Here is a 57671-nt window from a genome sequence, read left to right as displayed (position 1 = left end):
CGAAGAAGTGGAGCGCATTTTAGGGATTTCTGGGAAAGGATCAAGCTTTATTTTAAATTAATGCACTGTTCGCTTATTTATTAAACAAAGCACTTCTGTAATACCGAATTTAAGGTGTTTTAATCAATTTAGAGGTAGTCACTATATAGATGCCAGAACATAAAATAGACTTTATAACTCTTAACAGTCGCCCTCTTCATTAAGCTTTCTACGAATGAGAAATATAAATGTATGGCAAGGAATTAAATGAAGTGACAGCTTTCTTTACAAAACATTAACACAGAATTCACAAACAAGTCACATCAATCAATTTGTGAAAAGATCATGAGACTGAACAAATGACGCCATGCAAACGATATCCTTTGCAAAACAAAATATTATACAATATAGGCATAAAATACAGAATATAATATCGTAGAGTACGTTTCGATACGGATTTACACGAACTCAAAGCAAGAATTTTTCCGTTAAAATACCGTTAAAATTTTTTACAAATAATTAACAAGTGCCTTGAACAACCTCTGAATCCTTTATAATTAAAGGACTTTTGAATTTAGGTATTGTTATTGCATTGTTACATCGTTCGCAAATTGTGGTTACTAAAACTCGACATAGATCGAACATTAGGTAATTGGCAGCGGAAATATAACAAAAAAACGGAGAGAACAATGCAATTAAAGAAATCCATTGTCGGGAGTATGATAACACTTGCTTTGGCATCTACTAGTAGTGCCTTTGCAAATGAAGTTACTGCAGACATAAGTAAATTTAGGGCAGCAGGAAATAGTGCTGGTGTTAAAAAAGGTACAGGTCTTTATATCGTTCAAATGAAAGGCCAACCAGCTATTGCAGAAGCTCAAGATATTGGCGAGTTATTACCAAGCAACCAATTAGTAGGTATTGGCAAAAATAATTACAATGCAACAACCCCTGCAATGCAAGCTTATGCTGCTGCATTAGAAAAAAAACAAGCTGCAGTTGCAGGAGAAACGGGCTCTATTAATATAATTCACTCGTATAAGCATACATTTAACGGTTTCTCTGCAAAATTAACTGAGAAGCAACGTACGCAATTAGAAGCCCACCCTGATGTTGTTGCAGTTTATGAAGATTCTCTACAGAAAGTTAACACATCCAATACCCCTGCATTTTTAGGGTTAACTGGCCCAGGTGGTCAGCATTCAATGGATATTAAGGGTGAAGACGTAATTATTGGTGTTTTAGACACTGGTATCGTACCTGAACACCCAAGTTTTGCTGACGACGGTTCATACACCGATCCAGCCAGCATAGGTTGGAATGGTAGCTGTGACGCAGGTGAAGAAGCTGAAGCAGGCTCTTTCAACTGTAATAACAAATTAATCGGTGCTCGCTATTACAAAGACGCTTTTGAAGCGAGCTATGAGATTCAAACAGGATTAGGTGAGTTTATATCACCTCGTGACGCTGATGGTCACGGCTCTCATACCGCAAGTACTGCCGGTGGTAACGAAGGCGTTGCCGCGGAATTATCAGGTTTAGATGCTGGTACTGTTTCAGGTATTGCTCCACGTGCACGTGTTGCAATGTACAAAGTATGTTGGAACAGTGACTATCAAAATGAGAACGGCGATGATGAAGCGGGTTGTTTTTATGGCGATAGCATGGCAGCTATTGACCAAGCCGTTGTTGATGGCGTAGACGTTATTAACTACTCAATTGGCGGTAGTAGAACAAGCTTAGTCACTGCTGCAGCTGCAGCTAAACTAAGAGCTACACAAGCAGGCGTATTTGTTTCTGTATCTGCTGGCAACAGCGGTCCTACAGCAGAAACTGTCGGAACACCTGCTCCATGGGTTACAAGTGTTGCTGCGTCAACATATGATGGAAGCTCAAAAGTAATTGGTAAAGAACTTAGTATCAATGCTGGCACAGATGCTGGTACATCGGTTCTTGCTATTCCAACCTCATTTGCACCCGCTGCAGATGGACTGACAGGTGACGTAATAGCAACAGAAGACAGTGAAGCTTGTGATGCTGCTGACGGAACTAACCCTATTGCTGGGCAAGGTAGTCTTTCAGGAAACATTGCACTGATTGCACGTGGTTCATGTAGCTTTACCGAGAAATTTGTCAACGCTCAAGATGCTGGTGCTATTGGTGTATTAATATACACCTATGACGGTACTTCACCATTTGCAGGTGGAGGTGCAGATCCCGCAGTAAATGTTCCAGGTTCAATGATTTCGTTTAACGATGGTCAAGCGTTGTTAACGAGCATTAGCAACGGAACTACAAATGTCACTTTTACTGACGTTGACTCTACAGACGATTTCACAGAAATTGGGAATATCATGGCGGCATTCTCGTCACGTGGTCCTAACACTGCTAGCTACGACATTATCAAGCCTGATATCACGGCTCCTGGTGTTAAAATTTTAGCTGCAACAACCAATACACCAATGTTTGGTAGCCAAGGAAATACATTTGCTTACTTGCAAGGTACTTCAATGTCTAGCCCACACATAGCGGGTATGGCGGCATTGTTTAAAGAATCTAACCCGGCTTGGTCACCAGCTCAGATTAAGTCAGCTCTAATGACTACAGCTCGTCAAGACTTAACTAAAGAAGATGGTTCAACACCAGCTGACCCATTTGATTTTGGTGCGGGTCATGCCTCACCAGTAAATGCTATGGACCCAGGCTTACTATTTGATAGTAACTATGCTGACTATTTAGCCTTCTTATGTGGTATTGGCGAAAACGACTTTGTAAATGCAACAGAAACTGATTGTGATACTTTAGCAGGATCCGGCTTTAGTACAGAGCCAAGCCAGTTGAACTTACCATCAATTGGTATTGCTGAGCTACTAACTCCTGAAACAATATCAAGAACTGTGACAAACGCTACCGACAGTGCAGCTGTTTATACTGCAACTATTGAAGCGCCAGAAGGCGTTGACGTAGTACTAGCGACTTTTGATGCAGAAGGCAACCCTATTGCAGATAATGTATTGTCGATTGATGCTGCTGGTACTGCAAGTTTTGCATTAACTTTTACTTCAAATGAGAATGCTGTTGTTAACGAATGGAAATTTGGTTCAATCACTTGGACTGATGGTGCAGGACACGTAGTTCGTAGCCCTATATCAATTAAAGTTGCTCCTACGGTAAGAATTGATGTTCCAGATGAACTTTCAGGCACAATGTCACGTGGTCGCTTTAGCTTCCCCGTACAAATGCTTTACTCAGGAACAACCTCTATTGAGCATGCCGGCCTTGTTGCACCATTTGGCGCAGCTGGTGTTGTAACACAAGATCCAGACCAAACATTTACATTCCCTGACGATTTGCAGGATGACAATTACAGTTTATTCCACTTATTCGAAGGCACTCAAGTCGCACGTTTTTCTTTACTAAACGGTTTAGTCGCAAACGAAGGTGCGGATTTAGACTTGTATGTTTATCGCTGTGATAACTGGTTATGTACACGTGTAGGCGCATCATTTAACGGTGGCTCTAATGAAGATGTAGTTTTAGTGAATCCTGAGCCTCGTGCAGATGTCAGTGTAGGAGATGTTTACCTTGTAGCCGTTCATGGTTGGGATGTTGCCGCAGATGGTGAACTTCCTGTAGAAGAGCAATCAACAGAATACACCATGCTTGGTTGGATAGCCGATTCAGCAGCGAGTACTACTCGCGTTGTTTCTAGCCGACGTGCTATTGAAGGGCGCTATAACTGGGTGTCTATTATGGACCGTAGTTTAACACCAGGTGTTTACATGGGTGGCATTACTTTCTTCGATGATGAAGCAGAAGCGCAAGGTACTAGCGTTGTAGAAATCGTAGTAGAAGAATAATTCGTTTTTAAATTGGCTCCCTATGAGGTATTAGGGAGCCCAAAAATAAGAAATAATAGGTGTAATATGTTAAAAAAATTACTTTCACAAGCTGTATTGCTTTTAGCGATGACTTTCGCTACAACTGCCAACGCAGTATTGATTACTCAAGATATTAACGTAGATGATGCAGGTTTTACGCTTGGCTCAATTTCAATACAAATTGATGATGCTGACTTAGGAAACGGCTTAGTATCAGTTTCGGAATTTGCTGATTTAACTTTATTTGGTATATCTGATCTTGATGTTTTTGGCTTTGAAGCTGTAATCGATACGAACAATATATATGCAGGGATTGAGTTCTTATTCTTTGATGTACAAGAAATAGGCTTTGATTTCTGGAACTATCAATTAATTTACGATAACTTTGCTCCGGGCGCGAATTTCGTGGATATTTTTGATAGCACTGGGCCAGTATTTTTCTCGACTGAGATCAGCCTAGGGGGAGCACAAGTCGTTCCAGAGCCAGCTGCAATTGTATTATTGCTAACGGGTTTACTTTCACTTAGGTTGCGTCGAAAAGCCTAATTCACTAATAACCAGAAAATTATAGACAATAAAAAGCCAGCATTTTGCTGGCTTTTTTAATTAGTCAATTACTTATAATTAGTAGTAATTACTTTTCAACTTTATCTTCGGCCGATAAAGCCTCTTTAGTATTATCGATATCTACTTCTTCTAAAGAAGTGTCAACATCATTTAACTTTGCTTCGGCTTCGTCCTGCTTAAATTCTGCATCATGCGCGTTATCATCGCCAACTACATGTTCAAGCTTTAACTCTTTAACTGAGCGAATCGTTGTAACAGGGCCAGAACAAGCATAAAGTACAAACACGGCCATTAATAACTCTGCTGGGCTAGATGCAACGACAACAAAAACTAAGACGATCAATAAAACAACCACAAAGTTAACTTTACCTTTCCAGTCGACATCTTTAAAGCTGTTGTATCTAAAATTACTGACCATCAATAAACCTGAAACAATGGTGATAATCCCCATGATAAATCCATAGTCTTGGCCAACAATCTGGTATTCTGTTCCTGCCCACACAATACTAGCAATTACGCCAGCAGCCGCTGGGCTCGCCAAGCCTTGAAAGTACCTTTTATCCGCTACGCCAACTTGCGTGTTGAACCTCGCCAATCTAAGTGCCGCGCCTGCTACAAAAACAAAAGCCGCAAGCCATCCAAACTTTCCCATTCCTGAAAGAGCCCAGTTATAAGCAACAAGTCCCGGCGCAATGCCAAAGCTAACCATATCAGCCATGCTGTCATACTCAGCGCCGAATGCACTTTGGGTATTGGTCATTCTGGCGACTCTACCGTCTAAGCCATCAAAAATCATCGCGATGAATATTGCAATTGCAGCAGCTTCAAAGTGGCCGTTCATCGAAGAAACAACGGCATAAAAACCGGAAAATAAGCCAGCAGTAGTAAGCAAATTAGGAAGCAAATAGATTCCTCTGCCTTGCTTTGTGTCTTGGCCGTGCTTAGTTGTCATTTAAAATATCTTTCCATTTAACTAAAATTAGCGCTAATTTATCACAATCGGAAAAATGTCGCATCTGCATTTTGTAAATCCAAATGTATTCAAATAGATAAAACCTTTGCGTATTTGTTACATTGTTAGTATAAGAATAGTAATAACTTTGAATGATTTGATGACGTTTGTTTCTATTGGTAAGGCAATATTAAATGCATAGTAAAATTTTAGCGGTCATTGCGCTTTTAAGCTGCACAACACTTTTTGCTCAAGAAAAAGCAGTATATCGATGGGTCGATAATAATAATATTGTTCATTTTAGTCATGAACATCCTGCAGACAAAGACTATGCCGAAGTCAAAGTCCAAGTATCATATCAACCTCCTGTATCGAACCCAAACGACACCAATACATCAACAGAACAGGAAATAGATAGTAAGTCGCAACTAAATGCTGACGCAATGAAGCAGAATTGTGAAACATCTAAAACCAATTTGAGCGTGCTCGATTCGTTTGCACGTATTGTGATTAAAAATGAAAAAGGTGAGGACCAGCTGCTTACTGACGAAGAGAAAAAAGCGCAGATTGAACTCAATAAAAAACAAGTAGAACTATATTGTCCAAGCGAAGGAAATTAAGCTGGCTCAATTCTAACTATTAAATAAAAAAGGCAGGAGATTTCCTGCCTTTTTTATATTTAGAGCCAAAACGATTTAATGTTTAAATTGCAAGTTATCATCTTTCAATTCAATATTAATCTGGTCTCCTTTGTCAAACTCCCCAGCTAACAGCCTTTGAGCTAATGGATTTTCAATTTCATTTTGTATCGCCCTTTTAAGAGGTCTTGCACCAAATAAAGGATCAAATCCCGCTTTTGAAATCTTATCCAAGGCTTCTTGTGAAATAGTCAGGCTAATTTCTTTTTCCAATAGGCGTTTTGCTAACGCCTCAACATGGATTGAGGCAATTTGAGCAATCTGCTCCGACACTAGCGGATGAAATACAACACTGTCGTCTACACGATTGATAAACTCTGGCTTAAAATGTTGGGAAAGCTCTCCCATAACACGCGCTTTCATTTCATCATATCGACTATCATCCCCAAATTCTTGAATGATATCCGACCCCAAATTTGAGGTCATTACAATAACCGTATTTTTAAAGTCTACTGTTCTACCCTGCCCGTCAGTTAATCGGCCATCATCAAGCACTTGTAGTAAAATATTAAAAACATCAGGGTGTGCTTTCTCCACTTCATCTAACAGTACTACTGAGTAGGGCTTGCGCCTCACCGCTTCGGTTAGGTAGCCCCCTTCTTCGTATCCAACATAGCCAGGTGGTGCACCGACTAGACGCGCGACTGAGTGCTTCTCCATAAACTCTGACATATCAACGCGGATCAATGCATCCTCTGTATCAAATAAAAACTCGGCTAGTGCTTTAGTAAGCTCCGTTTTACCGACTCCAGTTGGGCCTAAGAATAAAAATGAACCTATTGGCTGATTGGGATCAGCCAGGCCAGCACGAGAGCGACGTATGGCGTTTGAAACCGTAACAACAGCTTCACTTTGACCAATAACTCTTTTATGTAGGCTATCTTCCATTCTTAGCAATTTTTCTCGCTCTTCAGACAACATTTTAGCCACAGGAATGCCTGTTGCTCGACTAAGAACATCTGCAATTTCAACTTCTGTAACCTTGTTTCTTAATAAGGTCATTTCCTGCATTTCAGCTTGGCTGGCAAGATCAAGTTGCTTTTCTAGTTGCGGAAGAACCCCGTATTGAAGCTCAGACATACGATTTAAATCGCCAATTCTTCGAGCTGCTTCAAGCTCTAACCTTGCTTGCTCCAAGTCTCCTTTAATAGTTTGTGTGCCATGTAATGCCGCTTTTTCTGTCGTCCAAACTTCGTCCAGTTCATCGTAACTGGTTTGGTTAATTTCAATTTCATGAGAAATTGCCGCTAAGCGTTTAACTGATGCTTGGTCATGCTCATCTTCTAACGCTTTTTGTTCAAGCTTAAGCTGAATGATACGACGCTCCAATCGGTCTAGATCTTCAGGCTTAGAGTCAATTTGTAACCTTATACTTGATGCAGCTTCATCGATAAGATCAATGGCTTTATCGGGTAGCTGACGATCACTGATATAACGATGAGAGAGAGAAGCAGCAGCTACAATAGCAGGATCGGTAATGTCGACCGAATGATGTAGCTCGTAACGCTCTTTCAAGCCACGTAAAATAGCAATAGTATCTTCAACGCTCGGCTCTTCAACAAGTACTTTTTGAAAACGTCGCTCTAATGCAGCATCTTTTTCAACGTATTGGCGGTATTCATCCAATGTTGTTGCGCCAACACAGTGTAAATCTCCGCGTGCTAATGCAGGCTTTAACATATTACCCGCATCCATGGCGCCATCGGTTTTACCCGCTCCTACCATGGTGTGCAATTCATCAATAAATAAAATGACTTGGCCTTCTAACTGGGACAATTCATTAAGAACGGACTTCAGACGCTCCTCGAATTCTCCGCGATATTTAGCACCTGCCACTAATGCCCCCATATCCAAAGAAAGTACTTGTTTATTCTTTAGCCCTTCCGGCACTTCTAAATCAACAATACGTTGCGCTAACCCTTCGACAATCGCCGTTTTTCCTACTCCTGGTTGGCCAATTAGAACGGGGTTGTTTTTTGTTCGGCGTTGAAGCACTTGAATAGTACGTCTGATTTCATCATCACGGCCAATTACGGGATCTAACTTGCCCTGCTCCGCACGTTCTGTTAAATCGATGGTATATTTATCTAAGGCTTGACGTACATCTTCTGCGTTAGGTTCATCAACAGATTGTCCGCCTCTTACATGCTTAATTGCATCTTTGACGCGTTGCTCATTGGCACCTAAAGATTTTAAAATTTGACCTAAAGTACCAGTATCTTCCAAAGCCGCTAGGACGAAAACTTCTGAAGAAATATATTTATCGCCTAGCTTTTGTGCGTACTTATCACAAAGATTAAGCAAATTACCGGATGTCGAAGATAGCTGAACTTCTCCGCCCACCCCATGAACTTGTGCTAAACCTTTTAATGCGGTTTCAATTTGACTTCGTAATGACTGAGTATTTATACCTGCACTTTTGAAAAGTGTCTTTACACTGCCTCCTTGTTGATTCAATAAAGACATCATTAAATGTAGAGGCTCTATAAACTGATGATCTTTGCCCAATGCAAGTGATTGGGCATCTGAAATTGCAACTTGAAATGATTGGGTGAAACGGTCTAAACGCATGAAAATACTCCTACTGCCATATTACTGGTCTTACTGTTTTGCTCTGTAGTAGTTATAAGGTTTATTTTCGATTTTTCAACACTATACTTGTGCAAGTTTGATTTTGAACAATTATTACTCTGTAGCCTAGCAGAGCTTGATGGTGTATTTTATTCTATTTACTCGGTTGTATCGCTATGATCGATGCCATTCTACCGGTGATGTTATCTCGTCGATAAGAATAATATTTATCTCTGTTTTGATACGTGCATTCATCAAGCGAGGATATATGGACAACGCCTAGCTTTTCGAGTAAATACTTGGCTATGCCTTGAAGATTTGCAAAGCATTTACCTTCAACTGTTGGCGTAAACTGTTCAGACAACTCATTGTCTAAACTTATGAACGCTTGCTTAACTTCAACCCCTACTTCAAAAGCTTGTTGACCAATACAAGGACCTAGCCAACACAAAATATCTGCTGGCTTTGTCTCCATTTCATTAACCGTCTTAGCGATGATATTTTTAACAAGTGGTCGCCAGCCTGCATGAATGGCTGCTATTTCTTTTCCCTTCTTGTCGGTCAGCAATATCGGGAGACAATCGGCTGTCATCACAGCTAACGCAACAGCGGTGTTTTTTGTAATAGCGGCATCAGCTGTAATATGGGTCGTATGGTGGGTTTCAACATGAACTACATTGTTACCATGCACTTGCTCAAGCCATTGTATTTTTCTTCCTTGAAGCAATTCTTTTTCAACCTTTGCTTGACGCTCAATGACTTCAATTTCATTATCATTGACATGCAGCCCGAGATTAAACTGTCCATATGGGCTAGTTGACGCTAAATTGCGTTCTTTTGACTGCGCAGAAAATGGACTGTTCTGAGTAGTCGTAAAGGCCAGCACAGAATCTACTGGCCAATTTACCCAATGTATAGCACAGTTAATGTTAGATTTCTGGTTGCCCATTGAGTTTATTATCTTCTTTTAATAACTTAACTAACTTAACAAAATCTTCCGGTAATTCCGCGCGCCATGTCATGAGCTCACCGGTAATTGGGTGATAAAGCTCTAACATAGCAGCGTGTAATGCCTGACGTTTAAATCCACGTAGATAGTCTAATAACTCTGGCGCTGCATTTTTAGGCGGTCGAGGACGACCTCCATAAACAGGGTCACCGACCAAAGGATGAGTAATGTGCGACATATGAACACGTATTTGATGAGTACGTCCTGTTTCTAGGCGCAAACGCAACCTTGTATGAAGTCGATATTTTTCCATCACACGATAATGGGTTACTGACGGGCGACCTGAAAAAGTTACTGCCATGTGGGTTCTTTTTGTCGCATGACGCCCAATTGGCTCATCAACAATACCACCTGCGGTCATTATGCCATTAGCAACTGCTTCATATTCCCGCGTGATCTCCCTAGCTTGCAACGCTTCAACTAAGTTAGTTTGCGCCGCAATAGTTTTCGCTACTACCATTAATCCGGTCGTGTCTTTATCAAGACGATGCACTATACCTGCTCGAGGTACAACATCTAATTGCGGGCAATGATTTAACAAAGCATTTAATACTGTACCATCCGGATTCCCTGCCCCTGGATGAACCACTAAATCTGCCGGTTTATTAATGACAAGAATATCGTCATCTTCATACACAATATTTAACGGGATATCTTGGGCTTCGAATCTGATTTCAGCTTCTACTGACGCATTAATGTCAATCTGTTCACCGCCAAACATTTTTTCACGCGCTTTGGTCACAACGCTATCATTTACTTTAACGTGACCATCTAAAATCCACTCTTTTAATCGAGATCGTGAATAATCAGGAAACATTTCCGCTAAAGTTTGGTCTAATCGTTTTCCTAAGCAAGCTTCAGGAACAATATCTCGGTGTTGAATAATTTCAGCCATTAAAGTCTCTTTGGTATCAAATTGGCATTAGCACTGTGCAAGGCAAGTTTGCTAGGTTAGAATGCAACTATCTCGTTGCAGGATGTATTTTACCCATTTACGTGGGGCTTTCATAATAATTTTAACTAAAACAACATAGTGATAATGAAGTCTATGGAAAAATTGACATTAAAAGTGGTGTTTATTTCGCTACTTATCGGCCTAACAGGTTGTTCTTCTTCGGAAAAAGAAATTGAAAAAGTGCCAGATAAATCTGCACAATCATTATTTAGCGATGCTAGGGAAGCGCTCGATAATGGCTTATATCAAAAAGCTATTCAGATTTTATCTGCGATAGATTCACGTTTTCCGTTTGGTCCTATCTCCCACCAAGTACAGCTAGACCTTTTATATGCCTACTATAAAACAGGTGATACGGGTCAAGGTATCGCATTAGCCGATCGCTTTTTACGCTTAAACCCTACACACCCAAATGTAGATTACGTGCATTACATGAAAGCACTTATCTATATTTCTACGGAAGAAAACTTGTTTCAAGACATGGCAGGTATAGACCGTTCAGATAGAGATCCAACAGCATCTCGAGATGCTTTTAAAGCACTTAGTATAATTATCGAGCAACACCCTGAAAGTAAATATGGTGCGGATGCTCGTAAACGTATGATTGCAATTAAGTCTCGTTTGGCAAAATATGAACTAGCCGTTGCAAAGTTCTATTTTAAACGTGAGGCCTATGTTTCATCAGCTAATCGCGGACGTTATATTGTTGAATATTACTCGCCTAGTGAAGAGGTTGAAGAAGCTTTAGAGATAATGATAGAAAGCTACAAAATTTTAGGACTAGATGAATTGCGTGCCAACGCAAAACAAGTGCTAGCTCTAAATTACCCTGATAACCCACTGGTTGTAAGCAGTGACTAGGTCGTAAATACCTAAACAAAAAAACGCCGTTTTCGCGGCGTTTTTTATTGTTTCAATATTTGATTGCTTATTGCTTTGACTGGCTATATCGCAGATTCATCTTCTTCTCCTGTACGAATACGAATCACACGTTCTACTTCAGTAACAAAAATTTTACCATCACCAATTTTACCTGTTTGTGCTGTGTTCATAATCGCTTCTATACAACGCTCTACATCTGACGATGCAACAACAATCTCTAGCTTCACTTTCGGCAAAAAATCAACCATATATTCGGCGCCACGGTATAACTCCGTATGCCCTTTTTGGCGACCAAATCCTTTAACTTCAGATACTGTCATTCCTGATACGCCAATTTCTCCTAATGCTTCACGAACATCGTCCATCTTAAAAGGTTTTATAATTGCTTCTATTTTTTTCATTTGCGGCTCTGCGTGTTTCAACTAATAAGGGTATTATTCCTTTTTTCTATACAAAATAAAACGTTTGACGAAAATCAATCTCAGATAGCACTTATTTAGCAAGTTTGCGCTCTACTTTCATCATAATTGTTTGTTAAACTGTATAAAACCACGACAAAAGGAAAAATAATGGATCCGCAGTTGATCAGAGATGAAATGAAAGTGCTTGCGCAAATTGATGTTAAATTTGAAATAGAGCGCCGCGTCAATTTTATCAAACGTACTTTAGTCTCTTCAGGCCTTAATCATTTAATTTTGGGAATTAGCGGTGGTGTAGACTCTTCAACTTGCGGCCGTCTTGCACAGCTCGCCATAGATGAACTTAATAATGAAACAAAAAATGCCACATACAAGTTCATTGCCATGCGCCTGCCATACGGCGTTCAAGCTGACGAAGATGATGCACAAGCGGCGCTAACATTTATCAAGCCTAACGCAGTGATAACGACCAATATCAAAGCCTGTGCTGACGGTATTCACCAAGAAGTCATTGACGCATTAAGTAACGTAGATCTATTAACCGCAACCAATGCACAAATCGATTTTTCAAAAGGTAATGTAAAAGCGCGAGCCCGCATGATCAGTCAATATCATATCGCTGGCATACTTGGTGGTCTGGTGATTGGAACAGATCACTCTGCAGAAAATATTACTGGTTTTTATACTAAATGGGGCGATGGTGCCTGTGATTTAGCGCCGCTCTTTGGCCTATCAAAACGCCAAGTGAGGCAGCTTGCTAAACATATGGGTGCTCCCAGTATACTCGTTGAAAAAGCGCCGACGGCTGATTTAGAGGATTTAGATCCTGGCAAAAAAGATGAAGATGCACTTGGGCTATCCTATGACCAATTGGATGATTTTCTTGAAGGTAAGTCAGTGGCTCAAGAAGTTGAAAACAAGATAGTTAGTACATTTGTAAAGACCCAACATAAACGCCAATCCATTCCTACGATATATGATATTTAATAGGGACTGTAGTTAATTAATTGGTGTTTATTTGGTCTCTACGGACAAAAATGATATAACTTTACCTATAGGAATAATCCTTTAGCAGTATAAAGGTGAAAATATGCATAAACAAAATGGATTTACCATTGTTGAGTTGATGGTGGGTTTAGCCATGATAGGGATTCTGATCTCTATTGCACTGCCTAGCTTTAGTGACTGGACAATTAGGATGCGTGTAGACGATGAAATTTCTCAAATGCACCGCCTTTTATTATCAACACGTAACACGGCGGTCAATATGGAACTTCCAGTCACCATTTGCCCTTTAGATGACAGTAATGTTTGTGTTAATGATTGGACCGGTGAGATCAGTGTTTTCACTAATGTTGGCGTTGGCAATGCCGCGCCTGATACCACGCGCTTCTTACCGGCGAATGACGAGACACTTGTTCGTGTAAAAATGCCCATTAAAGATGGTGATGATCTTAGCTTTCCGCTTGCAAGCATAGTCTATCAACCTACGGGGCAGTCTGGTGGATTTGCTGGAACCTTTATTTATTGTCCTAGTGGTAACGTCGATAAAAATAGAGGACTTATCGTATCTCTTAGAGGTCGCGTCTATGCAACCAGTGACACAGATAATGACGGAATAGATGAAAATAGACAGGGCGCAGAGTTAACTTGCCCTTAATAGTAAATAATATTACTAGCTATCGTTGTATTAAAATATAAGAAACTAAAAGAAGCATAATTGCTTCTTTTTTTGTGCTTATTTATAGCAATGTAGTCAATAATAAAGAATACCCTTCCCCGAATACTCAATGATTAGTGAAACAAACTCGATCAACAATCTTACATTTTAATGCGTTAGTATGTGCGCTTCATAAAACCCAAATTGACTTGCTCTTATACACCTAGGATAACCAATGAAAAAATATACTACGCTACTCTTTGTCTTTCTATTTATGAATTCCACAACCCTTTGTGCTCAAGATGTCGCAGGAGCAAATATTGCGGAATCATTGCAATTTGAAAAAAACAACTTGGTACTAAATGGTGCAGGACTGAGAGAAAAGTTTGTTTTTGATATTTATGCAGCGGGTCTGTATTTAATGACACCAACGTCAGATGCTAACGATATTATTAATAAAAATGAATTCATGGCGATTAAGCTTCATATGCTCAGAGATATTTCAGGACAGGATATGGCTGATGCAATTTTTGAAGGCTTTGAACATGCACTTGATGGCAACACTACACCGTTAAGGGCTGAAATTAACAGTTTCCTTGAAATTTTTGGTAATGAAGCGGCTAACGGTAATGTTTATCAATTCAACTATGTTCCAGGGCAAGGGATGAAGGTCTTTATCAATGACAAGCTCGTGAAAACCATTGAAGGTATTGAGTTTAAGCGCGCACTCATAGCCATTTGGTTAGGGGATAAACCTGCGCAAGAATCGTTGAAGAAATCGTTACTGAGTCTAAGCTAACTTGCCATTTATCATTCGCAGGCAAAGCAAACTTTAGCGACTAAAGAATTCAAATAAAAAAAGGAGCCTATCAGACTCCTTTTCTTCACCTAAATCGAATTTATTTACGCATCTGAAGCGACAGAATCAACTGATTCGACCCCTTGCTCTCCTGCAAATTTATCGACCCACAAAGCAATAGCACCATCACCGGTGACATTGCATGCAGTACCAAAACTGTCTTGCGCCAAGTACAGGGCAATCATCAGAGCAAGTGCTTCATCGGTAAACCCTAACATACTAGCAAGTAACCCTAACGCAGACATTACCGCACCACCTGGTGCTCCTGGTGCTGCAATCATCGTCACACCTAACATGAAAATAAAACCTAACATGCCAGCTAAGCCAGGAAGTGCTAGATCAGGAGTTAATAACATAACTGCCGACGCACAAGTCACAATCGTAATTGTTGAACCACTTAAATGAATGGACGCACACAAAGGTACGGTAAAGTTAGCTACACCATCACGTACCTTATTAGATTTTGTAGCCTTTAGGGATACAGGGATAGTCGCGGCACTTGACATTGTACCCAACGCTGTAAAATAGGCAGGTAACATATTTTTTAATAATGTCGCCGGCGACTTACCCAAAACAACACCACTACCAACGTATAAAACCGTGATCCAAACCCAATGAAGGATCAAGGCAAGAATAAGTACAACACCAAAGGTCTTCAAGGTTGAAAATACCGTGCCTTCAACCGTCATTTCAGCAAATACACCTGCGATATAAAATGGTAACGCAGGTATGATGACTTTACTGAGTAACACTTCAACAATATCTTTGGCTTCATTAATGCCCGCACGAAGTTTAGTTGCATTAATCGCACTGATACCAATCCCCAAAATAAATGCTAACGCAAGCGCACTCATCACTTCCAACGCTGGCGGTATCGATAACTCGATAAAACCTTTGAGTTTTTCACCTTCAGAAACAGCTTGAATTTCATTGCCGCCAATTAATCCCGGCAATATGTTGCTTGCAATGATAAAAGCAAGGGTACCTGCAATTACAGTTGAACCGTACGCTAGCCCAACAGTTTTTCCTAACAGTGAGCCAGAGCCTTGCGGTAGCGATGCGATGCCACTAGCAATATAAAATAAGATGATCAATGGGATGGTAAACTTTATAAGTTGACCGATCACTGTCTGTACCGTTAATAATAACTGTATCATGAGATCAGGCATATAAAGCCCAAAAATTATACCGGTAACAATACCGGCAATCAGTTTAAGTACCAAATTCATAGCAACTCCAGGTAATGAGATTATTGTAATTATTCTTAAAATTAGACAAGCATTCTAACGCGTTTAATCAGCGTTAAGCCAGTATATGTAAAATGCTTTTTGCTTTTCTTGTGGCAAAAAGCTCTGACAGATGAATTGATCTACAACCGCAGCGAGTTCACCATCAATATAAATTAGTGGTGTTCTTTTACGTAGCCAAACTGGCATATTTAATTCTTGAAGTATCTTTTTCAACGGGCGGCGATGTTGCCGGTACGAAGGCAATACAAATGGGTTCTCGTGCTTAAAGGCGACAAGTAGCATTTTATCTTCTGTAGAAATTTTTACTTTTTGTACCGATTTAATCCGTGACTTCTCTATCAATAATTCTTCGTCTGATGCACTCGCCACTATCTCGCCTAGACCGTCTGGTAGTATTACCGAAAGCAATTGACCTTGCTTCAAAAGGTCTGCAAGCTGTACCTCAACAGAGAACTCAGAGACATCTTCAAAGGCTGTCGTTAAAAAGAGTTGATCCTTAAAACGCCTCAACCAATGATCGCCAACTTTAACTTGTGGTTTTTTATCGGCTTGAGCATTGATCTGAACAGCAACTTCCGCTAGCTGCACCGTACTTGGCATTTGTACGCCATGTTTCATTAAAAAATAACGAATTAGATTATTAAAGCGAGCTGTTGATAGTTGTAGCATAGACGGTATGAGCAGTGCACTACCATCACTGTTTTCACATTGCGTCAAGTCGAGCAACGCCATATCATCCAATAATGATTGCGTTTGTTGGCAATGCTCGGCGCTTCGGTTAATCGTGTCGACAATGCCAGGCCAACGCTCTTTCAAACGAGGCATGATATCTTGACGAATAAAGTTGCGATCAAAAACGGTATCTAGGTTCGACTCATCCTCAACCCACCGAAGCTGATAGTTATCCGCATATTGTTGCAACTCAGCACGTGTAAAAGACAGTAACGGCCTTGCTAACACATGTTGTTCAAGTGATGAAATTAGTGACATTGCGCCTAAACCTTTCACCCCTGCCCCGCGTTTTAGCGCTAACAGAAATGTTTCCGCCTGATCATCTTTATGATGGCCTGTTAGTATCAACATAGGAGCTGAGCTGATCGAGCAAATCGCCTTATAACGTGCCTCTCTCGCTTGTGCCTCAAGGCTTTCCTTACTGCTTTTATCTAAGGTGACTTTAAGAGGTTTAAATGACACCTTTTTAAACTGGCACTGACTTTTTGCGAACTCACTCCAGTCCTGTGCAAACTCGCTCAACCCATGGTTAACATGGCACACATATATGGTGTTTGGGAAGCTGTGTTCTGTTTTGAGTTTACAGACAACATCAAGCAGTACTTGCGAATCAAGGCCGCCGCTATATGCAACAGCTATTGGAAGCGTAGGATACTCTGCAATGATATTTAGAATTGATGAGTTTAATTTAGACATGAAGCGGTTGGTATAAAAAAGCGGCTTGAAAGCCGCTTATTCACTATTAGCAGTAGCCAAATGACATTAAACGATCATAGCGTTTTTCAATCAACTGCTCTTCACTTAAACCATCAAGTTCATTTAAGTTAGCTTTAATAGCCTGTTTCAGCGTAGCCGCCATTTGATCCATATCTCGATGTGCTCCACCAAGAGGTTCGTCAATGACATTATCGATAAGATCTAGCTCTTTAATACGATTGGCAGTGATCCCCATTGCTTCTGCGGCAGTTGAAGCTTTCTCAGCCGTTTTCCATAAAATTGAAGCGCAACCCTCTGGAGAAATAACTGAGTACGTTGAATATTGAAGCATATTAACGCGATCACCAACACCTATAGCTAATGCACCACCTGAGCCACCTTCACCAATTACCGTACAAATAATTGGCACCGTTAATCGAGCCATCACTTTTAAGTTGCGCGCGATGGCTTCACTTTGACCACGTTCTTCTGCGCCAATACCTGGGTAGGCACCTGGCGTATCAATGAAGGTAATGATAGGCATGTTAAAACGCTCAGCCATTTCCATTAAACGTAACGCTTTGCGATATCCCTCAGGACGAGGCATACCAAAGTTACGTTTAACTTTTTCGGTCGTTGAACGACCTTTTTGGTGGCCAATGATCATAACGGGTTGACCGTCTAAGCGTGCCGTTCCACCAACTATGGCTTTGTCATCTGCATAGGCGCGATCGCCAGCAAGCTCATCAAATTCAGTAAAAACGCGCGAAATATAATCTAATGTATATGGACGTTGTGGATGACGAGCGACACGTGCCGTCTGCCAAGGATCCAGTCCAGCATAAATTTTCTTAGTTTGTTCTTTGTTCTTTTCACGCAGTTGGTTAATTTGCTCTTCAAGGTCTAAATCTAAATCCTGACCGCTATTAACTAATTGCAGCTCTTCTATTTTGGCTTCAAGCTCCGCAATTGGTTGCTCAAAGTCTAAAAAATTTAATGACATATGTGTATATTTACCTATGCTTATTTCTCAGCTTAACTAGCTGATTCTTATTAATTAAATTGTAAGGCAACGTTCTCGTCACCTAGTAAATTCTTTAAGTCGTACAGTAACATGTCACCTGGGGTGACTCGCCACTGAACGCCAAGTTGCAGCATACCCTCAGCTTCTTCTCGCTGATAGAATACCCGCACTGGACAGGTTCCGTCTTTATAAGGAGACAGAGTCTGTGTAAATTCATCTATAAAATCTGTCTTAATCGCAGATTTATCTACGCATAAATCCAATGATTTTACATAGTTTTCTCGAGCATCAGCAATCGTCATGATATCTCGGCCCGTCATTGTATATCCACCGGAGTAATCATCAAAGCTGACCTGTCCGCTACACACTAATATTGCATCGTTTACGAGCAATTCCTGAAAGGTTTCATAGTCATCAGGAAACAAGCGAACGTCCATTCTAGCGCTTCTATCATCTAAAGTAACTAACGCCCAACGTTTGCCTCGTTTATTCACTAATACTCGAACGCCAAGTACTAGACCTACAACCGTAGCGGACTTGTCTTTTCCTGTCGGCTGAACACCAACAATACGGCTTGACGCGTAATGTTTAATTTCTTTTAAGTAGCGATTTATCGGGTGGCCCGTTAAATATAGGCCTAAGGTTTCTTTCTCTCCGTCTAGCCATTGTTGTTCGGGCCATTTAGGTACATCTTTGAACGCTTGTCTTGTATCTTCTGGCTCTTCATTAATCAAACCAAACAAATCATCTTGCCCTAACGCTTGCGCTTTAGCATGTTGCTCAGCCGCTTTGATTGCTTCCGGCAAAGTCTCAAATAATGCCGCGCGATGAGGAGCTCCCTTTTCAAGTTTTGGCCCTAATGCATCCATTGCCCCCGATTTAATTAGGCGCTCTAGTACTCGTTTGTTAGTTTTCTTTAAATCTAGTCGCGCACAAAAATCAAACAAATCAACGAAAGGGCCACCTTCCTTACGTGCTTTAATAATCGCTTCTATTGGCCCCTCACCGACCCCTTTTACCGCGCCGATGCCATAGACAATTTGATCTTCTTCATTAACAGTAAATTTGTACTGTCCTGAATTGACATCAGGCGGTAACAAGGTCAACCCCATGTTTTGGCATTCATCAACGAGAGTAACAATTTTTTCGGTGTTATCCATATCCGCCGACATAACCGCCGCCATAAATGGCTCAGGGTGGTGTGCTTTCATCCATAAGGTTTGATATGAAACCAATGCATAAGCTGCCGAGTGAGATTTATTAAACCCGTAACCAGCAAATTTTTCTACCAAGTCGAAAATTTTCATCGACAACTCGCCATCGACGCCGTTATCGATAGAGCCTTGCTCAAAGGTAGAACGCTGTTTAGCCATTTCTTCAGGCTTTTTCTTACCCATGGCACGACGCAACATATCCGCCCCACCTAAGGTATAGCCTGCCAAGACCTGAGCAATCTGCATTACTTGTTCTTGATACAAGATAATGCCGTAAGTAGGCTCAAGAATAGGCTTTAGAGATTCGTGCTGCCATTTTTCATCTGGGTACGAAACCGCCTCACGGCCATGCTTACGTTCAATGAAGTTATCAACCATGCCTGAATCAAGAGGGCCGGGTCTAAAGAGTGCCACAAGAGCGATTATATCTTCAAAACAATCTGGCTTTAGCTTTTCTATCAATGACTTCATGCCAGAAGATTCAAGCTGGAATACCGCCGTTGTTTGTGATGCAAGCAACATATCAAACGACTTTTTATCTGCTAAGGGAATAGCCGCGATATCTATCGGCTCTTTACCTTGCTTTAATAACTTTACATCGGCCATTTCAATGGCCCATTGCAGAATCGTTAACGTACGTAAACCTAGAAAGTCAAATTTAACTAAGCCAGCATCTTCAACGTCATTCTTGTCAAATTGGGTAACCGGATTATTACCTTCTTCATCACAATAAAGAGGTGCAAAATCCGTTATGGTGGTAGGTGAAATAACTACGCCACCCGCATGTTTACCGGCGTTCCTAGTGGTACCTTCAAGAATTCGGCACATATCGATAAGATCTTTTACTTCGCTGTCTTGTGCATAAATCTCAGGAAGTTTAGGCTCTTCTTCAAATGCTTTAGCTAACGTCATGCCAGGTGTTGGCGGTATCAACTTAGAAATACGATCAACAAAACCATACGGGTGACCCAATACCCGCCCTACATCCCGTATTACAGCCTTTGCAGCCATAGTACCGAACGTAATAATCTGTGATACGGCATCACGTCCATATAATTCTGCGGTATGATCAATTACTTCGTCTCGTCGATCCATACAGAAATCGACGTCGAAATCAGGCATTGAAACACGTTCAGGGTTTAAGAATCGTTCGAAAAGCAAGTCGTATTCAAGTGGATCTAAGTCAGTAATTTTTTGTGCATAAGCGACAAGCGAACCAGCACCGGATCCTCGGCCTGGCCCAACTGGAATATTATTATCTTTACTCCACTGGATAAATTCCATTACGATCAAGAAGTAACCTGGGAATCCCATATTGTTTATTACTTCTAACTCAATTGCTAAGCGTTCATCGTAAGGTTTACGTTTTTCCTCAAAGTCTGGCGCGTCTTTGTCAAATAAGAACTCTAAACGTTCTTGCAAGCCTTCTTCAGATACTTTAACCAGAAAGTCTTCGATTGATAAACCTTCGGTAGGAAAGTCTGGTAAAACGTACTCACCTAGCGTGACTGTCACATTGCATCGTTTTGCAATCTCAACACTATTCGATAACGCTTCAGGGATATCAGCAAAAAGCTCAAGCATTTCTTCTTCTGAGCGCAAGTATTGTTGGTTTGAATAACGTTTTGGTCGGCGCTTGTCGTCGAGAGTAAAGCCATCATGAATGGCAACACGAATTTCATGGGCATCAAAGTCTTCAGGAGTTAAAAAAACTACTTCATTGGTTGCGACGACAGGTAACTGGCACTGCGCTGCTAACTCTACTGCTAGATGTAAATAGTTTTCCTCGTCTTGTCGACCCGTACGTACCAATTCAAGGTAATACCGCTCTGGAAATACCTCCTGATAAAAAGCGAGCATCTGAGTGACTAACTCATGATTACCTTTTAACAAAGCTTTACCGACATCGCCTTCACGGGCGCCGGATAATAAGATCAGCCCTTGAGCATGCTCAACAAGCCATGTTTTATCTAAAACCGCTTTATTTTGAATATGCCCACGTAAATAAGCCTTTGAGATAAGCTCTGTCAGGTTTTTATAACCTGCGTTATCTGATGCAATAATAGTCAGGCGAAATAATTCATCTTCTAATTCGTCACTTTGTACCCAAAAATCAGTGCCTATAATAGGTTTAATACCTGCACCATGCGCTGCATGATAGTATTTAACTAGACCACATAAATTCGTTTGATCAGTCAGCGCTATCGCCGGCATTTTAAAATCAGCCGCCTTAGCAATAATCTGCTTAACTTTATTAAGCCCATCACACATTGAAAAGTCACTATGGACACGCAAATGAACAAAAGAAGGTACTACAGTTGTTGTCTCAGTCATAGGAAGTTAAATTTCGCTTAACGTGATGTGGAATTGGCAATAACATTGGCAACTGGTTTAAATGACTTACGATAGCAGTCTAAAACACCAAATTCTTTAATTTTTTCTAAATGTAGCTTCGTTGGGTAGCCTTTATGTTTCGCAAATCCGTATTCTGGGTGCAATGCATCGAGTGCAATCATTTCTTCGTCTCGTGCAACTTTCGCCAAAATTGAGGCGGCGCTTATTTCTACTACACGATCATCACCTTTAACAACCGCTTGGGCAGTAATACCGAATTCAGGGCTACGATTACCATCAACCAGTACATAATCAGGCGTCACTTGTAAGTCAGCAACCGCTCGTTGCATAGCTAACATAGTGGCATGCAAAATATTAATGGTATCAATTTCTTCCGGTGTGGCGCGCCCAACAGCCCAAGCGACAGCTTTTTCTTTGATTTCTTCAGCAAGTAATTTACGCTTCTTCTCAGACAGTTTTTTCGAATCCATTAACCCTTCAATTGGGTTGTCTAAATCTAAAATAACTGCAGCAGTAACAACGTCTCCAACCAATGGACCACGACCGACTTCGTCAACTCCTGCGATACTGTAGGCCACTGGATATTCAAAAGGTGGCAATTTCTTCTTAACTACCATTTCAAACATGTCCTTGATTAATTAATTCGATAACCGCTTTCGCTGCTTGTTCACTGGCATTTTGCTTTAGCTGACGGTGAATATCGGTAAACGCCTCATTCAGTGCACTTTGGTCTTGATATAAGCGTTCTTTTATTAACGGGACAATGTTATCGACCGTCACTTCTCTTTGTAAAAGCTCTGGCACCAATGCTCTGTTAACCATTAAGTTAGGCAGCGAAAAATACTTAAGTTTCACCATAAGCTTGCCCAATAAGTAGGTCAACCAATTAAAAGAATAAGTGATCACCATGGGGCGCTTGATCAGTGCCGCTTCCAATGTCACTGTTCCTGAAGCTGTCAATAAACAATCGCTTGCAGCCATTACGGTCTGGGTTTGATTAATGAATACGGTTAAAGGTATTTCTGGAGCAAACTGTTGATGAAGAGCACGAAACTGCTGAGCTCGATGTTCGGTTATCATTGGGACGACAAACGTCAACGATGGATCCTCAGCGAGCAACACTTTAGCGGACGCTAAAAATGGCTCAACCAAACGCGATAATTCCCCCCCACGACTGCCTGGCATTAACGCCAATATTTTTTTGCAGTTATTTAGCCCTAACTCTGCTCGAGCTTGTGCCTTGTCTGATACCAAAGGAATATCGTCAGCAAGTGTATGACCGACGAACTTACAAGGTACATTATGTTTGTCGTAAAACGCCTTTTCAAACGGTAATAAACTCAACACTAAATTTGTTGCACCGGCAATCTTAAATACTCGCTTCTCACGCCATGCCCACACTGATGGGCTGACATAATGAACGGTTTTAATCCCATGATGTTTTAATTTCGCTTCTAAATTAATATTGAAATCAGGGGCGTCAATTCCGATAAAAACTTCAGGTTTGTTTACAGAAAAGTATTCAACTAACGACTTACGAACGAAAAGTAGACGTCTGATACGACCTAAAACTTCAACAATGCCCATGACAGAAAGCTCTTCCATCGCGAATAAGCTTTCAAAGCCGAGGGCTTGCATTTTAGGACCGCCAATACCAACAAATTTAGCATCAGGGTAAACATTGATAATAGCCTGCATTAAGCCAGCGCCTAACGTATCTCCAGAGTGTTCACCAACGACAATGGCGAACACTTTCGGCGATGAAGAATGGTTTTCTTTTATTGTATTTGTCACAAAAAACAGATCACTTATTAACGAACAATACCGCGACTTGAAGATTCAATAAAATCAGCAAAAGCTGCTATTTCTGGCGTTTCTTCAACCATTTCTCGCAATTTAACAAGTGCTTGCTCAACATTAAGCCCTTGACGGTAGACCAATTTGTAAGCTCGCTTTAACGCCAGTATGGTTTGTTTTTCAAAGCCGCGACGCTTCATCCCTTCAGTGTTCAAACCAAAAGGTTTTGCACTTTGACCAGACGCCATGACAAAAGGAGGTACATCCTTTACTAATAACGTATTAGCCGCAATAAAGCTATGCGCGCCAATATGGCAAAATTGATGCACCCCAACCATGCCGCCTAAAATTGCAAAATCACCAACATGTACATGGCCTGCAATAGAAGCATTATTGGCTAAAATACAGTTATTTCCCACAACACAATCATGTGCAACGTGGGTGTAAGCCATAAACAAGTTGTTTGAGCCAATTTGGGTCAAACTGTTATCTTGAATCGTTCCGCGATGAACCGTACAAGACTCACGAAAGGTATTATTGTCTCCAATAATTAGTTGAGTGGGCTCATTATCGTATTTTAAGTCTTGGCATTCTTCACCAATGGAAGCAAATTGAAAAATTCTATTGCCTTTACCCATTTTCGTTGGCCCTTTGACCACAACATGAGAACTTATCTCACAGTCATCGCCAATAACAACATCGTTACCAATGTATGTCCATGGGCCAATGGTGACATTTTTGCCTATTTGAGCACCTGGCTCGATTATCGCTTGTTCATGGATCACAATTTATAGCTCTCGTCTTGCACACATCAAGTCGGCAGTGCACACAACCTTGCCTTCAACTTTCGCTTCACAACTGAACTTCCACATCCCTCGGCGTTCTTTCACAAACTCAACATGTAGGTGTAGAGTATCTCCCGGTACTACCGGCTTTTTAAATTTCGCATTATCAATAGAAGCAAACAAATATAACTCTTTACCTGCTTTGTCTTGGTGGGTTTTAAATCCCAACACGCCTGTAGCTTGTGCCATGGCTTCAAGGATCATCACTCCTGGGAATATAGCATTGCCTGGAAAATGCCCAGTAAAAATAGGCTCGTTAAACGTGACGTTCTTGATAGCATGTAGCCACTTTCCTGGTTCATAATCCAAAACACGATCAACCAGTAGCATTGGATAGCGATGCGGGATTAGTTCTTGAATTTCTTCAACCGTAATGACTTTTTTTTCAGCGTCCAAATTAAGTGTCCTTTTTTAAAGCTGATAATTCAGATTCTAGCGCAGCAATACGTTTTGTTGTTGCGTCTAACTTTCGAAAACGAGCATTCATTTTTGCCCATTCTTTATTGGGTTGTGCAGGTATGCCAGAGGAATATACACCAGGCTCTTTAATCGCCTTAGTTACCATAGTCATACCAGTAAAGTGGCAACCGTCCGCAATGCTAATATGGCCATTAATACCTACCATGCCAGCGATCACACAGTTGTTGCCTATAGTCGTACTACCGGCAACAACGGTACAACCAGCAATAGCAGTGTTCTCACCAATGACGACGTTATGGGCAATTTGTATTTGGTTATCTAAAATAACACCATTACCAATGACGGTATTTTCTAAGGCGCCACGATCGATTGTAGTACTTGCGCCAATTTCTACTTTGTCACCGATAATCACGGTGCCAAGTTGTGGGATTTTTTGCCATTGACCTTGAGCGTTAGCGTAACCGAAACCATCAGAGCCAATCACGGTATTGGCTTGAACCAAACAATGCTGCCCAAGTTCTACGCGATGATAAACACTTACATTTGCCCAAAGTTTAGTTGCTCGGCCGATTTTAGCCTCTTGACCAATAAAGCACCCTGCACCAATACAGGCATCATCTGCAATTATAGCACCATCTTCTACAACCGTATTTGCGCCAATTGAGACGTTTGAACCTAATGTTGCATTTGCCGATATAACGGCGGATGGGTGAATATTACTGGCAGGAGCTGGCGTTGAATCAAGTAGCTGTGCCACCATCGCATAACCTAAGTAAGGGTTTTGCATCACTAATGCATTGGTCGGACATTCCGCCACGCAATCCTCGGATAAAATAACGGCAGCGGCCGAAGTACCTGCTAATTGCGATTTGTATTTACTGTTGGCCAAAAAAGCAATTTGATTATTTTTTGCACCTGCTAAAGTAGCAAGACTGCTAACAGTGATCTTTTCATCACCATTAACAGTCGCGCCTATCTGCTGTGCAAGTTCAGCTAGAGTGTATTTCATATTGAAAATTACATTAGTTAAGTTTACTTACTTGCTCTACCACTTTGTCAGTAATGCTTGATTCAGGCTTTGAAAAAACCACAGCCTTTTGCTCAAGTACTAAGTCGTAGTTTTCACTTGCAGCGATATTATCGATCGCTTGTTTAACGAGCGCTAAGATCTTATTCGTTTCTTCGTTTTGACGTTGACCTGTCGCTTGTTGGAATACTTTACCTTTAGCTTGGTATTCCTGAAATTTAGTAGCAATTTGCTTATCTAAATCTTCTTTTTCTTTTGCTGTCATCAATGAACCATCACGCTTTTTCTTTTCTTGAAAGTACTTTATGTCTTTTTCAAGTTGCGTTAAAGCGGCTTTGTCATCTTTAAATTCAGCTTCAAGTTGTTGCATAATTGCGGCAGTTTGAGGAATTTTCCCCATGATTTCTTGGAAATTCACTACAGCAATTTTTTGTGCTGCCATTGCTGATGTCGCTAATAACATGCTTGATGCTACTGTAGTAACCGCTAAGGTTTTCATGAACTTTTTCAACTTTTTCTCCTAATAATTATATTTTTTACAGAGCACGCCCTGATATCGTTAAAATGTTTTACCGATGTTAAAACTAAAGAAGCTAGTGTCATCGCCATCTTCTTTCTTCAATGCTTTTGCAAAGCTAAAAATCATCGGTCCCATCGGGGATAGCCACTGTACAGACAAACCTGCAGAGCTACGGTAAGTGCCAGGGTCTGAGTAATCATCTATTTTTGCAAACTCATTCTCTGCCAAATCTCGATAATCATCAAGATCAAATTCAGTGTCCCAAACGTTACCAGCATCAATAAAGAAACTAGAACGGACACTATTGCTATAACCCTCATCTAAAAATGGAGTTGGAACAATTAATTCTAACCCAGCCAAGACAATTGCATTACCACCAACAGAGCGTGTGGAAATATCAATAAAGTCATGATCAGGTCCTAAACAACAGCCGCCATCGTCGCCAACCGGATCAGGCGTGCCCGGAACGGATGTTGGAAAACGATAAATCGCTCGAGGACCTACAATGTTGGTCTCAAAACCACGTAGTGAGTCTGAGCCACCTGCGCGGAAGTTTTCCCAAAATGGTAAGGTTTGATCGTTACCGTTAACAGTACTATAACCGTTAGCGTAACCTGCTTCAAAACGCGTTAATACGCTCCACTTTTGATTTCTTGTCAGTGGGAAGTACCACTTAGTATCAAGCTTCATTTTGAAGTAGTTAACGTCAGAATTTGGCGTTGTCATTTTGTAGGTTAGACTTTGCTGCGAACCGGCCGTTGGGAACGTACCACGGTTTAATGTTACGCGCGAAATAGATGCCGACAAATCAAAGCTTTCAAAATTCAATGCGGCATCAGGATCGTTGGGATCTGAATAAATGTCGTAGAATTGCTGAATTTGCTCATAGGTTTCTAATCGGGTAATACCGTTGTGCTTATAACCTAAGCCAAAGTTTAATCTTACGTATTCATTAATCGGGAAACCAATATTTAACCCAACACCGTAAGTTTTGTTGTTATATTCAACCAAGTTTGCATCACCTGCATCAAACTCGTTGTAATACACAGTTCCGCCAAGTGACACCCCATCTACGGTAAAATATGGGTCTGTATATGAAACACTTACTGAACGAGAGTAAGAGACGGTATTTATATTAAACGCTAAACGGTTACCTGTACCTAAAAAGTTATTTTGCTGAACACCCGCGTTTAGGCTCAACTTTGTTTGTGAGCCGTAACCGATACCCGCAGTAAACGAGCCGGATGGCTGTTCTTTAACGTCGAAATTAACGTCAACTAGATCATCTTCACCCGGTAATTGGTTCGTTTCAAATTCAACGGTTTCAATGTAAGGCAGTCTTGCTAAACGCGCCTTTGAGACTTCAACCAAGCTATTTGAAAGCCAAGCGCCTTCCATCTGACGCATTTCACGACGTAATACGCGATCAGCGGTAACATGGTTACCTTCAAAATTCACGCGGTTAACGTAAATACGCTTGCCTGGGTCAACAGAAATGGTAAGTTTTACCGTTTTGTCTTCGTCATTAATATCAGGAATGGTGGTCACTTTCGGGTAAGCATAACCAAAACGACCTAGGAATTTACTGATCGCTTCTTCTGTGTACGTGACTTCTGCACCATTATAAAGTTTATCTGCTGACAATGGGTTAATCGCACGAATAGATTTTTCAAAGCCTGCCATATCACCGACAAAATCCACTTCACTGACCGTATATTGCTCGCCTTCTGTGATGTTTAGCGCAATGTATACGCCTTCTTTGTTAGGCGTCATGGAGACTTGAGTCGAGTCCATTTTGAAACGCAAATAACCTTTATCCAAATAAAAGCTTTCTATCGTTTCCATATCTCCTTGCAAGGTTTGTTTTTGATAGCGATCTTGCGCCATAAAATCCCACCAAGGCGAATCATAAGTTAACTCAATCCGTTCTAGCACTTCTTCGTCGGTAAATATTTCATTACCTACTAAGTTAATTTGTTGTATTGCAGCAGCATCACCTTCATCGAATTTGAACTTCAAATCAACACGATTACGAGGTAAATGTGCCACTTCTGCTGTGACATTGGCATTATATTTACCAACACTATGATAAAAGTCTTCCAAGCCCATTTCTATGCCAGAAAGCACGGTTCTATCTAATGTTTCACCGACACGAATATCACTGCTATCGAGGCTTTCCGTCAGTTGCTCATCTTTAAGGTCACTGTTCCCCTCAAAGGTAATTTCGCTGATAGTTTCACGCTCTTTTACTCTAAAAACGATTCGTTGACCGTCTCTAAATACCTGTATGTCATTGAAGTGACCTGACTTATACAGGGACTTGATTGACTGTGAAATACGGAATTCATTCAAAGTATCGCCAATATTAAAAGGAATATGCGTTAATGCTGCACCTAGTGCTACACGCTGCAATCCTCTGATTTGTATATCTTCTACTTGAAAGTCTTCCGCTTGGGCAGAAGTGCCTATGGCACCCATTAAGACTGCTAAGGCTATTTTTTTAATCATCATAAATGTAACTTTATTTACTTCTTTTTATTAAAGTCGGGATAAATCATTGAAGATTGCGATACTCATTAGCCCCAATAAGGCCAAAGCACCGAACCTAAATCCTAACTCTTGTATTTTTTCTGGTACAGGCTTACCGGTTAAAAGCTCTATAAGGTAATAGAGTATGTGTCCGCCATCAAGTACTGGTAGAGGTAAAAGGTTAATTATTCCTAAATTAATGCTAATTAATGCTAAAAAGCCTAAAAAATAAACTAAACCATACCCTGCACTGTTCCCAGCACCTTGAGCTATTGAAATAGGACCACTTAAATTCTTAACCGATACATCACCTGTGATCAGCTTCCCTATCATATCAAAACTTAAAACAACTAAGTTCCAAGTACGTTTTATACTCTCCGAAATACTACCGATAACACCGTAACTTAATTCAATTTGATATGAATCAGGCCAAGGTGCAAACGTCGGTGATATGCCTAAATAGCCGACAACCTCATTATTGATATTGCGTTGACCGGGTGTAACCGTCAGCTCTTGTTCAACTTTATCTCGAATTATACCTATGTTGATCGCTTGATTTGGAAATTCTTTAATTTTCGCTGAAAAACTCGCCCAATCATTGGCAGTGTTATATTCCCCGATATAGACCAGTTCATCACCAACTTGCAAACCTGAAGTTGCTGCTGGGCTATTTTTTTCAACCCGAGCAATAACGCTAGTCACTTTTGGTGAAAAGGGCACAATACCAAGACTCTCAAGCGATGAAATTTTTTCAGGCTCAAATTGCCAATCAGTTGTATTTAATTGATAACTTTTTACAAATTGGCTGTCAGGTAACTTTAACTTCACCTTGATTTCATCATGACCAATTTTACCGATTAACGCCATGTTCACGTCTTGCCAGTCTCTTACATCGAGGCCAGCGACTTCAACAAATTCAGCATTAGTTGGAAGCTCAGCAACAGCAGCAATCGAGCCTGACTTTATATCTCCAATAACTGGCTTAATACTTGGTACACCAATAAGAAACATTAGATAAAAGGCTACAATTGCAAAGGCAAAATTTGCGAGTGGGCCTGCTGCAATAATAGCTAAGCGCTGATAAACACTCTTAACGTTAAAGGTTTTATCTTTATCGCATTCAGCAACATCATCAACTCGCTCATCGAGCATTTTGACGTAACCGCCTAAAGGAATTAGCGCAAGTACAAACTCTGTCCCTAATTTATCTTTTTTCCGCCAAATAGGCGTACCAAAGCCGACCGAGAATCGTTCTACTTTCACTCCGTTTTTACGAGCTACCCAAAAATGACCATATTCATGTACAGTAATTAGTATACCCAAGGCAACAATAAATGAGCCTAAGTTCCACAGCATATCTAACACTACACATTTACCTCATATTCATCGAGTAACTGTTTCACAAAACACCTTACCTTTTTGTCCAACACAAGGACATCATCAATATTGCCCACCTTTTCTGAGACAAATTTATTCACAGAAGTTTCATTTATTTTGCAAATATCAGTAAATTTAAGCTGTTTGTTCAAAAAAGCATCTACGGCTATCTCATTTGCGGCATTCAACGCCGTGCAAGCCGCTTGTCCCAATTTACATGCTCTGATGGCTAATTCAAGATTAGGATAACGTTTAAAATCGACTGCTTGAAATTCAAACGAGGGGGTTGAAAAGAAATCTAATGGCGCCACACCTGCATCGATACGTTCAGGGTAGGCCAAGGCATGAGCAATTGGTGTACGCATATCTGGGTTACCCATTTGGGCAATCACTGAGCCATCCTTGTACTGTACCATTGAGTGAATTGTACTTTGCGGGTGCAGCACGACTTGAATTTGCTCAGGCTCTATATTGAATAACCATTTGGCTTCAATAAACTCTAAACCTTTATTCATCATGGTGGCAGAATCGACCGATATTTTTCTACCCATATCCCAATTAGGGTGTTTGCATGCTTGCTCTGGCGTGACAGAAGAAAGCTCTTCAATAGCTTTTGTTCTAAACGGGCCGCCCGAGCCCGTTAAAAGCACTTTACTAACACCATTATCTTTAAGCTGGCAAAATCCTACCTGTTGTTGTTCAACGTCCGGTAAGCACTGAAAAATAGCATTATGCTCACTATCAATTGGAAGCAATTCAGCGCCAGATGCTTTAACCGCATCAAGGAATATTTGACCTGATGTCACTAACGCTTCTTTATTCGCTAAGAGAACGCGTTTACCAGCATTAACAGCGGCGAGCGTAGGCATTAAGCCAGAAGCACCTACAATAGCAGCCATGACCGTATCGGTATGACTTGAAGCTGCAATATCGATCAGTGCCTGTTCACCACTTTTGACATCGATGGATGCTAAACCTGATCGCGATAACTTTATCGCCAATTGATTGGCAGCCTTAGCACACGCCATGACGGCCACTTTCGGCAAAAACTGCTGACACATGCTGTAGAGTTTATCTACATTTGTATTTGCACTTAAAGCGACGACATTGAATAAGTCTGGATGACGGCTAACGACATCCAACGTACTTTCACCGATAGAGCCTGTTGCTCCAAGAATACATAATTGGCGTTGTTTCATTATTACCAGCCGATTAAGACGTAAAATAGCGCATAAATGGGCGCTGTTGCTGTTAAGCTGTCGATACGATCTAAAACGCCACCATGACCGGGTAAAATAGAACCACTGTCTTTCACGCCGGCTTGGCGTTTAAACATACTTTCGTTTAAGTCGCCTAACACTGAAATGGTGGTAATGACAACTGTCACCATAAGCACGGTTGCAAATTGCTCGTTTGTCCAGCCAATAATGCTGCCAGCTATACCGATTAGTGCACATGCAGAAATAACTCCGCCTACAAAACCTTCTAGGGTTTTACCTGGGCTTACATTGGGAAGTAGTTTATGTTTGCCAATAGATTTTCCGACAAAATAAGCACCGATATCAGCACTCCAAACCATAAGGAATAGAAACATGATTAGCTGTGCGCCATGATAAGGATCGATTGTATAGTCACTGCTTCGGATCACCATAAAGGCAAGCCAAGCTGGAATTAGAGTCAACCAACCAAACACGCCTCTGATCGAGCGATGACTTGACCAAAATGAACTAAAGCGCGGATATAATAAAGTCAGGATAGCTGATGTCGCCCACCAAGCCACGGCCAACCATAAAACATAGGTAGCATGAGTAGTTAGTTTTCCATCAGACCACAAATCCTCAGGAGGTAAAAACTGCCAAAGCCCTGAGATTAAAACCACACTTGCAAACACGAAAAACCAACGTTTTTTATTTGAAGCAAAGCCCATCAATGGCCCCCACTCCCAAGCACCGATCCCCATAATAACCAAAAGCAGTGCGCCAAAATAGGCTAGTGGTAAGTAAAATATTGCAGCAATGGCTAAAGGAGCCAATACCACTGCTGTTAAGATTCTTTGCTTTAACAAGCTATTATCCTTTTATTCATTTAGTTTTACTTGCTCGCCTGTTTTACCAAATCTACGCTCACGCATAGTAAAATCAATGATGGCATCTTTAAATTGCGCCTCATCAAAATCTGGCCACAAGGTTTCAGTAAAATAAAGTTCCGCATATGCAGCCTGCCATAGTAAAAAGTTACTAATACGATGATCACCGCCGGTGCGAATCAATAAATCTAATTCGGGTAAGTTTGATAAACAGGTATGTGTGTGAAGCGATTTTTCGGTTATTTCTTCTAGTTTTATCGAATTATCAGCCACTTGGCTTGCCAATATTTTTGCGGCATTGGCAATATCCCAACGACCGCCATAATTGGCTGCTATAGACAATACCATGCCTGTGTTATGTTCGGTTAACGCTTCCGCCGTGTTAATTTTATCTTGTAATTTAGAGGAGAAACGAGATACATCACCGATCACTTGAAAACGGATATCATTTTTATGAAGACGCTTAACCTCTCGGTTCAACACCAGCATAAATAACTCCATTAATACAGAGACTTCAGCTTGAGGACGCTGCCAATTCTCGCTACTAAAAGCGAATAGCGTTAACGCCTTGACCCCAAGCTTGCGCGCATAAGTTACCGTTGAACGCACAGAATCAACACCAGACTTATGGCCGACAACACGTGTTTTTCCACGTTGTTGTGCCCAACGACCGTTACCGTCCATGATAACAGCAACATGCTGAGGTATTTTTAGCTCTAATTCTTGAGTATTAATAGATTCTGTCACTTTAGTTCCACTATATAAAAACGCCGTAGGTATCATCTACGGCGTCTAAAATTGCGCGATGAAAATCTTAGATTTCCATCAATTCCGCTTCTTTATCAACTAATAAAGCATCTACTTGCTTTACATAAGTGTCAGTAATTTTTTGAACTTCATCTTCTGCTTGATGCATCTCATCATCACTGATGTCTTTCTCTTTATTTAGAGATTTAATATCAGAGTTTGCATCGCGACGAATGTTACGGATCGCAATTTTAGCGTTCTCACCTTCGCCTTTTACCACTTTAACTAAGTCTTTACGACGTTCTTCCGTTAACGGTGGTAACGGAATGCGAATCAACGTGCCTTGAGAAGACGGGTTAAGACCTAAATCAGATGTTAATATGGCCTTTTCTACCGCGCTGATCATGCTTTTGTCAAAAACCGTAATAGCCAATGTACGTGCATCAGGTACGGTTACGTTGCCGACTTGATTTAAAGGTGTTGGTGAACCGTAGTAATCAACACTCACATTATCCAATAAAGACGGGTGTGCGCGACCAGTTCTTACTTTGTTTAAGTTAGTTTTTAGAGAGTCAATGCTCTTGCTCATACGCTCTTGCGCGTCTTTTTTAATATCGTCAATCACTTTGATATTCCTTAATTCGAAATAATTAATCTAAATTTTCTGCATGGTCAATAATAGTGCCTTCAACGTTGCCCATGACAACGCTTTTAAGTGCACCAGGCTTATTCATATTAAAAACACGAATAGGCATGCTATGGTCTCTTGCTAATGTAAAGGCAGCTAAGTCCATTACTTTTAATTCTTTTTCTAACACCTGACTATATGTTAAATGGCTGTACAATTCAGCCTCAGGATTTTTTACTGGGTCTTCTGAGTAAATGCCGTCCACTTTCGTTGCTTTCAATACAGCGTCCGCTTCAATTTCAATGCCACGAAGACACGCTGCAGAATCGGTAGTAAAGAAAGGGTTACCCGTTCCGGCACTAAAAATTACCACACGGCCTGACTTTAATAAACCTATAGCGTCAGCCCAATTATATCTGTCACAAACACCGGCAAGGTCAATGGCAGACATTAGGCGGGCGTTTACAAACGCTCTATGCAGTGCATCGCGCATAGCCAAGCCGTTCATTACTGTGGCCAACATCCCCATTTGGTCACCGACAACGCGGTTCATACCAGCTTCTGCTAATCCAGCACCGCGGAATAAATTACCGCCGCCAATCACGATGCCTACCTGGATGCCCATTTCAATTAATTCTTTAATTTCTTGGGCCATACGATCAAGGATTTTGGGATCGATACCAAATCCTTCATCACCCATTAGCGCTTCACCACTAAGTTTTAGAAGAATACGACGGTAAGTAGGTTTTGGGTTGATGCTCATAAGCTCGGGATTCCTGTAGATAAATTAGTCGCAGCCGAATTTGACCGCGGCCATTTTAATATGTTTAGTCGGATATCTAAAGCTTAATATTTAAAAAGCTGTTTTGTTGGTTATTTATTGATTGATTTAGATTAAATACTCAGAAATTGAAGCATAAAAAAAACCGCTCAATGAGCGGTTTTAAAAGAAGTCATTCATTCTATATAGCTGAGCGTCTATACAAGGCACTCAATTATGGTGAATAAAATTACTCGCCTTTAGCAGCAGCAATTTGTGCTTCTACTTCAGCAGCGAAATCTTCTTCTTTCTTCTCGATACCTTCGCCCACTTCTAAGCGAACAAAAGATGAAACAGTTAAGCCTTTCTCTTTTAAGATATCACCAACAGATTTCTTTGGTTCCATGATGAAAGGTTGACCTGTTAAAGAAACTTCACCTGTGAATTTCTTCATACGGCCAGTAACCATTTTCTCAGCGATTTCTTGAGGCTTGCCTTCATTCATCGCAATTTCGATTTGGATACCTTTTTCTTTTTCAACTACGTCAGCTGGAACATCATCAGGCGTAATGTACTCAGGCTTAGAAGCAGCAACATGCATAGCAATGTGCTTAAGCGCTTCAGCATCGCCTTCACCAGCAACAACAACACCAATAGTGCCGCCGTGGATGTAAGATGCTAATGCCGCGCCTTCAACGTATTCAACACGACGAACATTGATGTTTTCACCAATTTTTGCAACAAGTGCAACGCGTGTTTCTTCAAATTTAGCTTGTAAATCTGCAATTGAGATTTTTTCTGCAGATGCTGATTCTGCTACTTCGTTAGCAAAACCTAAGAAGTTAGCATCTTTAGCTACGAAATCTGTTTGACAGTTAACTTCAACTAGAACAGCAACACCGTTGCTTTCTTTAATGATGATTGCGCCTTCAGCTGCGATGTTACCAGCTTTTTTAGCAGCCTTAGCTTGGCCATTCTTACGCATGTTCTCGATAGCTAGCTCGATATCACCGTCAGTTTCTTGCAAAGCTTTTTTACAATCCATCATGCCCGCGCCAGTGCGATCACGAAGTTCTTTAACTTGTTTAGCAGTAATTGCCATGAGTTAATTCCTCAAATTCGATAAATGTATATGCGTAAATGCGAAGCCTAAGCTTCGCATTTACAATAGAATAAAACGTATTTATATCAGCTATTATTCAGCTTCAACAAAATCGTCTTTTTCTGCTTGTACAGCGATGTTTTTCTCGCGACCTTCTAATACAGCGTTAGCTGCAGAATCTAGGTATAAAGTTACCGCGCGAATTGCATCGTCGTTACCCGGTACGATGTAATCAACACCATCTGGGTTTGAGTTAGTATCAACAACAGCTACTACTGGAATACCTAAGTTGTTAGCTTCTTTAACAGCAATGTGTTCGTGGTCAGCATCAATGATGAATAAAGCGTCTGGTAAGCCGCCCATGTTCTTGATACCACCTAAGCTTTTTTCAAGCTTTTCCATTTCACGAGTACGCATTAACGCTTCTTTTTTAGTAAGCGCGTCAAAAGTACCATCAGTGCTTTGAGCTTCTAGTTCTTTCAAACGTTTGATTGATTGACGAACTGTTTTCCAGTTAGTCAACATACCACCTAACCAACGGTGATTAACGTAGAATTGATCTGCTTTAATTGCAGCATCTCTTACAGCATCGCTTGCAGCGCGTTTAGTACCAACGAACAAGATTTTACCTTTTTTCGCAGAAACACCGCCGATGAAAGCAAGAGCTTCGTTGAACATAGGTACAGTTTGTTCAAGGTTGATGATATGAACTTTGTCACGAGCACCAAAAATGTATGATTTCATTTTTGGATTCCAGTAACGAGTTTTGTGACCGAAGTGGACACCCGCTTTAAGCATATCGCGCATAGAAACGTTTGGCATTTGTATATTCCTCTGGGGTTAAGCGTCCATACACCTGATATACACGACTCCTATCAGCATATTAATGCTTTGAGCACCCCGGTATACCTTTTATAGATGTATGTGAATTTAAAAGTTGTGCGGTAACATTTTGCTACTACACAGTTAAGTTTGCTAATAAGACAATTAAGCTGACTTTTTAGCGGCGCATTTTATACCACATTACACCAACGAACACCAGTAAAACATTTCATCTGAATGGGTAATTCAACTCAATAAAGACAATCAGCGTGCAATTTATTTTTTTCATCTCATTTGAAAGGTATTTATTGCTTCACATTTTCACAAAGTTAGCATTTCAAATTAATATTAAAACAGCTAGAATTATCATTATTTTTCATATTTAAATCCCTTTATGTCAGCTGAATTAATCTTTATTTACGATAGCCATTGCCCTTGGAGCTATGCCTCAACAGAACTCGTTAGTGCAGTAGAAAAAGAGCTACCTAACATCACCATACAATTAATGCACTGTGGCTACTTTGACGGTGATAACAAAGTTGATAAGAAATCAATCGATGCAGTTAAAGAGTTGAGCAATGTTACATTTAGTGATAATTATTTATCACTGTTAGCTGATACGAAAGACTCGACTATTGCCGCTAACATCATGGCATGGGCACAAAATAAATCATCTGACAGTGCATTCAAATTATTAAAAGCATTACAACAAGCGCATTTTATTGACGGTAATCCGTTAGAGTCTGCGCAAGATCTTGAGCCTATCATTGCCAAACTTAAATTGTCTCCGCCAGCAAAATGCTTAAAGTCTGAAAACTTTTCAAAAGATGCAGAGCACTCAATTCATGATGTTTATGAGCTCCAAGACATCATTGGAACTAGCGCCATTCCAGCTTTCCTATTAATAAATAATGATGATCTAATTTTGCTTAACCACAGTGTTTATTTAGAGAATCCCGCGATGTTTGTCGAGGCCATTAATAACGAATTAGCGAGTACGTCTTAATTACACCACGTTGATGTTGTAAAAGAATACATGGACATAAACGGTTATGGTCAATTTAAGGCCTTACTTTATATTTTTGCTTTTTAGCTCTGTCCAACGAGAATGGATACCTATAAAAAAGTAATGCCCATTGGGAATAACTTGAAAACCATGTAAAATCTAAGCCATCAAAACAGGTATAAAGTTAATGGCTACATTATAAATAGCCAATACAGAGAAAATGAATGTCTATCACGATTAAAAACGAAGAAGAAATTGCAAAAATGCGAGTGGCGGGAAAATTAGCTGCTGACGTACTAGAGATGATTGAGCCTTATGTAAAGGCTGGCGTTACCACCAATGAGTTGAATACGCTATGTGCTGACTACACCGAAAAAGTACAAGAGGCTATATCTGCCCCTTTAGATTATCACGGTTTTCCAAAATCCATTTGTACGTCTGTAAACAACGTAATTTGTCATGGAATTCCCGATGATACACCACTAAAAGACGGTGATATCATTAATATTGATATCACCGTCATTAAAGATGGGTACCATGGCGATACCAGCAAGATGTTTTTAATCGGCGATGTAGCGCTTGATGAACAGCGATTATGTCGTATTACCCAAGAAGCACTTTATACGGGCTTGAAAAAAGTGAAACCTGGCGTAGCTTTTGGCGAAATTGGTACAGCCATTCAAAAATTTGTAAAAAAATCAGGTCGTTTTGGTATTGTTAAAGAATATTGCGGTCATGGTATCGGTAAAGAGTTCCATGAAGAGCCACAAATTGTTCATTATAAAAATAACGAACGTATCAAGATGAAAGAAGGCATGTGTTTTACGGTTGAACCAATGATCAATATGGGAAAAGCTAATACGATTTTAGACCAAGAAGACAACTGGACTGTTTATACCGCAGATGGCAAAAAATCAGCACAATGGGAACACACCATTGTGGTAACTAAAACCGGTTGTGAAATATTGACGTTAAGAAGTGATGACACCATCCCTAGAATTTTAAACAATTAACCTTATGTAGGTACCGTGGAAAATATAACAACAATACCACCTCAGTATCATGAGGCGCTTTGTCTTACAGCGCCTCACCTTGATAGCCTAGCCATATGCGCCCTCAGCACTGAGTTTAATCAGTGGCATCAATCCATTTTTGTTGAAGAAGACATGGAGTACTTGGTTAAAGCCAAAGCCTGTTTTGTCGACTTGATCTTAACTAAGCTATGGGTACAGCATCAGCTAGACGAATACCAAATAAGTTTAGTTGCTGTTGGAGGTTATGGACGCGGTGAGCTGCACCCCCATTCAGATGTCGATATTCTTTTATTAACACAGACTAAAATTGAACAAGTTCTTGAAGATAAAATTGGTGCATTCATCACACAGTTATGGGACGTAAAGCTCGACATTGGCCACAGTGTACGTGACGTTAAAGAATGCTTAAAACAAGCAGTAAAAGACGTCACAGTAGCAACTAACTTGATGGAAATGCGGTTAATTTCCGGCAATGAAGCATTACCTGAGCAATTATACCCTTTACTCAAAGAAGATGTTTTTTGGACATCCAAAAAATTCTTTGTCGCCAAACGAGATGAACAAAAAAAGCGTCATCAACAATATCACGGTGCCGCATATACGTTGGAGCCAAATCTTAAAGCTAACCCCGGAGGTCTGCGTGACATACAAACTATCGCATGGGTCGCCAAAAGACACTTTGATGCAGGCTCATTAGAAGAATTAGTTGAGCACAATTACTTAACTCGTAATGAGTTAAACGAATTGCTGGAGTGCCAGGATTACTTATGGCGTATGCGGTTTGCGCTACACTATGTAGCAGGGCGTAGTGAAAACCGGTTATTGTTTGATTATCAAGCCGACGTTGCTGAAATGATGGGCTTTGGTGGTGAAGGCAAAGTAACGGTTGAGCGCATGATGAAACGCTTTTTCCGCATCATTGGTCGGGTTGCAGAGTTGAACAAAATGCTACTCCAGCATTTTGAATCTGAGATTTTAGACCATAAAAAATCATGTAAAATCATCGATATCGATAAAAATTTTTACGTCGCTGACGGGCTTGTAAGAGTTAAAAGCCAGCGTATTTTCATGAGCGCCGTGAAAATCATGGAATTATTCCTAGCCATTGCGCAAAATAATCAAATCAAGGGCCTCCACCCTGACACATTAAGGCTACTTAGAAATGCACGTAGGCGCTTAATTTCTGGCCTTATTGATTATGCTGAAAATCGCCGCATCTTTATTGAAATCATTAAGCATCCCAGAGGGCTTGGGTTACCTTTTACCCTAATGCATCGTCACAGTATATTAGCGGTTTATTTACCACAATGGCGCGCAATTGTTGGTCAAATGCAATTTGATTTATTTCACGCATATTCTGTCGATGAGCACAGTTACCGATTAATCAAAAACTTATATCGATTTAGTCAAGCAGAGCATAATCATGAATTTCCGTTATGCAGCAAAATTATGCAGCGGATCAGAAAGCCAGAAGTGCTATACCTAGCCGGCATTTTTCATGATATAGCCAAAGGTCGTGGCGGCGATCACGCAAAACTTGGCGCCGTTGATGCGTTAGATTTTTGCAAAGTGCACAACATAAACGATCACGATGGTCGTATGGTCTCTTGGTTAGTTGAGCAACATTTAACCATGTCAGTTACGGCCCAGCGAAGAGATATTTCAGATCCTGAAGTGATCAGCCAATTTGGTGACATTGTTCGTGACGAAGCACACTTAGACTATTTATATTGTCTAACCGTTGCCGATATGCGAGCAACAAATGAAAATTTATGGAACAGTTGGAAAGCCAACCTGTTAGAAGATTTATACTTTGCCACCAAACGCGCCTTCAGACGAGGTTTGGAAAAACCAGTTGATATGCGTGCTAAAATTCGTGAAAACCAACAAGAAGCTATGAGTTTGCTTCTAACAAATACGACGCTCAATGAAAGTGAGATAGAAACACTTTGGCATGAATTTAAAGCGGATTATTTTTTACGTTACTCCCCTACTCAGATTGATTGGCATACCAAACATATCATTGCACATGATCGCAGTAAGCCCTTAGTATTAATCAGCCCGGTTCCCTATAGGGGGGGAACGGAAGTGTTCGTGTTTACAAAAGAAATAGCAAATATTTTCGCCAATACTGTTTCTGTTTTAGCACACAAAAAACTCTCTATTCATGATGCAAAAATTATCACCAGCAAAACAGGTTACACGTTAAATACGTTTGTTGTACTTGATCAACGCAGTAAGCCTATAGATGATCAATACAGGGCGAAAGAAATTGTGCATACGCTAACCAACGAATTAAACAAAACGGATTTAGATGGCGTCAATATATTGCCGATATCAAAACGCTTTGAGCAGTTTAATATTCCAACAAAGGTGAGCTTTGTTGACACAGACACTAAGCGCTCAACATTGTTAGAGATTGTAGCAACTGATCGCCCTTGCCTACTCGCAAGCTTTGCACAGGTTTTTCATAATTTAAAAATAAACATCCACTCGGCCAAAATCACCACCTTTGGTGAACGAGCAGAGGATGTATTCATCGTATCAAACGCCGAAAATTTGGCATTAACCGAACAAGAGCAAACACAATTGACTGATCAACTGTGTGACAATATTGAATAATTAATTTGAAGGAATTTCCACAATGGCTTTGACATCAATAATCGAAGAAGCATTTGAAAACCGCATGAATATTACACCTACAACGGTGACCGATGAAGTTAAAAGTGCGGTATTAGAAGCATTGGCTGCACTAAATGATGGCTCAGCACGTGTAGCCGAAAAAATTGCCGGTGAATGGGTAGTTCATCAATGGCTTAAAAAAGCGGTTTTGCTTAGTTTTAGAATTTGGGACAACCAAGTAATAGACGGTGGTAAAAGTCAGTATTTCGACAAAGTACCATTAAAATATCAAGACTATACACAAACCATGTTTGAAGCTGATGGCGTACGCATTGTACCGCCAGCAACAGTAAGAACGGGTAGCTTCGTTGGCAAGGATGTGGTTGTTATGCCAAGCTACGTCAACATCGGCGCATATGTCGATGAAGGCTGTATGGTAGATACGTGGGCAACGGTAGGCTCGTGTGCTCAAATTGGCAAGAACGTACACTTATCTGGCGGCGTTGGTATCGGGGGGGTTTTGGAGCCGCTTCAAGCAGGCCCAACCATCATTGAGGACAATTGTTTCATTGGCGCACGCTCTGAAATTGTAGAAGGCGTAGTGGTTGAAGAAGGTGCAGTAATTTCAATGGGAGTTTACATCGGCCAAAGCACTCGTATTTTTGACCGTGAATCAGGTGAAGTTCACTATGGTAGAGTGCCTGCTGGCTCTGTTGTTGTCCCTGGTAACTTGCCATCTAAATGTGGTACTTACAGTTTATACGCCGCAATTATTGTTAAGAAAGTCGATGCGAAAACTCGCGCCAAAGTGGGCATTAACGCTTTATTACGTTCTGTCACTGAAGAATAGTATTCTTCGGTTTTCCATTTAAGTAAAAAAGAGAGCGATCGCTCTCTTTTCCCCATATTCTGTCAAAACATTATTAATTCAAGTCAATATGCCAGTCGAGCTTTGAAAATAATGCCTGCCAATACTCATCAACAGCAGCTGTTATCGTCAACGGACATTTCGTAACCGGGTGCACAAAGGATAACGACTGGGCATGCAGCATTAATCGCTTAAAACCAAAATGTTGATTGAAAAATGGGTTTTGTTTGTTATCGCCGTAATTGATGTCACCAATAATGGGATAGCGCAAATGTGCAAGGTGACGCCTGATCTGATGCCGTCTTCCTGTATGCGGGTTAAGCTTAACGAGTGAGTACCGAACCGAATTGTATTTACCAAGAGGAATGGGCAGGCTTGCCTGTGCAATACATTGATAGTCAGTTACTGCAGGTTGCGGCTCTTTATCTTCATTGACATACTTATCGCCAAGCTTATCTAGCTTTTCTTTTAAGGCGTAATCCACTTGCCCAGCGCCTGATAGATGCCCTCTGACGACAGCGTAGTATGTTTTCTTAATTTTTCGCCCACTAAACTGCTGTCCCATTAAGCGTGCAGCGTTTTCTGATAAGGCAAATAACAATACGCCTGATGTTGGCCTATCTAATCGATGCAGTGGATAAACATATTGACCAATTTGATCCCTGACCAACTGCAGCGCAAAATAAATTTCGTTTTTGTCCATAAAACTGCGATGGACAAACAGCCCAGATGGCTTGTCTACCGCAACAAAATGTTCATCTTGAAATAAGATTTTTAGGGTTGGCTTTTCTGTGAACAAAGATTGTTGTTCAATTTCACTCATAACATACGTGTTTAGCATTGGTGTTAAGTCGTCATTATCCTATAATGCCGCCATAATTTAATAATTTTTTTTGACATGACTACGATTGCCACAATTTCCGAGCTACTAACACTTTCTAATGCTCAGTATCGCGTCTTTGATATCGGCCGAAAAATCACTAAGATCTCGAAAGATCAATTTAACAAGATTGAACTCAATCAAATACCTTATCCTTTCCCTGCTCAGGGAAATGCTTGGGTCGCATTGGCGTTTTGGCAAAAACAAAATACCGAGCCTTATTTGTGGTTTGTAAAACTGCCTCTTGATGAGCGAGGCCTGATGAACCAAGGAGCCAGAAATCACTTTATCGCGATTATTGTCGAAGCATTAGGCTCAGACTTGTCGGTTGATCCCACGGAAAAACAAGAAGAATTATTAAAAAGCAACCCGTACCATTTCACACCTGCTGGCTATAAGTTATCCGCGCTGAATAGTATTTTAAAAGCCGAACTAAAACAGGCTGCGTCAATACATTTTGAGTCAGTTCAACAATACATGAGTGGTCATAAGCACTGGCAAGAATGGCAGCATTTAGGATTACAAGGCTTGCAAGATTACGCGGCAAGAGTCAGCCATAACGATAATACAAATCATTTGATAAAAGCATTACCGAATCTGCCCAGTCAAGTACTTTTCCCTCTTTGCATTGCCCTTGAAAATCAGATTTTAGGGCATGAACTAATTAACGCCTTCATTGCAGAAATCAACTCCTGCACTGACCAAGATAAGACACTTCACCTAGTACGTGCACTATCGTCTTCAATTCACTTGAACCAAGTTAAAAACTTATTCCGGACAATACTAGAGAGAGGAAACCTATCTCCAGACTGGCTGATCACAATGGCTACGCGTTGTTGGGAGATATTTGAGGACAAAGAACTGGTATCACTTTTCTTAGAGCTACTTGCTAAAGAGGATGACAAAGCGTTATTCCCTGCCATTTTTAAAGATTTAGTTGCTATTCCTACAATTAAGCCCAATATATTTGTTTGTATGCGTTCAGAAACACGCAGCGATGCCTTAGCTAAAGCAATAGGATCACTCTTTAATCAGCAGTAATTGAACGGAACATTATGGAAAACATATACTATTTGCTCATTGCCTTTTTGATATGTTGGTATTTTATTTATTTAAGAAAAATATCAGAAGTTGGCAGGGTTCATGCCCAACAATATTGTAAAAAAGAAAAGTTACAATTTATTGCTGTAGCCCGAAAATATTCACGCCCCTCATTTTCAAAAAAGAATGGCTTGTTCATGCAAAGCGCATTCGACTTCGAATTTAGTGGTGACGGTGAAAGTAGTTACCAAGGCATAATCTATCTCAAAGGGGTCAAACTTGACTCCGTTTTTCTTCCCCCTTACCGAATTTAGATAAATAGTTCTGAGTAATTTTTCCTAATTGGAGGCCATGTGCAGTTTTTTCAATCCATGTTGTGTGTAAAAGGTAGCGATAACCGCTACCGTTTTTTAGCCATAAATATAGCGCTTTATCTATCGTTTATCATGCTTAGCGCCCTGAGTAGTGACAATATCGTATTTAGCTTAATGGTACTCATTACCACAGCGGCGTTTTCAGCACTTAGCATTATTCGTCGTTTAAATGATGCGCAACTAAATAAGAACTGGATGTATATTGCCACTGGCTTGTTTGTGCTTTGCGGCATGATCATAATATTTGTTGGGCATGTCGCAAGCTATTGGTTGCTGATGCTACCACTTGGGGTTTTGGCACTATTGTTAACATACCCAAGCGCCCAAAGAAAAAACTACATCCTAGGCTATTTGGGACCTGTAGATTTAAGTCAATATCAAACCGCCATCAATGACCACAGCAGACGAATAGAACCTTCCTTGGTAGGTGAACCTCAAGAGGTCAATATCCACTACTCTCATCAAAGCGATATACACCAAAGTAGCACGAGTAAACAATCAGCCTCAACTAGTGAAACTCAGTCTGACATAGGAGAGCAAATAAGAGAGTTGTTGTTCAATAATAAGAATGCTGTAATTACTATTGCAAGCGTGTTATCAGTAGCCTTAGTGGGCATGCTAATTTCTAGTCTGCTAAGTAGTCCAATTGACAGTGAGGATATTACAAGTGAAGAATTACCACCTGCTGCAGTAGAAACAGTTTCTAAAGTTCGATTACACGCTGTAGAGTTTCCTGACAATTTCTCTTTAATGATAAATGAGTACTCCGGTTTATTTATTCACTGGCAAGCGGATGAAACTGACCAAGACAGTTTATGGTCCCAAGCAGTGGCACAAGGCGATGATACATGTGCGGAAATAGTGTTTAACAACAAGAAATCTGTGCGAACATTGTCTGTCAAAGTCGAAAACCATGAAGATTATTTTGCTCAATTCTCACCTCTAGACACCAAAGAACTATTGAATCACTTGGCTTTTAGAGGGAGTTTTAGTTTATGTGGTTATAAATTTTCATTAAAAGGTAGTCAGGCAATTCTAGGCAAGAACCCACCGTACAATGGGTTAGTCGAATATTAAGCTATACATGGAAGGTAGATGTATCTTAGATTAATTTCAGACAAAAAAATGCGGCCCAATGAGCCGCATTTTCGTAACTAGCTTATGCGCTTCCTGCACACATATAGTGTTCCCGCTTCATCCTGAAAAACTGTTCCCTAGTATATCCTAATGAATCCTTTCACTGTCCTTCACCTTTCCTAGGCATGCACTGCTTCCTGAGTACATCACACGTCAATGTGTAAGCTATCCTTTTTTTCTTCCTGAAATTAACTATCCTTAGTTAATCCACATCCATGTTAAGCTATTCCTATGCAACATCATGTCGCTAACTTCATCCTGAAGTGTCCTTGAACAGGAATCCATTTCCTGTGTCGTCCTGACAGTTGTAATATTACGTTAATTTTCGTTAACAAAACGTACTCAAACCAAAAAAAACTGTTGCAGCACTGATACAATAAAAAATAAATTCAACCATTAACCTTTAAATTCAACAACTTATGAGTATGCAATTTCTCTATAACTGATGCAAGTTAATAAATATCTCACAACTTTGTGAGATATGTCTCACACCAATAATGTACTAATCGCTAGGCTAAAAATTAATGAATAATTCTCTTGAGTCTTTCCCTATCATTACATGGTCAATCGGCAGTTGAATTCTTGATAAAAGTAAAGGCAGTATTTGGTAAAGCTCATTTGATAAGATTGACAGACCGATTATTACTATTTCGAAGGTATATTCAGTGATTCAAACTAACATAGACCACGCACCTATTTCAGTATTTCATGAGAGTACACGCCTGTTTAATGTAGTTGAGATATATTGCTTCGCTTTAATACAGTTTAAACTCTTCTGCAATGAGCTTTAACAAGTAGGTCTCTCGCTCAATAGACATTCCTTTCTTGTCACTGTTTTCAATCGTATGTTCATTGTGCTTAATAGCTTGGTGTATATTAATCCAATGAGGTGCCATGCCGTTTTGTAGTTCATGGGCTTCAAGTTCAGGCTCAAGTAACTCATCATCTATGTCGCATACATAACAAAATGATTCCATATGAACGAACTCTGCATCACTTTTGTACCATGGTCGATACTCCTCGTATAAACCAAACTCTCTGATGTTTCTCACATTTTGAGCACCAGTTTCTTCTTTTAACTCTCGGATCAGAGCTGAAACATTATCCTCACCATCGTCAATACCGCCACCTGGCAAACTATAATCGTGATAGCGCTTGGTATATAGCAAGAGAATGTTATCGCCATTGAGTACGATCGCTCGTGTAGCTTTTCTGTTAAAACAAGGCGCAGCAAGGTCTTTTATGTCCGAATGAACGGTAGATTTTAATAAACGCATAGATAAGGTGCGATAACCAGCTACGACAAAATTTCTTTAACACGCCCTACATCACCACTTTCAAGTCTTACCTTGATACCATGAGGATGATTAGGACTATTGGTTAATAGCTTCTCGACAATACCCTGTGTTAACTTGCCACTGCGCTGATCTTGTTTTAAGACTATATTGACCTTTAAGCCAACATGAATGTTTTTTCGTAAGTTGCCACTCATTTCTGATTACTGCCGTGATACCTAAAGAACGCTAGATTGCATTAAGAAAGTCACTATAGCAAGTACAAATCTAAAGAACTGAGCAGCTGTTAAAAGCTATGCACGACGTCAATTCAGCAACTATGTCCCTTCCTGTATAAAACGCTCCGCTCGCTCAACTCTTCTGGGCTTCCCGCGAAGAACTAAGGTATCCTGATCACATAATATAGTGTTCTCATCTGGCTCTTCAATTTCATCACCGTTACGCTTTAATGAAATAATATGAACCCGTCGACTTGCCAAATCCAATGAACGAATTGAGCGTCCTATGGCAAATGCTTCATCCGTTAATAATATCGCGTGGGCAAACTCGATGCGGTCAATCGCATCGGGTCCCATGTCAGTATCTTCACCTTGGAAAAATCCATGTAAATGATTGTAGTGATTTTTACGCTCGGTCTGCACTCGTCGAACAATTCTAGAAAACGGCACCCCGCTTAACGATAACACTTGAGAAACCAACATTAGGGCGCCTTCTAAACTTTCGGGTACTACCTGATTAGCGCCTGCATCTTGTAGCATGTCTAATTGATCATCATTGCGAGTTCGTACCAAGATTGGAACTTCTGGTGATAAGGTTCTGACTTTTTGAATAACCTCAGCTGATTGTTTGTCCTCACCAAACGCGATAACCACCAATTTCGCTTTACTCAGATTTGCTGCATGCAATAATTCTGCTTGACGAGATGAACCGAAGAGCACATTTTCACCAGCCTCTCTCGCTTTCTGGGTTCTAAGAGGATCAATATCTATCGCAACGAACTCGATTGACTCTTGCTTTAAGAAGCGGCTAACTGTCTGACCGATGCGACCAAATCCACAAATAATGACGTGATCAGACAAAGTCTTTGATTCCGGCAATGTTTCAAGCTCACTATGATCTTGTTGTTGTTCGTGACTCAAGAACTTTGACCACTTTCTTGCGTTGTTTATCAAATAAGGGGTGATCGCCATACTGATAATACCTGCCCCAAGTATGGTTGAAGCGACATTAAAGTCGATTACTTTAACTTGCACTGCGAGTGCAATTAGCACAAAACCAAACTCGCCCATTTGCGATAGCATAATACCGCTTGCCCAACCATCTTTAGCGGACTCCCCTGCTTTTACTGCTAATAATTTAACGATAAGCACTTTCGCCACCATAAAGCTCACCACCATGCCTACGATCAAAAATGGTGATGACATCAACAAGGCTAAATTTAGCTTCATACCTACGGTAATAAAGAATAGACCTAACAATATATCACGATAAGGCCGGATATCAGCTTCAAGTTGATGCTTGTATTCGCTTTCTCCAAGCATCATGCCGGCAAGAAATGCCCCTAGAGCCATAGATAAGCCAAACCATTGTGTCAACGCTGATGCAACCAATGTCACCAAAAGAGTCGTTAAGACAAAAAGCTCATCGGTGCGAACTTGGGCAACCATATTAAAGAGTCTTGGAAGAACCCATTTCCCAGCCATAAGCAATATACCGACAACGAATACGCCTTTAACTAACGCCCATAGCAACGAAACAATAAATGAGCCTTCGCTGCCAGGTGCCAAAATAGGGATAATAATTAGCAATGGCACGACAGCGACATCTTGGAAAAGTAATACGGCGACAGAAATTTGACCAGATTTTCGTTTCATCGCCCCTGATTCACTCAGTTGTCGAATAACGATAGCGGTTGAAGATAACGCCAAAATACCACCTATGGCGAAAGCTGCACCAAAGCTTTGACCAAATACTAGTGCTACTAGGGTAAAGAGTGCAGTAGACAGGCCTACTTGCAAAGCGCCAACGGTTAGCACTAGGTGACGCATCGCCATTAATTTAGGTAGTGAAAATTCGAGTCCAAGCGTAAACAGTAAGAACACAATGCCTAGCTCTGCAAAATGATCATAATCGACCTGATCTTGCGCCCAAGCAAGTCCATGCTCCCCAACTAACATACCTGCTATCAGGTAAGCTAAAATTGCAGGAAGGTTGAGTTTCCTAAATAACCATACGATTAACACCGCACAGGTCAATATGGCTAAAATTTCGAAATGTCCTGTCACCTTCACCTCAACGTACGAATAAAATTTACACAAAGAAACATTCTGAACCTACAGAATACAGAAGTTAACGCTTAACAATCAACACATTAAAATGACTTAACTCATATGTAATTATAATAGGCTCCAACGCATTGACTGGTATGTATATTGCTTGTATCAGAGCAGTGACAAAAATCGGAGCAATAAAAGACGATGCAAAGCTTGAATATATTAGAGGGTCGTTTTTCGGAATTTAATGCATTTAGCACGTTTGAAACAGTAAGTTTCGACAAGAATAAGCGCGGTTTGCAATTGTTGGAGCAACTACAAACTACGTTGGATCTTAAACAACTGTTAAATAAATTTGCCATGGAAGCTGCGAAATATATCGACTTTTCAGGACTGACCTTTTCTAGTGACTGCCCAGACGTTACCGTACGCGGTAGCAGAAAAGGAAAGTATGAACGTCAATTTGAATTAGTTATCGAGAACAATTATCTAGGTACATTAACTTACGCAATCAATTCATCGATGAGCTCAACGAATTATAAAATCCTTAAAGAGCTGCATCAGTATTTATTATACCCAATAAAAAATGCAATAGCGTATAACAACGCACTTATGCTTGCGATGCAAGATGGATTGACTGGTTTAGGAAATCGTCGATATTTTGACAAACAATTACACCGAGCAATTACACATTCAAATCGACAAAAAACTGACGTGGGATTAGTTGTCTGTGATCTTAATAAATTTAAAGCCATCAACGACAGTTTTGGTCACCATATAGGTGACAACGTACTAATTCACTTTGCAAACGCATTGAAATCTAGCGTACGAGAATCAGACAGTATATTTCGTTTTGGTGGCGATGAATTCGTCTTACTCGTTGAAGATGCTAGCCGCGAATCACTAGACATAATCAACCAGCGTATTCATCAGGCGATCACCAATGACCCTTTATTAATGAAATATCAAGTTACTTGTAGCCTAGGCGCCACTTTTCTAAACCGAGCAGATACCGCCATTTCATTTTTTGAACGAGCAGATCAAGCCTTGTATCGCCGTAAAATGAACATGACCCACAAGTTGAGTGTAATATAGAGTGAGGCGTAGCTACATCAGTAGCGAGATTTAGACTAGTCAATTATTGCCAATGCCGCTTTAACTTCTTGTGGTGTTGCTCCCGCTAGTACGCGGCAATACCTGACCGCATAGGCAAAACGCTCTTTACCTACCTGAGACAATGCTTGCCGTAAATATTCAGGCTTAATATCAAACGTTAAACAATAGTGCTTAACGGCTTCATCGATTGAAGGGAACTGCATGCCATCAAAAAGGAACGGTTCTTTGTGTTCAATTCGCTCTATTTCAGTGCCGTGCAACACTAATTGCCACGACATATAGTTGACCCGCTCCTTAGCAACTTCAAACATGAACCAAGCACTTTGCTGAAAACCAGAAAAATTACCGCCTTCAAACTCACTTTCAGCCAATTCCTGTGGCGTCCAGTTCAAGCCGATAGCCAAATCTTTACGGTAACGATGGATCAATTGTTCCTTAACAAAGTTCAGCACTTGCCAAATACAGTCGACTTTCGCCTTATAGGCCAATAATTGGCACTCTTTGCAGCTAGGTACAATAAGTCGAGGGTGCGGACAATCCATGACAAGATGTCCGCGATGAGGGATTGTAACACTGAGATGACTTAGCTCACCACAAAACCAACAACAGTGTCGATGTTCATAGGGAACTTCAATTTCATGCTCGGGTTGTTGTCCAAAAATCATTTAGCGTCGTTTATTTTTCACTTTTACTTTTTTAACTTTACCGACCGCTTTCTTAGCAAATTTTCCAGCACTGGCTGGTTTATTTCGATCAGAGTGTCTACCCGATGACTTTTTATCTGCTACGGTTCGATTTTTATCCTGCGTGGCTTGATATCGGTTCTTTTTCTCTGGGCTGCTTTGTTGTTCTCTTATGTGAGTAGGAACGGGGCGTTCGGCTTCATATCCAGGTAGTACAATTCGCTCAAATTTACGGCCAACAACAGATTCAATATTCTCTAAGAATCGCTCATCCTTAGGGCTCACCAAGGAAATCGCTGTGCCTGTTTTGCCAGCTCGTCCTGTTCTTCCTACGCGGTGAACGTAATCTTCCGCCAAAAAAGGCAAGTGGAAATTAACCACATATGGTAAATCAGGAATATCTAAACCACGAGCTGCGACATCAGTTGCAACAAGTACACGAACCTCTCCTGAAGCGAACTTTTCAAGCGCTTTATTTCTTGCACCTTGCGATTTATCACCATGACATAGCGCCGCTTTAATGCCGTCAAGCTTCAATTCTTTCGCTAGAATATTGGCACTTTCTTTTGTACCAGCAAATACTAATACCTGCTGCCAGTTATTTACACCAATCAGCTCAGAGAGTAGTTCTCGCTTTCGTTCTTCTGACACCCAATAAACAGCTTGCCTAATTTTTCCTGAGGTAGAGTTTTGTTTTGCTACTTCAATGGACTTTGGCGTGGTGAGTATTTGATTCGCGAGAGTTTTGACCTTGTTAGAAAAAGTCGCACTGAACATTAAGGTTTGATGCTTACTCTTTATGGTAGGGACAATTTTTTCAATGTCTGATAAAAAGCCCATGTCCAGCATACGATCCGCTTCATCAAGGACAAAAAACTTAACTTGAGCAAGAGAGACGTTTCTTAACGCAACATGTTCCAGTAAACGTCCTGGTGTTGCGACTAAAACATCAACACCCGCTTTTAACATCTTGGTTTGAGATGGCATTGCACCGCCGCCATAAACAACACCTGACTTTATCGGTAGGTATTGGCAGTATGCTTCAATATTCTGTGCCACCTGCATCGCAAGTTCACGTGTAGGTGTTAAAATTAAGGCCTTCAACGCACCAGCGTTAGTTGTATCTTTTGCTAAAGAATCAAGAATAGGCAAACTAAAAGCCGCAGTTTTACCTGTACCTGTTTGCGCAGATGCCAATACATCAACACCAGTTCTAATCAATGGAATGGCTTTTTGCTGGATAGGCGTAAGTTGTTTATAACCTATTTCTTTAACAGCCTTTAGTAATTCTTCAGACAAGCCAATTGCATTAACACTCATACGACTCTCATGCGTTTAAAATAAAATTGGCGCGGATTATACCAGCTTTTGACAGGAATTTACGATTTAAACACCATCAGCTAAATTATCATAAATTCCATCTACTCGCATTGTTATGATTACTATTACTTATTCCATATTCCCGGCGTCAGTTTTAGCGCCGTTACTTCTTGTTCGTCAACAAGGTAGGTTGGTAATTGTTTTGCCTTGAGTTGCTGTTGATAGTCTTTGGTTATAGTAATCACAGCCTTTGACAATAAGAACAATGCCGTCACGTTCACAACGGTCATGAGTCCGGTCGCCAAATCGGCTAAATTAATCATTTCGCCCAACGTTGCTACTGAACCGTAAACCAGCATGCTCAAAAAGCCAATTCTTAGAAACCAACGTCCAAGTAAATTATCCATATTGAGGTACTTCAAGTTATTATCGGCATAAGCAAAGTTTGCCACAATAGAGGTAAAACCAAACAACATGATAGCCAAGGTTATAAAGTCACTCCCCCAACTGCCAACTTGCTGCACTAACGCTTGCTGGGTCAGTTGAATGCCTTCAAAGCTGCCTTGTGTGCCATCCATTAATAAAATCAAAAATGCAGTACATGAGCAAATGATCACTGTATCAAAAAATACCGCTAACATTTGAATATAACCTTGTGAAGCAGGATGTGGAGGATGAGGATCGGCTGCTGCGGCGGCATTAGGTGAACTACCCATACCAGCCTCATTGGAATACAAACCACGTTTAACGCCTTGTACTATCGCTGCGCCAACTACTCCGCCACCGGCCTCAGCTAGCCCAAAAGCCGATTGGAAAATATTAACAATGATCCCCGGTATTTTATCAATGTTTAGGCCAATGACACATAGCGCAACCAGCAAATAAGCTACGCCCATAAATGGCACCGCAAGCTCGGCAAAACGAGCTATATTCTTCAGGCCGCCTAGAATAATTAAACCAGCAAACACGGTGATGACAATGCCAGACACAAGAGGGTCTACACCATATGAACCCTGAAAAGCATCAGTAATAGAGTTTGCTTGTACCGCGCTAAAAACAAAACCGTAACCAAAAAACAAACAGAGTGAAAAGGTGACGGCGAGTGCTGGACTATTTAATCCCTTGCGCATGTAATACGCGGGTCCTCCGCGGTAGTTATTGTTACTATCTTTTTCTTTATAAAGCTGACCTAATGCACTTTCAGCGTACGCGGTTGCCATGCCAACAAAGGCGATAAGCCACATCCAGAAAATAGCGCCTGCACCTCCTAGCGTTATGGCAACAGCAACCCCCATTAAATTTCCTGTACCAACACGAGCCGCAAGGGTGGTACATAACGCTTGAAAAGAGGAAATCCCCTGAGAAGACGATTTACGGCTGTTCTTCAATAACGTAAACATATGAGTGAAATGTCGTATTTGAATCAGTTTGAGCCGCCAAGTAAACCAGATACCACAAGCCGTGAGCATGTAAATTAAGATACTGCCCCACAAATAACCGTTGATGATGCCAACGTATTCTGAAATCACAAATACACCCTATTGAATAAAAAGAAAAAAGCAGCGGCCAGTATAGCCTGTCAAAGTAATAAATACAGGGGAGATAATGATATTAAAGAGTAATCAGAAGAGGGAGTAAGAAACTGAGCCTTAGTTTAATCTAAGGCTCAGTTTTAATATCGGCTATAACGCGTGAAGAATATTATCGACGGATTTTTTAGCATCACCGAACAACATTTTGGTGTTGTCTTTGAAGAACAATGGATTTTGCACTCCGGCATAACCGGTATTCATTGACCGCTTAAACACAATCACACTTTTGGCATTCCACACTTCCAGTACGGGCATACCAGCAATAGGACTGTTAGGATCCTCAGTCGCAGCCGGATTTACCGTATCGTTTGCGCCGATGACCAATACGACATCGGTTTCTGGAAAATCGTCATTAATTTCATCCATACCTAACACTATGTCATAAGGTACTTTCGCTTCAGCCAAGAGAACATTCATGTGCCCTGGTAAGCGCCCTGCTACAGGATGAATAGCAAAACGTACTTCGATACCTTTTGCTTTTAATTTTTGAGTCAAGTCATAAACGGGATACTGTGCTTGCGCTACCGCCATACCATAACCCGGTGTGATGATAACCGATTTTGCACCTGAAAGTTGCTCTGCAACCTGTTCCGCACTCGCCTCAACATGCTCCCCGTAGTCTTTGTCCGTGTCTATTTGAACATTAGTACCAAAACCACCCGCGATAACACTGATAAACGAACGGTTCATCGCCTTACACATAATGTAGGATAAAATAGCACCAGAAGAGCCAACAAGCGCACCAGTGACAATCAACAAGTCATTGCTTAACATAAAGCCTGCCGCCGCAGCTGCCCAACCAGAATAAGAGTTAAGCATAGAGACAACCACTGGCATATCTGCGCCACCTATTGAGGCGACCAAATGCCAACCAAAAATAAGGGCAATCAGCGTCATGATCGCCAAAGCAGAGTCACTGCCACCTTGCTGAACGAAATAAATCATCAAGGCAAAACTAACAATACCGGCAACCAAATTCATTTTATGACGATGAGGTAGCATTAACGCAGACGAGTTGATAATACCGCGCAGTTTACCGAATGCGACAATAGATCCGGTAAAAGTAACCGCACCGATAAAGACACCTAAGAATATTTCGGTCAGATGAATATTCATTGCCACTTGTGCTGCGTCAGATAGGACAGGCATAGTACTGTGACTTTCGTAAAAGCTGTTATAACCGACTAACACCGCGGCTAAGCCAACAAAACTGTGCAATATTGCAACCAGCTCTGGCATTTCGGTCATTTCAACTTTTTGTGCCAAACGAAGTCCGATCGCGCTACCTATAATCATCGCAACGATGATTATAAGTACATTGTCTACCCTTGGATCTGCAATTGTTGCAACAAGTGCAATTGCCATACCGACAATACCGTACATATTGCCAGTTTCAGCGGTTTCTTGTTTACTTAAGCCCGCTAAACTAAATATAAATAATAACGCTGCGATAATATAAGCCGCGCTAATAACACCTGTAGATACATCCATTTGCTCGGCCCCTACTTACGAAACATTTTTAGCATGCGTTTAGTGACGACAAAGCCACCAACAATATTGATGGTCGCGATCAATATCGCAAACCCTGCCAACACTTGAATGAGGGTATTGCCACTGCCAACTTGCAGTAAGGCCCCTACAATGATAATGCCGGAAATAGCATTAGTAACACTCATTAAAGGTGTATGCAGCGAGTGGGTAACGTTCCAAACAACGTGGTAACCAATCACACAAGAAAGTACAAAGACAGTGAAATGGGAAAGGAAATCAGCTGGAGCAACACTAGCGACCCAAGCAAACGCCAGCGCACCAGCAGCCATCGCGAGGTATTTATTGGTACTAGATTTCGGTGATTCCTCTTCATCCACTTTTGTTTCAAGTTTGCTTGTCAGCTTAGGCGCAGCTTGCGCAGGCGCGGCACTGACTTGAATTGGTGGCGGTGGAAAGGTAATTTCACCATCTTTTACCACGGTCATGTTTCGAATAATTTGATCGTCAAAATCTAAAACCACTTCCCCGTCTTTTTTAGGCGCTAACAATTTGCTCAAATTCACTAAATTGTTGGCATAAAGCTGAGACGATTGGTTGGGTAAACGAGACACTAAATCGGTATATCCGATCACTTTCACGCCTTTAACTGTCGTTAGCTTACCCGGCTTTGTTAGTTCGCAATTACCTCCGCCTGCTGCTGCTAAATCAACAATTACACTGCCTGGCTTCATTGAAGCAACCATTTCTGATGTGATTAATTTTGGTGCTGGCTTTCCGGGGATCATCGCCGTGGTAATAATAATGTCCACTTCCTTGGCTTGCTCTGCAAACAATGCCATTTCTGCATCAATAAACGCTTGGCTCATCTCTTTGGCATAACCATCACCCGAACCTGAGTCTTCTTCTTCAAAGTCCATTTCGAGAAATTCAGCGCCCATGCTTTCAATTTGCTCTTTTACCTCTGGACGAGTATCGAATGCACGCACAACAGCGCCTAGACTTGATGCCGTACCTATTGCCGCTAATCCTGCCACACCTGCACCAATAATCATCACCTTTGCTGGTGGTAGGTTACCTGCTGCAGTAATTTGACCGTTAAGAAAGCGGCCAAAATTGTGCGACGCTTCTACTACGGCTCGATAACCGGCAATGTTAGCCATTGAACTTAGCGCATCCATAGACTGTGCTCTAGAGATCCTAGGCACCATGTCCATTGCTAACGTGGTAATAGACTTAGCTTTCAATGAGTCGAGAAGTTCTGGATTTTGAGCTGGCGAAATTAGGCTCACTAACGTGCTTTGCTCTTTTATCAGTGCTATTTCTTCTTCTGTCGGCGAGTTGACTTTATATAGCAACCCTGAAGACCACACTTGCTCACTTGAAACCAGTGTTGCACCGTTATCAACATAGTCTTGATCGTTAAAGCTAGATTTTTTGCCAGCACCTTTTTCTACTGCAACGTCAAAGCCTATTTTTATTAATGCCTTTACCGAAGACGGAGATGCAGCAACACGATTTTCCCCTTTAAGGGACTCTTTAGGAATACCTATTATCAAAATCAACCACCTTTGTGAAAATTTTTGTTATTAAGTGTGTTCAATGTTTTACCATTTTACGTTTAATTTTCATACACTTTATCATTAAAGAAATTTGTTTTATTTGATCTAAAGCGCAAGTTACAATTCATATATAAAAATAACGATCCTATTTAGGGAATAATTTGATTTATCAACTAGAAGACCTCAGCCCCAATATCGCAGATAATTGTTTTATCGCGCCCAACGCGACGCTTATAGGCGATGTGACTATATCAGCGCATGTTAGCATCTGGTTTAACGTGGTTATCCGTGCTGACACTGACAAAGTTACTATAGGTAAGAATTCTAACATTCAAGACGGCAGTATTTTGCATCTTGATAGCGGTTTTCCACTGACCGTTGGCGAGAATGTAACGGTTGGTCACAAGGTTATGCTTCATGGCTGTAGCATTGGTGATAACACTCTTATTGGCATGAATGCCGTGGTACTCAACGGCGCGAAAATCGGTAAAAACTGTGTTATTGGCGCAAACGCTTTAGTCACCGAAAACATGAAAGTTCCTGATGGCCACTTGGTGTTGGGTTCACCGGCCAAAGTCATCAAACCAATTGATAAAAAAACAATAAAACAGATCGAATATGGCGCACAACATTATGTAGAAAATGGTCAGCGCTACACTAAACACCTAAAACCTATCACTTTGGAGCAGTAAATAATGGGAAAAATAATCATTGTCGGCATCATCGCCTTTTTAATCATTATGGTATTATTAAGAACTAACACAAATAAGGCCTCAGCCGCTAAGAATATTGAGTTAGGACAGGCATTTCTTGCTGAAAACAAAAAAATTGAAGGGGTAGTTGAAACAACAAGCGGGTTGCAATACCAAGTATTAAAGACAGGAAACGGCAGTGAGCACCCTAGTGCATCGTCTAAAGTGAAAGTGCATTATCATGGCACATTAACCGATGGTACTGTTTTTGACAGCTCCGTAGATCGTGACTCGCCAATCAGCTTTGGTTTAAACCAAGTAATCT

50 protein-coding genes (1 of these 50 only partly in view) are annotated in these 57671 nt (G+C 40.8%); 17 read left to right on the top strand and 33 right to left on the bottom strand.

The annotated features are described in order from the left end of the window. The first annotated feature begins 668 nt into the window (after positions 1-668). Together QUE03_RS06945 and QUE03_RS06940 are read left to right on the top strand one after the other, a co-directional pair. Positions 669-3839 (top strand): S8 family serine peptidase, encoded by a 3171-nt coding sequence (locus tag QUE03_RS06945; RefSeq protein ID WP_286266512.1) that lies wholly within the window; start codon positions 669-671, stop codon positions 3837-3839. Positions 3840-3905: 66 nt separating this feature from the next. Beyond that, positions 3906-4406 (top strand): PEP-CTERM sorting domain-containing protein, encoded by a 501-nt coding sequence (locus QUE03_RS06940; protein WP_286266510.1) that lies wholly within the window; start codon positions 3906-3908, stop codon positions 4404-4406. Positions 4407-4494: 88 nt separating this feature from the next. On the opposite strand, the gene pssA is transcribed toward QUE03_RS06940, so the two are convergent. Next, positions 4495-5379 (bottom strand): CDP-diacylglycerol--serine O-phosphatidyltransferase, encoded by an 885-nt coding sequence (gene pssA, locus QUE03_RS06935; RefSeq protein WP_286266507.1) that lies wholly within the window; start codon positions 5377-5379, stop codon positions 4495-4497. A gap of 194 nt (positions 5380-5573) precedes the next feature. On the opposite strand from pssA, the gene QUE03_RS06930 reads away from it, so the two are divergent. Beyond that, positions 5574-5999, top strand: coding sequence for a DUF4124 domain-containing protein (locus QUE03_RS06930; RefSeq protein WP_286266505.1), 426 nt, complete (start codon positions 5574-5576; stop codon positions 5997-5999). Between the two features lie 75 nt (positions 6000-6074). On the opposite strand, the gene clpB is transcribed toward QUE03_RS06930, so the two are convergent. The 3 genes from clpB to rluD form a co-directional block, all read right to left on the bottom strand. After that, complete coding sequence (gene clpB, locus QUE03_RS06925; RefSeq protein WP_286266503.1) at positions 6075-8648, bottom strand: ATP-dependent chaperone ClpB; 2574 nt, start codon at positions 8646-8648, stop codon at positions 6075-6077. 154 nt (positions 8649-8802) lie between these two features. After that, a complete protein-coding gene (pgeF, locus tag QUE03_RS06920; RefSeq protein ID WP_286266502.1) occupies positions 8803-9597 on the bottom strand; it encodes a peptidoglycan editing factor PgeF in 795 nt (264 codons plus the stop codon). Beyond that, entirely contained in the window at positions 9578-10552 is a 975-nt protein-coding gene (gene rluD, locus QUE03_RS06915) for a 23S rRNA pseudouridine(1911/1915/1917) synthase RluD (RefSeq protein ID WP_286266500.1), read from the bottom strand. The genes pgeF and rluD overlap by 20 nt, the downstream gene beginning before the upstream one ends. Before the next feature lie 153 nt (positions 10553-10705). Here rluD and QUE03_RS06910 point away from each other — a divergent pair, with 153 nt between their 5' ends. Continuing rightward, positions 10706-11473 (top strand): outer membrane protein assembly factor BamD, encoded by a 768-nt coding sequence (locus QUE03_RS06910; RefSeq protein WP_286266498.1) that lies wholly within the window; start codon positions 10706-10708, stop codon positions 11471-11473. Between the two features lie 83 nt (positions 11474-11556). On the opposite strand, the gene glnB is transcribed toward QUE03_RS06910, so the two are convergent. Beyond that, entirely contained in the window at positions 11557-11895 is a 339-nt protein-coding gene (gene glnB, locus QUE03_RS06905) for a nitrogen regulatory protein P-II (RefSeq protein WP_286266497.1), read from the bottom strand. A 168-nt stretch (positions 11896-12063) separates the two neighbouring features. On the opposite strand from glnB, the gene nadE reads away from it, so the two are divergent. The 3 genes from nadE to QUE03_RS06890 all read left to right on the top strand — a co-directional run bounded on the left by nadE (position 12064) and on the right by QUE03_RS06890 (position 14372). Continuing rightward, complete coding sequence (gene nadE, locus QUE03_RS06900) at positions 12064-12900, top strand: NAD(+) synthase (RefSeq protein WP_286266495.1); 837 nt, start codon at positions 12064-12066, stop codon at positions 12898-12900. Positions 12901-13003: 103 nt separating this feature from the next. After that, entirely contained in the window at positions 13004-13573 is a 570-nt protein-coding gene (locus QUE03_RS06895; RefSeq protein ID WP_286266492.1) for a pilus assembly FimT family protein, read from the top strand. Positions 13574-13808: 235 nt separating this feature from the next. Further along, the gene (locus QUE03_RS06890) at positions 13809-14372 is read left to right on the top strand and encodes a chalcone isomerase family protein (protein WP_286266490.1); all 564 of its coding nucleotides are present in this window, start codon (positions 13809-13811) and stop codon (positions 14370-14372) included. A 104-nt stretch (positions 14373-14476) separates the two neighbouring features. Here the strand turns inward: QUE03_RS06890 and QUE03_RS06885 are convergent, their stop codons facing one another. From QUE03_RS06885 to rpsB, 19 genes are all read right to left on the bottom strand, one after another. Beyond that, a complete protein-coding gene (locus QUE03_RS06885; RefSeq protein ID WP_286266488.1) occupies positions 14477-15661 on the bottom strand; it encodes a dicarboxylate/amino acid:cation symporter in 1185 nt (394 codons plus the stop codon). Positions 15662-15724: 63 nt separating this feature from the next. Beyond that, positions 15725-17110, bottom strand: coding sequence for a tRNA lysidine(34) synthetase TilS (tilS, locus tag QUE03_RS06880; RefSeq protein ID WP_286266485.1), 1386 nt, complete (start codon positions 17108-17110; stop codon positions 15725-15727). Between the two features lie 46 nt (positions 17111-17156). Then, positions 17157-18113 (bottom strand): acetyl-CoA carboxylase carboxyl transferase subunit alpha, encoded by a 957-nt coding sequence (accA, locus tag QUE03_RS06875; RefSeq protein ID WP_286266483.1) that lies wholly within the window; start codon positions 18111-18113, stop codon positions 17157-17159. Positions 18114-18163: 50 nt separating this feature from the next. Beyond that, positions 18164-21682, bottom strand: a complete 3519-nt coding sequence (gene dnaE / locus QUE03_RS06870) for a DNA polymerase III subunit alpha (protein ID WP_286266481.1) — start codon at positions 21680-21682, stop codon at positions 18164-18166. 17 nt (positions 21683-21699) lie between these two features. Further along, a complete protein-coding gene (gene rnhB, locus QUE03_RS06865; protein WP_286266479.1) occupies positions 21700-22320 on the bottom strand; it encodes a ribonuclease HII in 621 nt (206 codons plus the stop codon). Between the two features lies 1 nt (position 22321). After that, positions 22322-23497 (bottom strand): lipid-A-disaccharide synthase, encoded by a 1176-nt coding sequence (lpxB, locus tag QUE03_RS06860; RefSeq protein ID WP_286266476.1) that lies wholly within the window; start codon positions 23495-23497, stop codon positions 22322-22324. Positions 23498-23514: 17 nt separating this feature from the next. Next, positions 23515-24285, bottom strand: a complete 771-nt coding sequence (gene lpxA, locus QUE03_RS06855; RefSeq protein ID WP_286266474.1) for an acyl-ACP--UDP-N-acetylglucosamine O-acyltransferase — start codon at positions 24283-24285, stop codon at positions 23515-23517. Positions 24286-24288: 3 nt separating this feature from the next. Beyond that, positions 24289-24741, bottom strand: coding sequence for a 3-hydroxyacyl-ACP dehydratase FabZ (fabZ, locus tag QUE03_RS06850; RefSeq protein ID WP_286266472.1), 453 nt, complete (start codon positions 24739-24741; stop codon positions 24289-24291). Position 24742: 1 nt separating this feature from the next. After that, positions 24743-25774 carry a UDP-3-O-(3-hydroxymyristoyl)glucosamine N-acyltransferase gene (gene lpxD / locus QUE03_RS06845; RefSeq protein WP_286266470.1) on the bottom strand — a complete coding sequence of 344 codons (1032 nt, stop codon included), beginning with the start codon at positions 25772-25774 and terminating at the stop codon, positions 24743-24745. A 13-nt stretch (positions 25775-25787) separates the two neighbouring features. Further along, positions 25788-26303 (bottom strand): OmpH/Skp family outer membrane protein, encoded by a 516-nt coding sequence (locus tag QUE03_RS06840; RefSeq protein WP_286266469.1) that lies wholly within the window; start codon positions 26301-26303, stop codon positions 25788-25790. A gap of 48 nt (positions 26304-26351) precedes the next feature. After that, on the bottom strand, positions 26352-28823 hold the full coding sequence (gene bamA / locus QUE03_RS06835) for an outer membrane protein assembly factor BamA (protein ID WP_286266467.1): 2472 nt from the start codon (positions 28821-28823) through the stop codon (positions 26352-26354). A 27-nt stretch (positions 28824-28850) separates the two neighbouring features. Further along, positions 28851-30206 carry a sigma E protease regulator RseP gene (rseP, locus tag QUE03_RS06830; protein WP_286266465.1) on the bottom strand — a complete coding sequence of 452 codons (1356 nt, stop codon included), beginning with the start codon at positions 30204-30206 and terminating at the stop codon, positions 28851-28853. Then, complete coding sequence (ispC, locus tag QUE03_RS06825) at positions 30206-31417, bottom strand: 1-deoxy-D-xylulose-5-phosphate reductoisomerase (RefSeq protein ID WP_286266462.1); 1212 nt, start codon at positions 31415-31417, stop codon at positions 30206-30208. Before ispC ends, rseP begins: the two co-directional genes overlap by 1 nt. Before the next feature lie 2 nt (positions 31418-31419). Further along, positions 31420-32283: a phosphatidate cytidylyltransferase gene (locus QUE03_RS06820; RefSeq protein ID WP_286266460.1), complete on the bottom strand. Its 864-nt coding sequence runs from the start codon at positions 32281-32283 to the stop codon at positions 31420-31422. A 12-nt stretch (positions 32284-32295) separates the two neighbouring features. Beyond that, positions 32296-33051 (bottom strand): undecaprenyl pyrophosphate synthase, encoded by a 756-nt coding sequence (uppS, locus tag QUE03_RS06815; RefSeq protein ID WP_286266458.1) that lies wholly within the window; start codon positions 33049-33051, stop codon positions 32296-32298. A 67-nt stretch (positions 33052-33118) separates the two neighbouring features. Further along, on the bottom strand, positions 33119-33676 hold the full coding sequence (gene frr / locus QUE03_RS06810) for a ribosome recycling factor (RefSeq protein WP_286266456.1): 558 nt from the start codon (positions 33674-33676) through the stop codon (positions 33119-33121). A gap of 25 nt (positions 33677-33701) precedes the next feature. Continuing rightward, complete coding sequence (gene pyrH, locus QUE03_RS06805) at positions 33702-34442, bottom strand: UMP kinase (protein ID WP_286266453.1); 741 nt, start codon at positions 34440-34442, stop codon at positions 33702-33704. 247 nt (positions 34443-34689) lie between these two features. Next, complete coding sequence (gene tsf, locus QUE03_RS06800; RefSeq protein WP_286266451.1) at positions 34690-35541, bottom strand: translation elongation factor Ts; 852 nt, start codon at positions 35539-35541, stop codon at positions 34690-34692. Between the two features lie 93 nt (positions 35542-35634). Further along, positions 35635-36363, bottom strand: coding sequence for a 30S ribosomal protein S2 (rpsB, locus tag QUE03_RS06795; protein WP_286266449.1), 729 nt, complete (start codon positions 36361-36363; stop codon positions 35635-35637). Between the two features lie 394 nt (positions 36364-36757). Here rpsB and QUE03_RS06790 point away from each other — a divergent pair, with 394 nt between their 5' ends. The 4 genes from QUE03_RS06790 (at position 36758) to dapD (ending at position 41875) form a co-directional block, all read left to right on the top strand. Beyond that, positions 36758-37369, top strand: coding sequence for a hypothetical protein (locus QUE03_RS06790; protein ID WP_286266446.1), 612 nt, complete (start codon positions 36758-36760; stop codon positions 37367-37369). A 224-nt stretch (positions 37370-37593) separates the two neighbouring features. Then, the gene (gene map / locus QUE03_RS06785; RefSeq protein ID WP_286266444.1) at positions 37594-38382 is read left to right on the top strand and encodes a type I methionyl aminopeptidase; all 789 of its coding nucleotides are present in this window, start codon (positions 37594-37596) and stop codon (positions 38380-38382) included. Between the two features lie 15 nt (positions 38383-38397). After that, on the top strand, positions 38398-41025 hold the full coding sequence (gene glnD / locus QUE03_RS06780) for a [protein-PII] uridylyltransferase (RefSeq protein WP_286266442.1): 2628 nt from the start codon (positions 38398-38400) through the stop codon (positions 41023-41025). A gap of 22 nt (positions 41026-41047) precedes the next feature. Next, entirely contained in the window at positions 41048-41875 is an 828-nt protein-coding gene (dapD, locus tag QUE03_RS06775) for a 2,3,4,5-tetrahydropyridine-2,6-dicarboxylate N-succinyltransferase (RefSeq protein WP_286266440.1), read from the top strand. 73 nt (positions 41876-41948) lie between these two features. On the opposite strand, the gene truC is transcribed toward dapD, so the two are convergent. Beyond that, positions 41949-42716, bottom strand: a complete 768-nt coding sequence (truC, locus tag QUE03_RS06770; RefSeq protein WP_286266439.1) for a tRNA pseudouridine(65) synthase TruC — start codon at positions 42714-42716, stop codon at positions 41949-41951. A 75-nt stretch (positions 42717-42791) separates the two neighbouring features. Here truC and QUE03_RS06765 point away from each other — a divergent pair, with 75 nt between their 5' ends. From QUE03_RS06765 to QUE03_RS06755, 3 genes are read left to right on the top strand one after another with little or no spacing between them, the layout of a single operon-like run. Beyond that, complete coding sequence (locus tag QUE03_RS06765; RefSeq protein ID WP_286266436.1) at positions 42792-43814, top strand: DUF3549 family protein; 1023 nt, start codon at positions 42792-42794, stop codon at positions 43812-43814. Positions 43815-43828: 14 nt separating this feature from the next. Next, the gene (locus QUE03_RS06760) at positions 43829-44128 is read left to right on the top strand and encodes a DUF3301 domain-containing protein (protein WP_286266434.1); all 300 of its coding nucleotides are present in this window, start codon (positions 43829-43831) and stop codon (positions 44126-44128) included. A gap of 39 nt (positions 44129-44167) precedes the next feature. Then, positions 44168-45265 (top strand): hypothetical protein, encoded by a 1098-nt coding sequence (locus QUE03_RS06755; RefSeq protein ID WP_286266432.1) that lies wholly within the window; start codon positions 44168-44170, stop codon positions 45263-45265. Between the two features lie 815 nt (positions 45266-46080). On the opposite strand, the gene QUE03_RS06750 is transcribed toward QUE03_RS06755, so the two are convergent. The 3 genes from QUE03_RS06750 to QUE03_RS06740 form a co-directional block, all read right to left on the bottom strand. Continuing rightward, on the bottom strand, positions 46081-46602 hold the full coding sequence (locus QUE03_RS06750) for an NUDIX hydrolase (RefSeq protein WP_286266430.1): 522 nt from the start codon (positions 46600-46602) through the stop codon (positions 46081-46083). A 20-nt stretch (positions 46603-46622) separates the two neighbouring features. Beyond that, positions 46623-46817 (bottom strand): YwbE family protein, encoded by a 195-nt coding sequence (locus QUE03_RS06745; RefSeq protein WP_286266428.1) that lies wholly within the window; start codon positions 46815-46817, stop codon positions 46623-46625. A 120-nt stretch (positions 46818-46937) separates the two neighbouring features. Continuing rightward, complete coding sequence (locus QUE03_RS06740) at positions 46938-48905, bottom strand: monovalent cation:proton antiporter family protein (protein WP_286266427.1); 1968 nt, start codon at positions 48903-48905, stop codon at positions 46938-46940. Positions 48906-49097: 192 nt separating this feature from the next. Between QUE03_RS06740 and QUE03_RS06735 the strand changes: the two genes are divergently transcribed. Further along, a complete protein-coding gene (locus QUE03_RS06735; RefSeq protein ID WP_286266425.1) occupies positions 49098-49988 on the top strand; it encodes a GGDEF domain-containing protein in 891 nt (296 codons plus the stop codon). A gap of 35 nt (positions 49989-50023) precedes the next feature. Here QUE03_RS06735 and QUE03_RS06730 read toward each other — a convergent pair whose 3' ends face one another. The 5 genes from QUE03_RS06730 to QUE03_RS06710 all read right to left on the bottom strand — a co-directional run bounded on the left by QUE03_RS06730 (position 50024) and on the right by QUE03_RS06710 (position 56651). After that, on the bottom strand, positions 50024-50674 hold the full coding sequence (locus tag QUE03_RS06730) for a hypothetical protein (protein WP_286266423.1): 651 nt from the start codon (positions 50672-50674) through the stop codon (positions 50024-50026). Further along, the gene (locus QUE03_RS06725; protein WP_286266421.1) at positions 50675-52012 is read right to left on the bottom strand and encodes a DEAD/DEAH box helicase; all 1338 of its coding nucleotides are present in this window, start codon (positions 52010-52012) and stop codon (positions 50675-50677) included. A gap of 125 nt (positions 52013-52137) precedes the next feature. Next, on the bottom strand, positions 52138-53541 hold the full coding sequence (locus QUE03_RS06720) for an alanine/glycine:cation symporter family protein (protein ID WP_286266419.1): 1404 nt from the start codon (positions 53539-53541) through the stop codon (positions 52138-52140). A gap of 153 nt (positions 53542-53694) precedes the next feature. Next, a complete protein-coding gene (gene pntB / locus QUE03_RS06715) occupies positions 53695-55095 on the bottom strand; it encodes a Re/Si-specific NAD(P)(+) transhydrogenase subunit beta (RefSeq protein WP_286266417.1) in 1401 nt (466 codons plus the stop codon). A gap of 11 nt (positions 55096-55106) precedes the next feature. Beyond that, entirely contained in the window at positions 55107-56651 is a 1545-nt protein-coding gene (locus QUE03_RS06710) for a Re/Si-specific NAD(P)(+) transhydrogenase subunit alpha (protein ID WP_286266414.1), read from the bottom strand. Positions 56652-56815: 164 nt separating this feature from the next. On the opposite strand from QUE03_RS06710, the gene QUE03_RS06705 reads away from it, so the two are divergent. Together QUE03_RS06705 and bamJ are read left to right on the top strand one after the other, a co-directional pair. Further along, complete coding sequence (locus QUE03_RS06705) at positions 56816-57346, top strand: gamma carbonic anhydrase family protein (RefSeq protein ID WP_286266411.1); 531 nt, start codon at positions 56816-56818, stop codon at positions 57344-57346. A gap of 3 nt (positions 57347-57349) precedes the next feature. Further along, positions 57350-57671 carry the 5' portion of a BamJ family beta-barrel-assembly machinery protein gene (bamJ, locus tag QUE03_RS06700; protein WP_286266409.1) on the top strand. It continues 152 nt past the right edge of the window, so the window shows 322 of its 474 coding nt (coding positions 1-322); the start codon lies at positions 57350-57352; the stop codon falls past the right edge of the window.

The organism is Thalassotalea atypica (genome assembly GCF_030295975.1).
Lineage (GTDB): Bacteria > Pseudomonadota > Gammaproteobacteria > Enterobacterales > Alteromonadaceae > Thalassotalea_F > Thalassotalea_F atypica.
The sequence above is the reverse complement of the archived record's forward strand: the minus strand, read 5'-3'. Positions and strand labels throughout refer to the sequence as shown.

Excerpts from the sequence above, each read along its gene's own strand:
- QUE03_RS06945 (WP_286266512.1), top strand. The coding sequence starts at position 669 with ATGCAATTAAAGAAATCCATTGTCGGGAGTATGATAACACTTGCTTTG.
- QUE03_RS06940 (WP_286266510.1), top strand. The coding sequence starts at position 3,906 with ATGTTAAAAAAATTACTTTCACAAGCTGTATTGCTTTTAGCGATGACT.
- pssA (WP_286266507.1), bottom strand. The coding sequence starts at position 5,379 with ATGACAACTAAGCACGGCCAAGACACAAAGCAAGGCAGAGGAATCTAT.
- QUE03_RS06930 (WP_286266505.1), top strand. The coding sequence starts at position 5,574 with ATGCATAGTAAAATTTTAGCGGTCATTGCGCTTTTAAGCTGCACAACA.
- clpB (WP_286266503.1), bottom strand. The coding sequence starts at position 8,648 with ATGCGTTTAGACCGTTTCACCCAATCATTTCAAGTTGCAATTTCAGAT.
- pgeF (WP_286266502.1), bottom strand. The coding sequence starts at position 9,597 with ATGGGCAACCAGAAATCTAACATTAACTGTGCTATACATTGGGTAAAT.
- rluD (WP_286266500.1), bottom strand. The coding sequence starts at position 10,552 with ATGGCTGAAATTATTCAACACCGAGATATTGTTCCTGAAGCTTGCTTA.
- QUE03_RS06910 (WP_286266498.1), top strand. The coding sequence starts at position 10,706 with ATGGAAAAATTGACATTAAAAGTGGTGTTTATTTCGCTACTTATCGGC.
- glnB (WP_286266497.1), bottom strand. The coding sequence starts at position 11,895 with ATGAAAAAAATAGAAGCAATTATAAAACCTTTTAAGATGGACGATGTT.
- nadE (WP_286266495.1), top strand. The coding sequence starts at position 12,064 with ATGGATCCGCAGTTGATCAGAGATGAAATGAAAGTGCTTGCGCAAATT.
- QUE03_RS06895 (WP_286266492.1), top strand. The coding sequence starts at position 13,004 with ATGCATAAACAAAATGGATTTACCATTGTTGAGTTGATGGTGGGTTTA.
- QUE03_RS06890 (WP_286266490.1), top strand. The coding sequence starts at position 13,809 with ATGAAAAAATATACTACGCTACTCTTTGTCTTTCTATTTATGAATTCC.
- QUE03_RS06885 (WP_286266488.1), bottom strand. The coding sequence starts at position 15,661 with ATGAATTTGGTACTTAAACTGATTGCCGGTATTGTTACCGGTATAATT.
- tilS (WP_286266485.1), bottom strand. The coding sequence starts at position 17,110 with ATGTCTAAATTAAACTCATCAATTCTAAATATCATTGCAGAGTATCCT.
- accA (WP_286266483.1), bottom strand. The coding sequence starts at position 18,113 with ATGTCATTAAATTTTTTAGACTTTGAGCAACCAATTGCGGAGCTTGAA.
- dnaE (WP_286266481.1), bottom strand. The coding sequence starts at position 21,682 with ATGACTGAGACAACAACTGTAGTACCTTCTTTTGTTCATTTGCGTGTC.
- rnhB (WP_286266479.1), bottom strand. The coding sequence starts at position 22,320 with ATGGTAGTTAAGAAGAAATTGCCACCTTTTGAATATCCAGTGGCCTAC.
- lpxD (WP_286266470.1), bottom strand. The coding sequence starts at position 25,774 with ATGAAATACACTCTAGCTGAACTTGCACAGCAGATAGGCGCGACTGTT.
- bamA (WP_286266467.1), bottom strand. The coding sequence starts at position 28,823 with ATGATGATTAAAAAAATAGCCTTAGCAGTCTTAATGGGTGCCATAGGC.
- ispC (WP_286266462.1), bottom strand. The coding sequence starts at position 31,417 with ATGAAACAACGCCAATTATGTATTCTTGGAGCAACAGGCTCTATCGGT.
- pyrH (WP_286266453.1), bottom strand. The coding sequence starts at position 34,442 with ATGAGCATCAACCCAAAACCTACTTACCGTCGTATTCTTCTAAAACTT.
- tsf (WP_286266451.1), bottom strand. The coding sequence starts at position 35,541 with ATGGCAATTACTGCTAAACAAGTTAAAGAACTTCGTGATCGCACTGGC.
- rpsB (WP_286266449.1), bottom strand. The coding sequence starts at position 36,363 with ATGCCAAACGTTTCTATGCGCGATATGCTTAAAGCGGGTGTCCACTTC.
- QUE03_RS06790 (WP_286266446.1), top strand. The coding sequence starts at position 36,758 with ATGTCAGCTGAATTAATCTTTATTTACGATAGCCATTGCCCTTGGAGC.
- map (WP_286266444.1), top strand. The coding sequence starts at position 37,594 with ATGTCTATCACGATTAAAAACGAAGAAGAAATTGCAAAAATGCGAGTG.
- dapD (WP_286266440.1), top strand. The coding sequence starts at position 41,048 with ATGGCTTTGACATCAATAATCGAAGAAGCATTTGAAAACCGCATGAAT.
- truC (WP_286266439.1), bottom strand. The coding sequence starts at position 42,716 with ATGAGTGAAATTGAACAACAATCTTTGTTCACAGAAAAGCCAACCCTA.
- QUE03_RS06765 (WP_286266436.1), top strand. The coding sequence starts at position 42,792 with ATGACTACGATTGCCACAATTTCCGAGCTACTAACACTTTCTAATGCT.
- QUE03_RS06760 (WP_286266434.1), top strand. The coding sequence starts at position 43,829 with ATGGAAAACATATACTATTTGCTCATTGCCTTTTTGATATGTTGGTAT.
- QUE03_RS06750 (WP_286266430.1), bottom strand. The coding sequence starts at position 46,602 with ATGCGTTTATTAAAATCTACCGTTCATTCGGACATAAAAGACCTTGCT.
- QUE03_RS06745 (WP_286266428.1), bottom strand. The coding sequence starts at position 46,817 with ATGAGTGGCAACTTACGAAAAAACATTCATGTTGGCTTAAAGGTCAAT.
- QUE03_RS06735 (WP_286266425.1), top strand. The coding sequence starts at position 49,098 with ATGCAAAGCTTGAATATATTAGAGGGTCGTTTTTCGGAATTTAATGCA.
- QUE03_RS06730 (WP_286266423.1), bottom strand. The coding sequence starts at position 50,674 with ATGATTTTTGGACAACAACCCGAGCATGAAATTGAAGTTCCCTATGAA.
- QUE03_RS06725 (WP_286266421.1), bottom strand. The coding sequence starts at position 52,012 with ATGAGTGTTAATGCAATTGGCTTGTCTGAAGAATTACTAAAGGCTGTT.
- pntB (WP_286266417.1), bottom strand. The coding sequence starts at position 55,095 with ATGGATGTATCTACAGGTGTTATTAGCGCGGCTTATATTATCGCAGCG.